This is a genomic window from Sphingobacterium chungjuense (genome assembly GCF_011316935.1).
GTDB lineage: Bacteria > Bacteroidota > Bacteroidia > Sphingobacteriales > Sphingobacteriaceae > Sphingobacterium > Sphingobacterium chungjuense.
This window is the reverse complement of record NZ_WLYS01000008.1, coordinates 1-57,671: the sequence shown is the minus strand read 5'-3', so window position 1 is coordinate 57,671 and position 57,671 is coordinate 1. Positions and strand designations below refer to the sequence as shown.

Below are 57,671 nucleotides of genomic sequence, written 5' to 3'. Positions count from 1 at the left end.
CCACCAATAATGGCCGGAGATGAAAAGTTAGCAGACAAATAAACTTGAATTCCATACGGGCGAAATACATCTGCCAGCACTTTTACCTTTTCCAAGTAAGCGGCCGTAAGTATTTGTGGTGATGCATTAACATTGTTTAAGACAACGGTATTAATCCCTATCGACGCATTCGCCCGGGCATAGTGCTCATAGCGAGGGGATATTTTGCTAGGCAAGTCTTCCCACAGCCAAAGGGAATGACCTGCGTAACCGCGTTCGACGGTGCGATCCAAGTTATCCCAATGATTTAATACCCGAAGATCAAACGTAGGTACTTCAGCAATAGCAATGGGATCAGAGATCTTTTTACCCATCTGTTGCTTTTGGAGTAGATGATATGCCCCATACAACAAACCCACCGGTTGATACGCAATAACATGTAATTTTTCGTGGTTGCCATTAATTTGAAAGCCGTCTTTTAGGTCCCGCTTTTGATTATCCAAGACGAGTTCTACATGCTGTCCCGACCAGTAATCTGCTAATTCTTGCGCAGCCAGCTGAGCAGACACATGATTACTTTGATTCGAAATAGTCCTTCTTGCAGCGACTTCCTTCGAAACACGATCGTAGCGTAGCCAGAGTTGACTGCCATCTTCGGCCTGTAGCGATACTGTCGAAATAAGTGCTATAAGCAGCATCAGCAACTGTATTTTGTAAAAACGCATAGCTATTTTATAAAGAATTAAACTCTTAACTTTTGCGGTGTAACTGTTCTATAGTGCTGCTCTCCAGATTATCTATTTGCTGCCCCTCGATGGTTTTTATACGGCCTTGATCATCGTATTCCAATTCGACCACCTTCATACTTCGCAACCATGTCTTCCCTGCTGAGGGGACACAATCGTGATAGAAAAGCCACCATTTCCCTTGAAACTCAACGATACTATGATGGGTAGTCCACCCCACTACCGGAGTCAGAATAACGCCCTGATAAGTAAAAGGGCCGTACGGATTATCTCCGATGGCATAACATAACAAGTGTGTATCTCCTGTTGAATAAGAAAAGTAGTATTTGCCTTGGTATTTATGCATCCACGAGGCTTCAAAAAACCGACGTTCCGTATCGCCTTGTTTGAGTGGATTTCCCGCTTCGTCTATAATAAGGGCGTCCTGCGGGATTTCTGCGAAAGAAAGCATATCATCAGAAAGACGAACTACTTTCGGCGAAAGGGAATGGTCATGAAATAATGGTAAGTTGACATCGGCATTCAGCTTATTATTTCGATAGTATTGGAGTTGACCGCCCCAAATACCTCCAAAATACATGTAGTATTGTTCGTCAGAATCGCAAAATACACAGGGATCTATGCTATAGCTTCCATCTATAGGTGTATCTAAAGGCGTGAAAGGACCTGAAGGGCGATCACTAACTGCTACGCCGATGCGAAAAATATCGGTCTTATCTTTCATCGAAAAATAGAGGTAGTATTTGCCGTCTTTATGTGCTACGTCTGAATCCCATAATTGTCTGCCAGCCCAAGGGATATCCTCTACACGCAATACTTCTCCATGATGGGTAACCTTTCCGTCTATGCTATCCAAGGAGAAAACATGATAATCTTTCATATCAAAATGATCACCATTGTCATTTTCTGGCTTTCCACTTTCCCAATCGTGCGAGGGATAAATGTATATTTTATCTTCAAAAACATGTGCAGATGGATCTGCCATATAATCTTCGGGAAATAAATATCTAGGTTGTTGTTTCATGCGGTGTTTTATTTTGTGGAATTTGGATTCCGAGTTAAATCGACAATTTGTTGTACAAATGGCTTTGGTTTGAATGCTCTGTCAAACAATAGTGGATAATCTGTTCTCCCAGGAACTGGCCAGCCATTCTTCCAGGAATACTGATCTGCCACGCCCCATAATGTGACTCTGGAGATCTTATCACTGTGCTTAAGATATAGCTCAAAAAAACTGACGTATCGTTCGCCTAACTTATTCATGATGCTATCTGGCAACCCCTCCGCATATGGATTAAGTTCTTTTTTGTAGTCATAGGTTTCAGTGATTTCGGCACCGATGTTTTCACGTGCATGAGGCAATACAGACACATCAAGCTCTGTCACCATGACCTTCGCTCCTGTTGCTGAAAAATCTAAAATCGTTTTCTCTAATTCATCCAATTTCGGGTGGTCAAAGCCTTGATGTTCTTGCATTCCTATGGCATGGATAGGCGCTCCATGTTTTTGTATGTTTTTTACAACTTTCACAATACCGTCTCTTTTGGCCGGAACTGCTGTGGAATAGTCATTGTAATATAGCTCGGCATCTGGATCTGCCTCATGCGCAAATTGGAATGCAAGTGGAATAAAATCCTCTCCAATAATCTGATAGAATTTACTTTTACGGTAAGCTCCATTGTCTAACACCGCTTCATTCACGACATCCCAGCCAGCGATCTTTCCCTTGTACCTAGATACCACCGTTTGAATATGGCTTCGCATTCTTTCTATCAATACCTCACGAGATACATCTTGTCCATTTTCGTCAGAAAAAAACCATCTAGGCGCTTGAGAGTGCCAGATTAGCGTATGCCCGATGAGCTGCATATTATTTTGCTGGCCAAACTCGACGAAGCGATCTGCATCCGTAAAATTGAACTCCCCTTCTCGTGGTTGGAGATACATGCTTTTCATACAATTCTCGGCAACAATAGAATTAAACTGTTGCTTTACCAAAGCAATAGCTTCTTGGTCTCGTTCCCAGATTTGATCTAGATTCAATGCCGTCCCGATGTAAAATCGACCTTGGAATGCCTCTTTCAAAACGACAGGTTCATTGCTAGGTAAAATAGAACTGTTACCCACATACACCAATGCCGTAGCTACCAAGGTTGTCAAAAGGATTGTCTTTACGCGCTTCATTTTTATTTTCATATTTGGTCTTTATAGCGATATTCGATCTCGTAATTTATTTGATCCATAAGTTCGTCGTCGAGGTCATATTTGGAAATAATCCACAGGGCTAAAATCAAGAGCAAAGCAGGAATAACAGCCACTAACCAGAGTATACCTTGCTCCGCAAATGCCGATTGCCGTATGGTATTTTTCTGATCAAACCCAACGAAAGCCAACACCAAACCCGGAACTACACCTCCCAATGCCATCCCTGCTTTGTAGAAAATGCCCGTCAAAGCGTTGACTATTCCAGAAATGCGTTTACCTGTCGTATGTTCACCATAGGAAATCACTTCTGGTACTAATGCCCACATGTATCCGGTGGCTACGATCACGCCGCTAGATTTAATAAACTGAGCCACTAATACCAACCATATCTGTGTTTTGAGCGCAGGGACAATCGAAATCACATAAAGTAGGATCATTCCAAAAATGGCAATGCTCAAAAACAGGTAAAACAGTTGTCTTTTGCCAATGGCGCGTTTGATCGCGGGGACTAATGGCATGAAAATAAAAGCTGGAATCGATCCCAGCGCCATAAAATAAGGTAGCATCTCCGGGGTCTGCACATTGTATATCATGTAGTAAGAGCCAGCGGAATTACCAATGGCCATCATAGCAAAGGCGGTGATGAAAAAATAGGCCAACACCCGTAAAGGTTTATTGCGCCGAAACTCCGTCCAGAGGTCAGAAACCTTGACATTTTCGGTTTCCTTTTCGTCCATCACTACCCGCTCTTTCGTCTGCGTGTAGCAAAAAATCAATAAGAACAAGCCCACAATAGCATAGATCGTCATCGTGATAAACCATGCTTCGCCAGAAACTTGCGAATTGATCTTGCCGTCTGGAGAAAAATATTGCACCACAATAGGTACGCCATAACCAACGGCCAAGCCGCCAAGATTGGCCATAAACATACGCGTGGAAGTAAGTTTGGTGATCTCGTCAGTATCTCTTGTCAACGATGCGTTTAAGGCACCGTAGGGCACATTGATTAAGGTGTACAGCATAGAAAGCCCAACATAGGTGATGTAGGCGTAGGTAAGTGAGCCAGAGAAACCGTTCCAAAAACACAGGATAGCAAATCCAGTAAGCGGAATACCGCTGAACAACAGGTAAGATCGATACTTCCCATTTTTAGGATTGTTCTTATCGACAAACGCGCCAACCATAGGATCCCACAACACATCTACAACCCGAACGATCAGAAACATCACTCCTGCTGTCGCAGCAGAAATACCAAATACATTGGTGTAAAACAGCAGCAGATACATGGAAACTGTCTGATAAATCAAATTTTGAGCCAGATCCCCTGAGCCAAAACCTATCCGCTGGATTTGCGAAAGCTTATAAAATCCTTTTGTTTCCACTCCCTGTTTCAAATCTAAATTCATTGATGTCTTTGCTCTTTTTACGGTTATTTTTTATGTAGTCTATAATTGTTTGCTCTGGGGTGCTCCTAAGTAAGAAGGTAGCAGACCACCGAAGTCAAGCATTATTTTTTGTATCAAGATGCCATGATCTAGCGGACGGATTCTAATGGTATGTTCACCTTGATGCGCGATATGATGTTCAGTAACATTATTAATAATTCTTTCTGCCTGCCATTTGCCTAGCTCACCGCGGTAGTGCCCATTGATGTTTATGATGATCTCATCCTTACCGTCGATGGAGATACCATACCGCAAACCGCGATTGGCGTTGAAGTTCAATGTGGGCGATGTCAAAACCGTTATTTTGGCTTGGCCAATGGATTTTGTATTAATTTTATATTCGAGATACAGATCATCATTGATCGCTGCGGTCACGGGTAAGGTAGTAAGCGCAGAAGCAGTCTTTCCCAAATTGGGGATCTCCGTCCATTTCACGGCGCCAGAGTGATTCGCCTGAAAGAAATTCATGGCTTCGATAGAGACATGACCATCCTGTTCTAAGAAAATTTTGGAATTGCCTGCTGCTGTGCTGTCAATGTAGCTTACAGTAGGCATGATGCTATGGGGTGGATTGTTCCAGCTCCGGTAACCAATGCGCACCTGATCCATCATGTATTGCCACTTTCCATTAGATAGGGTGTTGAAATGTTGGGTGAGCAAGGAATCTCGCAGAAAACTCGCTTTGACTTGATCGGCCCAATAATTGGCTTTTATATCCTGCTTTGCTGCATAAAAATCATTTTTTGCTTTGGCAAAATATAGATCATATAGGTTGGACATCCCCTGAATCGGGAAAAGCACCAACTGGTCAAATGAATCTTTGTATCCGGTGGGCAAAACATGATATAGTCGAAAAGCATCCATGAGCAGATTTTGATAGGCTGCCATGACGGTTTCAAACTCATTGTAATGCTCCAAACTATACGTCTTGTGATTCAACAACTCGGGAGTTACGCGATGATTGTATTTGGTGTAGGTATCTAGCAGCCGTGCCGCCTCCGCAGCATAGGTAGATCCAAACTGCTGCTCGCACCAATCTACTGTATGCTGATACAGGTTGGATGGCTCAAATTGCTTTGGATTCCAAGCCATATCCAAGAAAAATGAAATAGGATATTCCATGGGTTTCAAGTCACCCACATTCACTACCCAAATTCGATCAACGCCGTGCTCATAAGCAATATTCATCTGCTCCCATACACGAGATACTTGACTAACGTTCAACCATTTGGTATTGCGCGGGGCTCCCACATAATCAAAGTGATAATACAAACCATAACCTCCCGCTCTAGGCTGCTGATTAAGCGCTGGTACCTTTCGCACATTGCCCCAGTTATCATCGCAAAACAGCAACGTCACATCATCCGGAACTTGCATCCCAGCGTCATAGTAATCTTGTACCTCTTTATAAAGCGCCCACACTTGCGGTGTTTTTGCGGCTTTACTTTCCGTGACCTCTTCTATGATGTTTCTTTGATCACGGACAATATCTTCTAGCAGACTAATGTTTTGATTATCACTCATCGGCTCATCTCCATCACCGCGCATGGCAATGGTTACGATGGTTTCCCAATCCTTCGTACGCTGCATCCCGCTCTTCCAAAATTCCTGAAGTCCATTTTTATTACTGGCGTAATCCCACGCTCCCCCGTTGCCATAGCGCTTCCACTCGGCTTGCGCTCGTGCCATGGGCTCATGATGAGATGTGCTCATCACAATCCCCATCTCATCAGCCAAAGCCCCATTCTTTGGATCGTCATCATAAAATGCGTTGCCCCACATAGCAGGCCACAAAAAATTGCCCTTCAGCCGTAAGATTAATTCAAAAACGGTTTCGTAAAACTGACTATTATAGCCGCCGAATGTATGATTTGCCCAACGTGTGAGTGCTGGATATTCATCATTCAGAAATATACCACGGTATCGTACGGCGGGTTCACCTTGCGTATATATGCCTGGTTTGACAAATAGTTGTTCTTTTTTTGCGGTAGGCACATCAGCCCAGTAGTACCATGGCGATACGCCAATCTGAGCTGATAATTCATAAATACCATAAATAGTACCTCGCTTATCGCTACCAGCAACAACAAGTGCTGAGTCGACGCCGTCGATCGGATGTGCGATTATTTGGATCAAAAATTTTTCGTTTTTCCCAGACAGGGCAGTATGATCAATCTTACGATCTCGCACCAACTGGTCGATGAGTGGCGAATGACCTAGTGTGCCAATAATGATGCTATATTTTCCAGCTACTTTGGTAGGAGTATGTGACGTTACTCTTTGAAAATCATCGCTCAAGTTGCGAACCGCTCGCTGTACACCAGGCCAATCCTCCTGACTGGCCAAGACAGGAACTGGTTGACCGTCTTGAACAAGTGGCATATACCCGTGCTTCGCTTCATCTACTACAAAACGAATACTTTCTACTTCTTGAGAGAAAGTCGATTTGCTCAAAAAAAGCAAAAGCAGGACAGTACAGTATCTAAGGTACGTCATGTAATATAATAGGTAGGTTTACTTAAAAGTTTATAATATCGTAGCCCATCAACGCATATCGACGAGTATCAGTGATGTAAAATTAGTGGAACTGCTTTTCTGTAGATGATACATTTGTTTTATAAACCAGTAAAAATGTATAAAGAAGGCTTTAAAGAGATGCTATGGAGTCACTTCTATAGACAAAGCCCCCATTCTGCATACAAATCATATGCAGGATGGAGGCTTCTCATTTATGGGGATAAATGATCTATCGGCAAAGAGAGATTTAGATCACTTCAACTTCTAGGCTATTGAGTTGATCATCACTGGAGCTCCCGCCATAAAGAATACGGTATCTGCCTGCTTTGATACGCACGGCGTCCAGCTCATCATCGTAAAATTGGAATGCATCTGATGTTAGATTGATTTCCACTTTTTTCTGTTGTTTCGCTTTAAACGGCACTCTAGTAAATGCGCGTAAGGACTTGATCGGCGCATTTGGGTCATCTAAGCGCTTCACATATACCTGAACGACTTCTTCCCCTTGTTTATCGGACGTATTATTGACCGGGATAGCGAACTGCAATCCTTTTTTACCATCGATCCTATTATTTTTTAGCGCTACATGTCCGTAGCTAAATGTAGCATAACTTAAGCCATGTCCAAAAGCGTAGAGTGGTTGGCTCTTCAAGTAGCGATACGTACGTCCTTGCATATCATAGTTTTCAAAACCTTGTTTGGCAGCATCTCCTGTTTGCGTAAGCCCATTATCCAGCTGCGCCAAAGTTTTGTAAAACGTAACGGGCAACCTACCGGCTGGATTGTAGTCTCCAAACAAAACATCGGCTACTGCGGTTCCAGCCTCTTCACCACCATACCAAGCACACAGTAGTGCATCGTAATTCTTCTCATCTTGCTCCAGGGCGAGCGAACTACCGGTACAAAGCACGAACGTGACTGACTTTCCAGTGTTGCGCAAGGCCGCTAATAGATCTCTTTGCACTTGAGGTAAATCTATAGAAGTACGATCGCCGCCCCGAAAACCTGCATAATCTACAAACATCTCCTCTCCTTCCAGCTTTGGCGAAAGACCTCCCACATAGACAATCGCATCTACATCTTTCAATCGCTCGGTAAGGCCAGAAAACTCAGCCTTTTCCTTTTTAAATACCGACAGGCCAATAATATTAATTTTCCCTTTTTGACGGTGCTCCATCTCGACTGCATATGATTTTCCTTGCTGCACCTGCATCGCATACTCTTCTCCCTGTATAGCGGATGCACCCGTACGCTTAGCGACTTCTTTGCCATCAATCTTTAATACATAACCATCGTACGCATTCGCTTTGAAAACGATCTCTCCTGTATAGGGCGCAACGAATAATCCGCTGATACGTGTCGAGGTGTTTTCCATATTCACATCTTGAGCCAAAGCAGTACCACCGCGGTTACTGTATTCAATGCCCAAATCGTTGGTGACCGTACGTACTGGCTTTCCTTCTAAGCCGTTATTATTAAAAAACTCTACCAGTAATCCCTTTTCTCCACCTTTCGAGGTTTGGAATGATCCATATAGAGAGCTTCTTACCCAAGGATCCACCAAATCGCTACCTTTTTCATAAATTACTTCAGCGTTAGGCAATTTTTTACGAATGCCTTCTAATATCGTCACGGTGGAAGTTGGCGTACCATTATAATTGCCCCATAGCATTAAACTATCCGTAGCGTTGGCGCCTACCACAGCTATCTTTTTAATCTCCTTGCTAAGTGGTAAGGTATGGTTTTCATTTTTAAGCAAAGTCATCGATTGGCGCGCAACATCCAGTGCCTGTTCGCGATGTTTTGCAGAAGCGACGATGCTGTAGGGCAGATCATCCCATGGCCCTGTACCTTTTGGGTCAAATAAACCTAACTCGATCCAACCGCGCAAAACTCTCTTCAAAGACGTATTAATCTGATCTTCGGAAATCAAACCCTTTTCTACCGCTAATAATAGGTTTTCATACGTACTACCACATTCTAGATCTGTGGATGTGATTACCGCATCGGCAGCTGCTGCCTCTGCACTTTCATGGGTTTCGTGATGGCCTTTTTCATAAAAATCATTGATTGCCCAACAGTCCGACACGACCATACCTTCAAAACCCCATTGATTGCGCAAAATATCGGAAAGCAACGTATTACTTCCACAGCAAGGTTCACCTTCGAAGGCATTATAGGCGCACATGACCTCCTGCACATTTCCTTCTTTTACCAAGGCTTCAAATGCAGGTAGATAGGTCTCCCAAAGATCGCGCTTTGATACGGTGGCGTCGTAGGAATGTCGATTCCATTCCGGACCGCTGTGCACGGCGTAATGCTTGGCGCAAGCATGCGTTTTGAAAAAATGCTCATCATCACCCTGAAGTCCTTTTACCGCAGCCAATCCTAATCTAGTGGTCAAGAAAGGATCCTCGCCGTAAGTTTCCTGACCACGCCCCCATCTTGGATCACGAAAAATATTGATGTTTGGAGTCCAAAACGACAACCCATAATATCGACCACGCTCTCCCTCTTCCGAGGATTTGTTGTACTTAGCGCGCGCCTCGTCAGAAATAATCTCAAAGGTTTTTAAATGGTTATTTTCATCCCATGTTGCTGCCATTCCGATGGCTTGCGGAAACACGGTAGCTTTTCCCGAACGGGCTACACCGTGTAATGCTTCATTCCACCAGTCATACGCAGGGATTCCTAAGCGTGGCACTGGCTTAGAAGCATTCATCATCAACCCCACTTTTTCTTCCAGTGTGAGGAGTTGCAATAGATTCTCTACCCGCTCATTGACCGATAAATCTGGATTTTGGAAGGGGTGATCATAATGATCATGAGTAGATTTGCATTGACTAAATAACAATCCTAATAGTCCTAATGCACTTAAAAATATTTTTCTCATAGCTATTGTTTTATATATCGAATGGGCAGCTTTACCTGAAAAATGCGAAACATCTGCCCCTAAAAATCTGAATACATCTGATTTTAATGTTCTGATTGATGGATGTCAAAAAAGTCAAAATCTACGTATCCGCCCGCTTGTTTAGTTGCGTAATTGAACAATCCGAAACGGTACCCCATAAAGTGTGGTAAGGTATAAGTCATTTTCAACGCTGTACCAATCGGCAGCCACGCTTTTCCGTCTACGCTGTAATAGAAGGTCGCCACATCTTCTTTATTGGTGAAATCGCACATGGCCTTTAGATATACTATCTTTTGATTCACTGCTACAGTCGCCACCTCCTCTGGCGTGCCTGTCGTCGCATTGATCATCACCAAATGCTTCTCGTTACCGCTCATACGAACGCCCAATAACCCATAATTTTTCTGTAGCAAAGAAAGACCTGCGAAATCGCCATCTTTCATATGGGAGATATCAATCGCTGTGGATCCTACGCAAGTGGGGCCAATGGTTCGTTGTGTTAAGGTATTTCTGGCTTGTAAGAATGATTGATCTATTCGTCCAGTTTTTAGCCGAAGATATCCTTTTCTTGCGGTGACAGACCAGAGCTCATCTACGGGATTATGATTCCATTGCCAAACCAAAGGCAATGCCGCATCTCCTTCTTTACGGGAGAAATCATCGGAGTTTACAATACCCGGAATCAAACCTTTATTAGCTGGAAGATCCAATTCGGAGGGTACTTTCCCATTGATTCCTAAAACAGGCCAGCCATCTTCCCACTTTACTGGAACTAAGAATGGTATACGGCCTACAGCACCATAATCTTGAAACAGGTAAGCATACCATTCGCCGTTGGGCATATCAATCAATCCGCCTTGTGCCACACCTTGATCCTGCAATACGACGCGACCTTCATAAGGGCCTTCTAATTTATCCGCGCGATGCACAATCACCGTACGCATACCTCCCGGAGGCCACGAGATATTAAATAAATAGTACTTACCATTCACCTTGAATAGCTGTGATCCCTCCGCTGGTAAGCCGCCTTTTGTGCCAGCTGCGGTGCTAGGAAGGGTTGCATTTTCAAGTAAAACGCGTTGCGTTTCTGGCTTTATACCAGAAAAATCTGATTTCAGCTCGACGATATTCAATTTTCCGCCACCCCATATCATATAGATCTTATCTCCTTCAAAAAACAAGGTGTGATCGTGCATCATCGGTTCAAATTCCTGGACTTCCCAAGGTCCATTTTCTATATCTTTAGTGATATGGATGTAGGTTTTACCTGTAGTTTGAGCGAATGTGCTCACATAGAAAGTACCATTGTGATGGCGAAGGCTGCTTGCCCATGTTCCATTGCCATACGCGTTTTTACCATTATCTAAGTTCAGTTCATCCATATCTTGCAAGGTCGTGTGACCATAACCAAACAGTTCCCAATTGACTAAATCCTTTGATTTCATCAAAGGCAAACCGGGATTCATGTGCATCGTGGTACTGCTCATGTAATAAGTGTCGTCAACACGAATCATCGATAAATCAGGCATATCCGAAAAGATAATCGGATTGGTCGCTTTGCTAGTTACCGATCCTTGCCCGAATAACGGACTGATCTGTAAAGAAATAGCCATCGCGATGAAAGCTATTCCTTTTCCTAGTGTATTTCGTTTTTTGATCACCATGCTAGAAGTTATAATCATACGTTAATTCTTTTCGAAAACGATCTGATATGTCTTGACTACACCATTAAAATCGGCCTTAACTACGGCATGTGTTGATGTAGAATTGGCTTGTTCTACGGATAGTTTCACTTTTTTACTATCTGAAGAAGCGGTTACTTTTGGCATTTGCTCGTTAGCAGCCAGTGCTACATTGGCTTGATACAGATCATACCCGACAATACCATTTTCATAAGTAGATCGTACTGGCGTTTGAGGTACCTCAATGGCTTTTCCGTTCACTTGAATGTTTACTTGAGGTACAATTGGTCGATGCAATTTATCTTTTTTAGCGCTGAACCCCAATCCACTCAACTCGAAAAGCACTTTATCACCACTTCCTTCAGCCACTAGGAAAATAGCATGCTTTTTATCGAGATGATCTACAAACTTAGATACGTCAATGGCAAACTGCGCTTCTTGATCGTTGGCATTAGCTGGAACAATCACTTCGCCTAGTTTAGTTCCTTTCCAAGTAGCATTGTCCCAAGGACCGTCTAGCCAGATATTTACTTTGAAACTTTCTTTTGTCTTGGGAATTAGAAATAGGTTAAAAGCCGTTTGATTTCCTTTTTTCGTACCACGGAAAGCCTTTAACCCGAACTTATCTTTATCTAAGCCACCAAAACCAAAATATTTGTAACCGATGATATGTCCATCCTTAACATGGATAGGCATATGATTATCCCAAATATCCCAAGAGTCTTGTTGACTGCCTACATCGGATAGATAGCTAGCATAACCTGCTGAGTAATATTGGTAAGGATCTAATCCGTACATATGAAAACCTTCGGAAGTCACTTCTGCACCTGGGTATTCTTTTCCTTGACTGTCTTTAGCAGTCCATTGTTCATTTTGACCGTATGGATCGAATGCTCGAATGCGTACCGTCCCGCCCTCCGACACGGATTTCTCATCCCAGTCGACATGGATGGGAGCGACAACAGCCTGACGTGCAAACCCAAAGTTGCGAGGTGGTCTGTGGTAAAAAGCATACCATTGATTGTTGATCAATTCTATACTTCCATGGGTATTATGACCGCCATTGGTACCTTGAAGCGCTGTTCCGTTTTCGTTCAATACGGGCCCTCTAGAATCGACCAATACGCCGCCACTTTTCCACGGCCCAAGCGGAGAATCTCCAACGAGGTAACGTAAGGTAGAGTTCGAGCTAGTCATGCCGTATTCCGGCCCAGAATAGCCACTGTATACAGAGACATACTTATTACCAACCTTGCGAATAGAAGACGCTTCAAAGAAATTGAACGCACCTAAGTCTTCGCCTTCTGCAATATGCGGAAAGGAAGTTCCTTCTGGATCGCGGAGCTCGCCATATCTGGCACTTGCTGGTATAAAACGATCAATTATCTTCGTTCCTGGACGTACAGAATACATGGTCTTTTGATCCAATTCAGCGGCTAACGACCGCTGAAAACCCCAGTAGACATAAGCTCTAAATCCAATTTCGTAATCAGGATCGGCAGGATCTGTGATGTAATCAATGTACACCGCCGGATCGAAACCGATCATACTTCCCGGCAAGGTCTTGCGACCGTCTTCTGTTAAATTTATTGGTGTAAATGGCCCGTCGGGGCGATTTCCCTTCGCGACCATCGCTTCTCTATTCGCACCTCTGCTGTGTGGATACAAGTAGTATTCTTTTGTTCCATCTTTTTGTTTTACCTCCACCAGATCGGGTGCATACATCACATCCCACTGTCCATCAATTTCATACGTAAAAATGGGGCCATCATCTCGCCAACTTGTTAGGTCTTCGACTGGCGCAGACCACATCCGAATATCCGGGCCACAATAACTATCCATTCTCAGATCATGCGAACCGATGATGTAAGCACGGTATTTCCCCGGTCTATCCGGATCTTCGAAAACTCTCGGTTCTCCATCTGGAACATGCTCCCATAAGGGAAGGTAGGGATTGCCTGGACTAGTATGTACAAATCGTTGCTGCGGGGATATGCGCTCCTTTATTTGTTGCTGCGCGTTAAGGTTCGTCGTAGAGAACAACATTGCTGCTGCCATCATGTAAAAGAATGACTGCTTTTTCTTGCCGCCTGTTAGTTTTATCATCATCTTCTTTTAGGTTTTTCTATTTGTTTTTTGCCGTGCAGTCTCACTATCAAAAGCTGCTTGGCACTTCTTTATTTACCAATTGTCGGTACGAAAAGGAGAAGCTAACAACCCTCCCTTATTCATCAAATTGGCATCTTCTGGATTATCACTCCATGCGTAGCGTATTGCCACTGGCTCCCGAATATCTTCATGACGAACGATAATCTTATCTCCTTTGATGACGGCTTCTGCCCATACAAACTTCTTATCCTTACCAGCTATCGCAAAATGTCTCAATCGTTGTCCGTCACGCGTATGAAGCCCTTTGCCTATTTCGGTAAATTGAAGAACAATACGATCACCATCCACTCTCATACTTTTGTAGACAGGCCCTGAACTTATCAGTTGCTCTCCATACACGAGTTTTCGCGCAGCTAACAGCAAGCGCTTGGCGATATCTTCTTTATTCAAAGGATGAATATCATTCCACTCACCCGTATCATAAGTCACCGCTAAAGCGGTAAAAGGTAATTCTCTGGATGCTTGTTGCTGCGCTTCGCGAATAGCTGCCCATCCTGACTCAGAAGGTTGCTCCCTCTTTTCCATGAAATTGGGCAACTGCACCAGTAAAAAAGGCAGATCTGGCTTTCCAAGTAGGGCGCGCCAATTCATGACCAGATTCTTCAAATGGGTTTTGTAATATTGAGGTTGTCCAGCGTTACTTTCTCCTTGATACCAAATGGTTCCAGCGAATTGATAATCTCGAATCGGATAGATCATACCATTGAAAAGCCCTGATCCAGCGGATCGTCTGTTGGACAACCGATCTAAATACGGCTTCGCCTTTGTGAGATCCAGGCCTATATGATATTTCCAATTACCAGCTAAATCCACCTGCACGTCATCGCTCTGCACATAGTATTTCTTACCATCAATGAAACCGCCATTGCCATTATTTGCTCGCAATCGAACGGTAATTACATTTCGACCTGCTTGTAACACACCTGCTGGGATATCGTATTTTCTTGGGGGATACATATAAGAAGTCGACCCAATAAATCGGCCATTCACAAAGACAGAATCACTATCGATTAAAGTGCCTAAAAAAACACGTGCATGTCGACCTGCCATCGTCGCAGGCATTTCAAATGTTTTTCGCATATAAACGACGCCACGAACGGAAGCTAATTTGGGCGTTGCCCTCCATAATCCAGGCACCTGCGTTTCGTTCCAGTTTGAATCATCCCAATCTTCTCTCGTCCATTGCAATAAACCTTGATCTTCTGTAAAAATCCGAAGGCTATCTAATGCATTTTGATCGATTTGCAAATGGGGAAATTCTTTCAAGTGCTCCTGACTGATCCAACTTTCGATAGCCGATCCACCAAGACTGGAAACCAACATTCCTACCGGAATGTCCGTGTGCGCATAACACGCTTTTGCATAGAAATAGGCTAAAGCAGTCCAATTCATCACATCAGAGGCCACGCCAGAAAACCATTGCCCACCCGGCGCGATATCATCTTGCAGCTTTTCTATACTATTTTGAGTAGGGACTTTAAAATATCTGATCATATGCTGATTAGATAGTGGAATCTCTGGATAGCGCTCTACCAAACGAGCAATCGGTGTCTCCATATTGGACTGCCCCGAACACAACCATACATCTCCAATTAAGATATCTCGAATGATCCGTTCATTGACCTCCATAATAAAAGGACCACCAGCTTTCTGTGCAGGAATTTTGACCATCCATTTGCCGTCTTTGTCCCCCTCCGTATAGTAATGGTTTCCACCAAAACGTACGGTCACTTTTTCTTCCGGATCAGCCCAGCCCCATATTTTTAGTTCGGTGTCGCGCTGCAGCACCATACGGTCACTAACTAAGGATGGCAACCTAACAGCCGCACTAGCATGGTATGCGGTATACATAACGAACAATATTACTACGATATATTTCTTGCTTATGTGTTGCATATATGTATATAATTGCATGACCAAACCCTTATTTCCCTAGTTTCCAGTAGTTAAAATAAGCAGGGTTTTTACGAGCTTTGCTGTGAAACACGAAATAATCGTCGTGCACTCCCGTCGTTTTGGGAATATTGATGGCAACCATTTCCCATCGCTCTTTAAATACTAGATTTGTAATGGTATCAGTTTCCAGCCGCTTTTCTGTGATCCGATAAGAATGCCGCCAGACCAGCATCTGTTAAAGGATGCTTCAGCAGTGAAGTAATCGCGGATAACGGAGATGTCGTCACATCGGCACCCAGCTTAGCACAATTCAAAATATGCATGGAATGCCTGACAGATGCAGCAAGTATTTGTGTGCTGTAGCCGTAATTGTCAAAAATCAAGCGAATATCCCTAATCAAACTTAACCCATCTGTCGAAATATCATCTAGCCTCCCAATAAAAGGAGATACATAAGTGGCTCCTACTTTTGCTGCTAACAAAGCTTGACCTGTGGAGAACACTAAAGTACAGTTCGTCTTGATCCCTGCTTCAGAGAAATACTTAAGCGCCCTTACGCCATCTTTGACCATTGGAATTTTAACGACAATTTTATCGTTTAGCTTGGCTAATGCCAAACCTTCCTTGATCATGCCATGGTAATCTGTGGCTATTACCTCTGCACTCACATCTCCATCTACAATATCACATATAGCCTTATAGTGCTGAGTAATATTATCCGATCCAGTTATTCCTTCTTTGGCCATAAGTGATGGGTTGGTCGTCACACCATCTAATACGCCTAAATCTTGTGCTTCTTTGATATCTTTCAAATTGGCTGTATCTATGAAAAACTTCATACTTATTATTTTCAAATTGGTTATATCGACAAACAACTTCATGCTTATAATTAGCGTTTACAGGCTAGGGTATAACGACAGCTTTATCATAAAAAAATACCCTATAATTGATACCCTAAAATTACATATTTACCGAAGTGGCCACGGAGATATTTGAAGAAAATAAGGATAATTATGTATAATATGAGCACATAAAAATGCTGTTCGAGACATGATAAATCATACGTAAACGACTCATTGTAAGGAAGACATTCAAAACTTTTTTGATATTTCGACGCAACTCTAATTATCGTCATTTGCAGCAAACCAGAAAGTAATACTAATCCGAAAAAAGTGGCGCACGTGATTTAAGCGTTCCCTTTTTCGATAGAGCTGTTGATAAATGGCTGTACATAGAATCTTTTTCCGATGGCATCATAGAGACCGTTGGCAATGGCGCCGAACATCGGAGGAAATAATGGTTCGCCCATCCCCGTAGGATTTTTTCCATTATCCACAAAATGTACCTCGATTTCTTCACGGCTGCCTCTACCAAATGGTGACCGTAAGCACGCAAACCAAAGCCACCTCCCATTCGTGCCAGTCAGATAGTGATCTTTTCTTTTGACAAACCTATTCGGTTGCTATCGTATTGATAATGAATTCCGGTGCTTGGATTGGATCGTAGATATCGGCTCCATCTTTGGTGACGTTGGCAAAACAGCATACAGGTTCCATCGTATCTTCTATTTTTTCTCTTCCAACATCGAACGTTTCTCTATGGGGTAGATTGAAAAACATCCAAACTCAAATATATTATATAATGAAACTTCAGAATGATATGTTTTACGGAAAAAACTACCATTTTTACAAGTTAGCCCACTGCAGAACATATTTACCTACATTTGTACGATATGCGCGAGAAACTTATTTATCTGGATCATAATGCAACTACTCCGGTCGATCCGCGCGTAGTAGAAGCGATGATACCTTACTTTTCGAACACGTATGCCAACCCAAGCAGTCCTCATTTAGCGGCGCTTGTTGTTCAGGAGGCCGTTGAGCATGCGTGGAACATACTCGCAAAATCACTCGGCTGCCATCAGGACGAGCTCCTTCTTACATCTGGCGCCACCGAATCCATTAATTTGGCGATGAAAGGAATCGTAACAACGGAAAGACAGCAAATTGTGGTACTCGCCACCGAACATGAAGCCGTCTTAAACGTTTGCCTGTATTTGGAAGCACTACAAAAGTATGAGATTACCTATCTACCAGTACAACCAGATGGCCGTTGCGACCTGTTAGCATTGGAAAAAGCGATTTCTACCCAGACGGCATTAGTTTGCGCCATGCTGGTCAATAATGAGACTGGGGTGGTACAAGATATATCCTCTATAGCGGCACTAGCGCATGCACAAGGGGCTTGCTTACTATGCGACGCGACACAGGGGTTTGGAAAAATGCAGACGGAAGTGGATAGATTAGGGGTAGATTTTTTAACAATTTCTGCACATAAATGCTACGGACCGAAGGGTGTTGGCGCATTGTATATCCGGTCTGGGACACCGAGAATCGATCCGCAGATCCATGGTGGAAATCAGCAATCCGGTTTACGCAGTGGCACTTTAAATGTGCCAGGTCTTATCGGATTAGCGAAAGCGGCAGAAATCTGTCTACAGGATATGCAAGCAGATACATATCGTATTACCGAATTGCGAGATCGCTTGGAACACAACCTGTTGCAGATCGAAAAAACCGTGGTGAACGGGAATATCCTTCATCGTCTTTATACGACGACAAGTATTTCATTTGAGGGCGTAAATGCACTGCAACTGATTCGGGCATTGGGTCCGATCGCAGTATCTAATGGATCTGCATGCTCCGCCGCGACCATTGAGCCTTCCCACGTGCTTTTGGAGATGGGACTGTCTCACGAACAGGCACTGAGTACGATCCGTTTTAGTTTAGGCAGGTTCACCACCAAGGAAGAAATTGATACCGCAGTGCAAAAGATTAGCAGCGTGGTGCGCCAGATCAGGATGGCGTAGCCAACAATACTTTATCTGGCGTCATCGGCAAATCACGCAAGCGCTTACCTGTAGCATTATAAATCGCATTTGAAATCGCCGCCGCCGTGCCAATGATGCCCACTTCGCCTAAACCTTTTGCGCCGCTGGGATTAATATTCGGATCCGGCTTGCCAATAAATGCCACCTCCACGATCGGAGCATCCGCATTAACAGGAAAGTGATAGCCAGCTAGGTCATCTGCAATAAGTCCGCCCAATTTATGCTCCACAAATTGCTCTTCCATCAAAGCCATCCCGATACCGCCCACTGCCGCACCCGACATTTGGTTCGCAGCGGCACGTTGGTTAATAACCGTCCCTCCATCTGCCACACAAACCATACGGTCGATCTTGACTTTACCGGTTTTTTGGTGTACACGCACCTGACAAAAGTGAGCCGCAGAGGAACAAAATGCATATTTCTTCCGCTCTTCGCCTGGCTCGGAAGTAGCCTCTACATGAATCTGTCCCAATAGATTATTTGCCCAGAGATCGGTGTATGCTATGCGTACATTCGCTTTGTCGGGCAAGGTGATACTATCCGCGGAGAGCATCACTTCATCCGCTGATACACCATTAAAGCCGGGGTTACTCTTTGCCGCATATTGTGCCAGCTGCAATTTTAGCGCGTTACTCACCGCTACTACGGCTCCACTCACGGAAGACATACCGGTACTACCGCCCTGACTTGGTGCAGGAGGCAAATTGGAGTTCCCTAACTCAATGTGGATCTGATGCTTTGGAATACCAGTGACATCGTGGGCTATATTCAACATACCTGTTCCAGTTCCGGTACCGATATCGGTCATCGCTGTTTGTACGACCATATGGCCGTCGCCAGTCATGCGAATAGCTGCGCTTGCCTTACCTCGGCTAGCATTCCACATACCGACCGCCATGCCATATCCCACATGCCAATCGCCATCTGTCCTACTTCTTGGCTGGCTACTACGCTTCTCCCATCCAATCATCTTCGCACCTTGCGTTACACATTCTTTTAAAAAATGGGTGGACCATGGTAACTTATTGTCGGGGTGATTCACCGAAGCAATATTATCTAAGCGAATCTGCACAGGATCTTTCTGCATCGTGTAACACAACTCGTCAATAGCGCTCTCTACTGCAAAATCACCTGTACAATCGCCAGGTCCGCGCATCCAGGTAGGCGTATTCATGTGGAGTGGTACGGTGGCTGATTCTGCCTTCAGATTTGGAAAATCATATATTAGCCGTGTAACACGCGTAATACCTTCATTAAAGTTTTCATAGGTTGAGGTGCCGTTCATCGCTTGATGGTGTATGCCCAATAAACGACCCTGTTCATCAGCACCTATACGTATCCTTTGCCAGGAAGCTGGACGGTAGCCTGTAGACACAAACATTTGTGGACGCGTAAGTACGATTTTGACCGGTCGATTCACCTGTTTGGCAGCCATAGTAGCAGCCAATACGTGTGGCCATACGCGTAAACCCGAGCCGAAGCCGCCACCCACGTATTCGCTGACGACATGAATCTGCTCTTTTGGTATCTGGTACAAACCCGCTAATACCTGCTGTACATTGTTTACTCCTTGGTTTTTATCGTGCAATTCCAAATGTCCTTCTGCCGTCCATGCTGCGATGGTAGCATGCATCTCCATCGGATGATGTACTTCTGCCTTGATGGAATAGGATTGCTCCACCACGTGTTTCGCCTGCTTCCAGGCTTCAAGAGTACCGCGCTCTTTTCCGCTCTCCTGTAATGCAATTTCCTGTCTTTTTTTATCAAAGTCTATATCAAACTCCGCTTCTTCGTACTCTGCCTTCACCAATGCTGCCGCGTACAAGGCTTCTTCCAACGTTTCGGCAATTACTAATGCGATTGGCTGTCCTTTGAAATGTATTTTGTCGGTGTGAAATATAGGTAACCCAAAACCGGACTCCTTGATCTTTTCAGCGCTGGAAAATCCCGGAATAAGGGGTCTGTTTTGATGCGATAGGCAATCGATAACACCCGTCACTTGACGAGCCTGCTCGGTATCAATAGCTATAATCCTTCCAGAAGGAATGGTGCTACCAACCAACACGCCATGACAGAGATTATCGACGGTATACTCCGCGGCGTACTTACCCTTTCCCGTCACTTTAGCCCGTGCTTCTACCCTACCTTCGGTATCTTGCTGTTTAAGATAATATGATTCCGACATACTCATGATACTACGTTGTTGAAAATGAAAAATCTTTTACGCCTGAAGCGCTTCCTGAAGTGCCGTTTCTATGGCACCTTTCAGCATATCCACTTTAAAAGCGTTGTGAGCCAATGGCCGAACGTCTTGCACCGCTAATGCGGCTGCTTCTGCAAATACCGTCGCATTTGTCTCCTTGCCAGCCAGAAATTGTTCGGCTGCCAACCAACGCCAAGGCTTGTGCGCTACACCTCCCGAAGCTAACCTTGCGGCTACAATACGGTTGCCATCTAGCTGCAATGCAGCCGCTACAGAAACCAATGCAAAAGCATAAGAGTCGCGATCGCGAATTTTTACGTAAGCACTGTGCTTATGAAATGCATTTTTGGGGATATAAACCTCCCTGATCAATGCGCCCTCAGGCAGTGTATTGTCCTGTTGTGGTGCAGATTCAGGTAGACGATGAAAATCCTTGAAAAGAATAGATCTCTTTTTTCCCTGAGCATCTTGCACCACAACCGTGGCGTCCAGTGCGGCCAGTGCAACACATAAATCAGAGGGATGTACGGCCACACAATCCGCACTATAACCAATAACGGCCGACATACGATTTTCACCGTTATAAGCGCCACATCCGCTACCCGGCGCCCGTTTGTTGCACGGTAAAGACGTATCATAGAAATAGGGACATCGTGTGCGCTGAAGCAGATTTCCGCCGATGGATGCCATATTACGAATTTGAGGTGATGCTCCTGCCAATATAGCTTTAGAAACCAGCGGAAATTGTTCTAGGATGGTTGGGTTAATAGCAGCTGTCGTATTACGCACCATCGCACCCATTTCGATACCGCTTCGTTTTAAGGTAATTTTGTCGGATAGTGCTTGCGTCACATCCAATACCTGATGTGGCACAGCGATATTCTTTTTCAGCAAATCGACCAAATTGGTTCCTCCGGCTATATAAGCACCTGTTGGTGTTTTTGCGCGGAGTGCTTCTTTGCTGTCTTTAGGTTTTACGTACTCAAATGGTCTCATGCTGTGCTACTTTTTGAATTGATTCGACAATACCGTTGTAGGCTCCACAACGGCACAAATTACCACTCATATACGCTTTGATTTCTTCGACTGATCCTGTATGCCCCTCTTTGACACAGGCTACAGCCGACATGATCTGCCCTGGCGTGCAATACCCACATTGAAAACCATCGCATGCGATAAATGCCTCCTGCATGGGATGAAGATCATCTCCCTCCGATAGTCCCTCGATGGTGGTGACCTCTTTACCGACAGTCATAGCCGACAGCGTAAGACAACTGAGCGTACGTTCGCCATCCACATGAACGGTACAGGCACCGCACTGCCCGTGATCGCATCCCTTTTTCGTGCCCGTAAGCTGTAGATTTTCTCGCAGTAAATCTAACAAGGTCGATCTCGTATCCGCTTGCATCGTGTATGGCTTTTTGTTCACTGAAACGGTTAGATTTATATGCTCTTTTACCGGCACAATCAATGCTTTTATATCTCGGTAAAATGAGGAAACATACTTTGGAACAAGCGCCAAAGCGCCCAAAGCAGCAGATGCTTTAATAAAAAAGCGCCTGGAGTAGGAATTCTTCTTCTCCATAATTACATTCTTCTATTATCTCTTCTAGTTAAGCACAATGCTGGCTATTCTATCGCTAATACCACACCTTGCACCGTTATTTTCTCTTCTTCTGACAACAAATATATCACCTGTTCGCCTGATTTGTTAACCAATTTCACGAATCATGGACAACATCATGCAGCTTGTACATGTTAAAACAAGTGCGTACCGATTATTGTTTTTAGCATGAATATTGGGAAATAAAACGCGGAGTTAATGTCCTCCTGCATCCTTTACATGGAAAACATGCCATAGGTGAGGAAACAATACCTGCATAAATTCACGCACAGCATTCGGTGAACCCGGAAACGTCATCACCAACATATCGTTTGCAAAGCCCGCTATGACGCGCGATAGCATGGCGGTTTTGATCATTTGTTGCCCATACTGTCTCGCCGTCTCCGCAATCCCCGGGATTTCTTTGGTAATGAATGGAAGGACTGCCTCCGGCGTCACATCCCGATTCGATAAGCCTGTGCCCCCTATAAAAATCAACAAGCGCACACCTGCCGCCTGAGCTTCTCTTAAAGTAGACTGTATGGCATCGATATCGTCAGTTACGACACTGTAACCAATCTCGGATAATCCCTGCTCTTCCAATAACCTGAGCAATAGACGCCCCGAAGTATCTTGCTTATCGCCGCGCGATACCGAATCGCTACATACGACCACGGCGCTCTTGATCTCCTCTGGCGAAACTACTGTGGGGTTGCCACTCTTTCCACCCGTTTTGCTGCACAGCTTGATCGTGCCGATCTCCACTTTTTTATCAATAGGTTTCAGCATATCATAAATGACCAACGCGGCTACAGAGGCGCCGTGCATAGCCTCCACTTCCACCCCCGTTTTGTAAATGGTGTGTACTTCAACGGTGATTTCAATAGCCAGTCCATCCGTGTTATAGCTCACTGCAGCATACTCTACCGGCAAGGGGTGACAATCCGGAATGATGTCACTGGTTTTCTTAATGGCTAGTAGCGTAGCCGCACGCGCAAATTCGAACACGTTGCCTTTGGGTACCGTGCCATCTAATACGGCTTGCACCGTTTCAAGGCTAGATGTTTCTACTCTGGCCATGGCAATGGCTTTACGCAGGCTAAATGTTTTGTATGTTATGTCGACCATATATTCGGCTTATCTGCAACTTTTTGAAATTCCTTGCTATTTGAATGCGTTTGTTTTCCATTGACTGCTGTTGTCTTCAAAAATTTCCTCTCCCCAAATAGGAAGTTCCTTTTTGATCAGCTCAACGACATCTCTACAGGCTTGCTGCGCCTCGTTTCTATGTCGGGAGGATGCGAAGACAAATAAGCACAACTGCCCTGCGCGCACGGTTCCTAAGCTATGATATACATGCATGCACGCTAAACTGTAGGTGCTCAAAATCCGTTCTCGAATCTCCTCCATTTGTGTTAATGCCATGCTTTCATAGCTGGTATATTGAATAGCGGCGACTTTGCGTCCGTCAATCTCATCGGCACGCACTTGGCCGAGAAAGATTTCATGGGCACCGATGTTTTGCTCGGTTGCATGCTTCTCTAAGCTTTCGGCTACAAGAGCGGGCGATATAGCTCCCTGTACAAAAATATTTTTTGGTTTACTCGTCATTTTTTTCTGATTGATAGGCCAATATTCCTCCTTGGAGATGGCTTATTGATTGTCTGTTGCCTAAATAGTTCTTCAACGACTCGGCAGCACGCGCACTTCTCACGCCGCTTTGGCAAATCAGCACCAGGTGTGAAGCGTTCAATTCGTGCACATTTGCCATCAGCAATTCTAAGGGGATCGCTCGATGGGGCAATGACAAACGTGGCAACTCATCCAGAGCACGTACATCAATCAAGAGCGAATCGGATCGATGAGCAATCGCATCCAGTTCGGTTGATGAGATAAGTCCTACATCTTCGTTTACTGATCCGCAATAATGCCCATAGTTTGCGGCCTCGAAGGCAATTCTAGATTCGGGCGCATCCGGATGATGCTGTGGTTGTAGGCGTATCGTGACCGATTGATAGTCCAATAATCCAATGGTATATAATTTATTAATCAGTGGCTCTCCTATTCCAGCCAACAGTTTGATCACTTCATTCGCTTGTAAAAGACCGATTACGCCAGGCAAAACGCCCAAAACGCCGGTTGTGGCACAGTCCGGCGCTTCTTCGGACGACGGGGGAACTGGAAAAAGATCTCGGTATTGACACCGTATACCTTGTGAATCGGACACATTGAACACCGCCACCTGCCCTTCGTAGGTATATATAGCGCCATATACCAATGGCTTATGCAATAGCGCGCAAACGTCGCAAAGTACATACCGCGTTTCGAAATTATCGGTGCAATCCACTATAATATCATACGAGGATATTAAATCCCAAGCATTCTGATTGTTGAGGTGAAATGCATATTCTACTACAGTAATCGTATCGTTTTGCGCGCGTAGTATGGCTGCGGCCACTTCCGCTTTTAGACGGCCGACGTCTGTAGTACGATACAAGGGTTGGCGGTGCAGATTGCTCAATCCTACCTTATCAGCATCAACGATACCGATATCGCCTACTCCAGCTGCGCACAGGTACTGCAGTACCGGGCAACCCAGACCACCTGCTCCGACGATTAGCACGCGCGCCTCTGCTAATTTCGTTTGCCCTTGCTTTCCGAAATCTTGGAGTGTATACTGCCGTGCGTACCGCGATTTGTTGCTCTGTTCCATATTAACCGCCAGAATAGGGAGGTAATAAAGCCACTACGTCACTTTCCTGCAATAGGGTATTTTCGGTTTTCATCTGTTCGTTGATCGCCAAAACATATTTTCGACCAGCTAACGCCGGATAGGTTTGCTCCAAATGGCTTACTACCTGATCCGTATCGATAGCCTCGATCATATTCTCTTTCCCTATGATTTCAACCAATCCCCCAAAAGATAAAACCCGTATTTTCATCATCCCTCTATTTCTTTAATTGTTTATAACAACCTAACTTAAGCACTAGTAAACAGCAACTTATATGCCGCCACCAGCAATACAGTAGCCAAAACATATTTTAGTATGTCCTGATTGAATCGCTTGGACCCAAAATAAGCTCCTAGCAACCCACCTGTAAAAGCGACGACAATATACATCGCCATGTGGTTAGTAACGGTAATGCCTTGCGTCATCATACCACCCAATCCTGCCAACGAATTGACAAAGATAAATGCCGCACTGATCGCTGCCGTCTGCTTTTGATTGGTCCACTGCAATAAGATCAATACGGGCGACAGGATAATGCCGCCTCCAATTCCGATCATACCTGAAAGCAGTCCAACTACCGCGCCAATAGCAATAGAGATGGTTAGTACAGGAGCTTTCAAGTTTTCATCTGCCGTATTTTTGAAAAAGAAAAAACGTATTATTGGCAAAATGAGCAGCAAACCCAAGATCTTTTTATAATACACATCGTCCATAGTAAGCATACCGCCTAGGAATGCGAAAGGAATAGAGGCTAACGCGATGGGCAAGAATATGGGCATCTTAAAATGCTTTCCCCTATAATATTGAATATAGGACGTCATAGCTACAAAAAGGTTCAATATTAACGCGGTAGGTTTCATCTCTTGTGGAGCGACTCCGTATAAGGCCATCAGTGCCAGATAGCCGCTGGCTCCGCCATGCCCTACTGCCGAATATAAAAAGGCAACAACAAACAGTAATCCGTAAAATAATGCTATATCCATGTATGATCTGGCAGTAAAATTAATTGTACTTCAGCACCTTTAGCATGCCCTTCTGAGTCTTCCGGCAAAACCATCAAGGCATTAGAACGCGCATAAGATTGCATACGATACGATTCTTGCGCATGCAGTGCCTCTACTCTACCATCGGCATAATAGGCCTTTATAAAGTGGGTCAAACCCGCCGGCTTTTGGTAATCATTGGCCGCAACTGCTTTTGTTTCTCTGAGCGAAGATTTGCGCTGCATCATGCGATCTATCGCCGGCAGCACGTATCTGTAAAAACAAGTTAACGCCGAAGAAGGATTGCCTGGTAAACCAAACACTAATGTGCTTCCTGAATACCCGAAAAAGATAGGTTTACCGGGCTTTTGTCTTATTTTATGAAATACCGGAGAAACACCTGAGGCCAAACAGGATTGCACCACGAAATCATAATCACCCACACTAACTCCCCCAACGAGTATGAGTACATCTGCCTCAGGCAACGCATCTGCTATGGCGCTGCGCAGCGCAACTGGATCATCTTTTACCTTTTTTGCATCGACATTGCTCACTCCAGCGGCTCGCAAAGCCGCCATTAATTGTATGGAATTTGACTCATAGACTTCCCCGAATGCCAGTGGCTTTCCTAGTGACTGTAACTCATCGCCCGTCATCATCAAAGCGACCCGCGGAGCGGAATAAACATTTACCTGCTCGTGGCCAATGCCTGCCAGATAACCTATCGCCGCAGCAGAAAGAAAGGTACCCGCAGCAACCGCAAGCTCCCCCTTTTTCACTTCTGAACCTGCGGCACGTATATTGGCACCCTTGGTCAGGCTTTCATCTACAATTCGAATTTCTCCCCCAGATTTTTCTACCCGTTCTTGCATGACGACCGTATCTGCACCCGACGGAACAGGCGCACCTGTAAAAACACGTATGACCTCCTGAGCTCCCAAATACTGCATGGTGCTACTTCCCGCACGCATCTCTCCTACTAAACGTAATGGTAGACTCCGATCTGAAAATGCGATGGCATAGCCGTCCATGGATGACTGCACAAAATTGGGAATATCCTCCGTGGCATACACATCTTCGGCCAAAATCAGTCCGTGAGATGACTTCAGCGGCACTCGAACCACAGGAAGTGAATTCACCTGCTTCAAAATAAGTTCAGAAGCCTCCGTAACAGATACCATATACTCCATCAATTGCGCGGTATCGTATGGGGTATCTATATCGATATTCCCTTGCAAAAAGGGTATCGTCGTTACATCATCTTGATGTTGTTGCAATAGTACTTTGGCGCCTTTTTCTTCTCCGAGTTGCATCAATTCGTCCGCATATTTTCGGCTAAATAAGGTAGGTACGCCTATCTGTGATGGGTCGTCCCCGTAGCGACAAGTCACTATTCCTTTTCCCGACTCTTCGAACGTTTGGCAAAGTTGCCTAAATACGGCAGTAGTTAGGAAGGGTTGGTCGCAAACCGAAATAATTACCGCTGATAAGTTTGCATTCATCTCCAATACGTGCTGTACGCCAACGCGGAGAGATGAACCCATACCGGAGGACCAGTCTGGATTTACACAGGTTGCCACCTCAGAATCCTGTAACTCTTGAGTGACCGCGTCCTGCTCAGCCCCAAGCACGACGACAACTTGAGCAGCATCCAATTGCAGTGCCTCTTCTGTGATATGACGGATCAAGCTTTTACCTTTATGCCTCAACAGCTGCTTGCCATATCCCAAACGGGATGAACTCCCGGCAGCCAGGATTACGACACCTATGTTATCCATTGCCTTCTTATTATCCACCGATACGAATCATGCTTCTGTTTGAAAGCTTTTCTGCCTCCAATTCATTAAAATCTTGCGTCATCTGCCCTCCTAGTTTAGCCTTCTTCTTATAAATATGTGCTTTGATTAACGGAATGGGATCTTCTCCCGAACGTAGTGGTGTGAGCAGATCGACTTCACTATCTGAAAACAGGCAATTTTTCAATTTCCCGTCTGCCGTTAACCGGATTCGGTTACAACCGCTACAGAACGGTTCGCTCATAGAACTGATGACCGCAATATTCCCTTGATAGCCAGGTATTTTATACCGCTTTGCGGTATCGTGCGGACTGCCGGGCATGAGGTGTAATTCTGGATCAATACCCAAGGAGTCCAGAATCTCTGCATGCGTTAGCACTTGATTGCTCGTCCACTTATTTCCGGAAAACGGCATAAACTCAATAAACCTTACTTCGATTGGCTGATCTTTGGTTAAGGCCATAAAATCAACTAACTCGTCATCATTCAATCCCTTCATGACCACCACATTGATTTTACAAGGAATACCTTCATGCAACAAAAGATCGATATTGTTATACACACGATCAAACAAATCGCGGCGTGTAATCTGTAAAAATTTGTCGCGCTGCAGGGTGTCCAGACTCACGTTCATACTGCTGAAATTACAGGCTCGTATTTCGGGCAACAAGTCGTCTATCCGTATTCCATTGGTCGTACAAGCCAATTCAACCGGCAGTTGCGCCAGCCCGGCCATGATGAGATCCGCATCTTTACGTACAAATGGTTCGCCACCAGTAAGACGGATCTTATTGACTCCTAAATCGACAAATCGACGAGCAAGAAAATCAATCTCCGCAGGCTGCATGAGCTGTGCTCGCGGTGCAAAACTATAATCCTCTTCGGGCATGCAGTAGAAGCACCGCAAATTGCAGTTATCTGTAAGCGATATACGAAGGTAAGTATGTTGGCGTCCGAATTGATCTACTAGCATAAATGACCAGTTAAAACAGGTGTATTACCATGCATCTTTGTCGTACGCTCGCGGAGCGATCTGCCATCACGATTACTCATAACTGCCTTTATTTCTGAAAGGATCGAAAGTGCAATTTCTTCTGATGTTTCTGAGCCAATATCCAGGCCTATTGGCCCGAATAGACGTGTCATATCGCTCAAATCTGGCCGATTACCATGTTCGTTGAGTTCAGTTATCAAGCGATCGAATCGTTTTTTAGGACCTAACAATCCAATGTACGGACTATCCGATTGTATTAATTGACGTAATACATCCCGATCATAATTATAGTTATGTGTCATTAACACAGCTACAGAATACGAATCAATGGAAAGTTGAGCAATTGCCTCAGAAGCCGGAGCGATCAAAACACGCTTTGCTTTTGGAAACCGACGAGCGGTAGCATGTGTCGCGCGCCCATCAATGACCGTAACCGGCCAGTTCAATATCGTAGCGAGTTCCACTAGCGGCTGAGCATCATTCCCAGCACCAAAGATGAACAATGCAATGGTCGGCGCAATGTGTTCAAGCAAGATATCTTGAGAAACACCCTGTTCAATAATCGCAGTTTGATGCGAACGCTTGTTCTCCAGCACCTGATTTATATCCTGCTGCAAATTGTAGGATATAGATGAAGCGACTGATGCAAAGCTTTTCTGCGTGCCCGAATCCTCCTTCACGAGTAAAAAGGTACCTCGCTGTCTGTCACGCTGTTCCAATGCATATTGCACCGCGATTACTGCATGCGATCGATACTGAATTAACTCCCGTAATAAAGCGATCGGATTATAATCCTGCTCGGCATCAATATACTCAAACAGAATGTGCACGATACCATTGCAGCCTAATTGTACGCCAAAAGCGGCATCACTGTCTTTTGTCGTATCGTAGGTTATGAGCTTATTTTCCTTTTGGTAAGCAGCCAGAAGCGCGCGATTTAAGGCATCACCTTCCAGGCAGCCACCACTGATGGCACCTGTAATCTGTCCGTCATCGGTAACCAACATCCTGGCTCCAGGGCGCCGATAAGAAGACCCCTCTACGCGCACGACTGTAGCCAGTACGGCCTGCTTGGCTTGTCTTCTTGCCTTATCATAAGCTTCGACTATATCGTGTATCTCTTTCATCCTTCAAAAATTTTTAGGGATCCTATGCCAAGTGATTTACTGTGGTTCTACAAAAATCATGCAATCTCTTCTTTTATCTCCAATAGGATTGGAGATTATGCTTTCGCAGAAAACCTATAGGAGCTTACCGAGCAGACGCCGTCGGGTCTTCCATTGTATACTGCTTACGGAACGCTACCGGTGTTTGTCCGACTATTTTTAAAGAATCGGCAGAAATGTTGTGGATAATTGAATCCCAACAGGTAAGAGATTTCGCTTACTGTATACGTGGAGCAAACTACTTTATGAATCGCTCGGGCAATAATCCAGTTTTGAATATGCGTCTTAGCAGGTAATCCCGTCTCCAATTTAATCAAATCTCCGAAATAATTTGCCGATAAATCCAGTTGATCGGCACAATAATTAACTGTGGGCACACCGAGTTCTAGCTGCTCGCCACGCTCGTAATACGCATCCAATAGTGCCTCTAATTGGAGCAGTAGATTTTTTCGAGCAATAGTAGACGACGCAAAGGATGTAAGCCAATTCATAATTCAAACTTACAAATAATTGCTCCAAACATCTAAAAATAGATACTAAAGCGAAATAATTACCACTCAAGACGAATAAAAATCCGCTACATACATCGAATCAGCCACTCTTTGAAATCGGCTGCCCGATTTTTACTCACAAAAATGATTTCCGGAACGGCAATATTCAAGTTAACCTGCAGGCGACTATCGGCGCCCACTACGACGTCTACCACACTTTCTCGCGTGATGATGAATTGCTTATTGGCGCGATAGAATAGCTTTGGATTTAATGAGGAAGTAATCTGTTCCAATGTCTTCGCGTAGCGCAACATTCTTTCGACTTTTAATAATTCAATTTCTTTCTCCTTACCCCTTTGCAGTGTATACAATAAATAAATATGTCCTATCAATGCACTGAGGATGGCGACGATAAAAAACCGAAACAACACCAGGCTTCCAAAGTGTCGTATACGACGATATAGAGAATAGCAAATAATTCCGTACAAGATATAGGCTATTACGACAACCATTGCGCTATGCAAAAGGCGTTTCAAAAAACTGGTGGTAGACCATTTTTCGAGATTCACCTTGATTAACTGATACACTAATAACGTAAAATAGACGTATCGCAATACTGAAAACAAAATATGGAATGGTCGACGATCGGCGGGCATATCCCGCATCTCATAGGGCGTCCAAACAATATCCGGAAAAATTAGAAATAGCGCCACCAGCGAACTGAGTAGAAGAATTTGATAGGTTGTGTAATAACACTGTACCATAATACTTAAAATAGCTATAAAGCTATCACTTTACAAAAGCAAAATGGCAATGCTACGCGTTAACACGAAAATATATTGATAATCACGAATAAAACTACCTACATCATTAGTCTGGCGGAATGTTTACGCCAAGGGTTTAACACGAAGTGCGCTATGTTGCAATGCTTTGATAACGGGAAGCTGTCGCACGCGGATTCCTGTAGCTTGGTAGACTGCGTTTACCAAGGCTGCTGTAGCGGGACCTTGCGCTGCCTCCCCTGCACCAAGTGGCACCTCATGGGGATGGTCAATCACGTCAATATGTATAGCAGGAGCTTCTTGAAAACGTAAAATCGGGTAAGAATCCCAATTTAAATTAGTGACCTGCGTATCATCAAAATTGACTTCTTCCATAAGACCCCAGCTGATGGACTGTACCATTCCTCCTTCAATCTGATTTTTCAGTCCATCTGGATTGATCACCTCCCCGGCATCTACTGCAGCCCATAGTTTTATTACTTCCACCTTATTTGTTTGCTGATCTACCCGCACGTGTGCTGCAACAGCACAATAGGCTGCCTGGTTTTTGTAGCGAGCAAATCCAATACCGATGCCTTGCTGGTTCTGCTTCTTAATGCTCTTAATTTGCTTTGCCAGTTGTTTTAGACAGGCAATAGCCCTTTCATCGTTCAAATGACGAATCCTGAAATCAATTGGATCTATGCTCACTTTATCCGCCAGCTCATCCATAAACGATTCGATGGCAAACACATTTGCATAGGCGCCTAAGCCTCGTAAAGAGGATCTTCGTAGTGGACCTCGAAAAATATGAGATTGTAAATGCAGTTGCGGTATGCTGTAATACGGCTCCGAATTACGTATCGCTCCACCTCTAAATCCGGACTTAGCCTTTCCATGCCCTTTTTCGATATACCAAGCAGGCATCAAATTGTCTGCATCTCCACCCGGCCTCACCCCGTGATCGTCCGACCATAAATCGTACTTCCAGCCTGTGATACGGCCTTGGCTATCCAACCCAGCCTCTACCTCTAACACCATCGCAGTACCGTAAGGCTCCCAAGCATTTTCCTCTTCGCGCATCCATTGCAAACGCACATGCCTACCCGGAAACTCCATCGCTAGTAATGCGGCTTCGGCAGCCACATCATCTGCACCATTGTGACCATAGCAACCCGAACCGGGAACGCCTTTAACATGTATATGTTCTTCCGCCAATCCAACGAGATCAGCAAGCGCTCCCCGTAATGGATAGACGCCTTGGCTATGTGTCCATACCCATAGCCTTCCGTCCGCATAACGTGCAATTCCGCAAGAAGGGCCGTTAGCGGCATGCATAATATACGGCTTGAAATAAGCAGCTCGGTGTCTCACCGGGGAGTTGGCTATGGTGTGATCAGACCAAGCCTCGCTTTTTTTATCCATTTTGCTATCCGCAGGTAGCGATCTAATATACTGCATAAGCGACCTATTTGCCGGTAGTGCTTTTTGATAATCCCAGGCGAGAAAATACGATACTGCTTTAGCGAGCTTGATCGCCTGATATTCATCTTCTGCAATCACGGCCACCAGACTACCAACCCGTATAAACTTAGCTAAGCCAGGAAGCTTTGAAATGGCCTGCGTATCTACGGAAGTTAATTTGGCCGCCTGAGCAGGAGGGCGAACGATGCGCGCATGCACCATCGCCGGGAAACGAAGGTCATGTATAAAATGTGATTTGCCGGTGACCATAGAGTTGATATCCATACGCGCGACAGACTGGCCAACAATCTTTCGTTCAGCATTAGCGTATAAAGGTGCATCCGAAGAAATCTTAGTTTCGAAATATTTTCCATTTAACAAGGTGTAAATGGTCGTGGATTTCCCTTGTCCACCAATCTGTCCATCTTCAATGGTTAAAGCTATTTTTGGTATTGATAGTTCCTGAGATGCCATTTCAAGCAAGTATTCGCGAGCAGATGCAGCCGCCCTGCGAACCGACATCGCGCTGGTCTCAATAGATCTGCTTCCTGCGGTATATCCTTCGTCTGGCGTATAACCTGTTTCTGCCAAATGAACATCAATAAGCGACATATTCATATGCAATTCCTCAGCAGCAACTTGGGCAATCGCGGTCGTTATTCCTTGCCCCAACTCCATTTTCCCGGTCATAATGGTTACACGACCATCCTCTCGAATGACTAACCAGGAATCAATTTCTTCCATATCCAGTTCCCTTGTCCGTATTTTTGGCGCAGATGGATCTGCTTGCTCTTTCTTGAACCTAGAACATCCTGTACCCGACATGGAAAAGCCAAGGGCCAATACGCCTAAAGATTGAATAAATGCGCGTCTACTTTGTTGATTTTTCCCCATAGTTTCTAGCGATCTGAAAGCTTTTTAACGGCACGAATGGCTCTGGCATGTATACCGCAACGACAGATATTCCGTTGAAGTTCAGCTCTAATTTCTGTTTCGGAGGGATCTGATTTGCGACGTAGTAAAGCTACAGATGCCATGATTAGCCCATTGGTACAATAGCCACATTGCGCTGCCTGCTCCTCAAAAAAAGATTGTTGTACGGGATGAAGTTTCCCGCCTTCCTGGCTCAAACCTTCAAGTGTAGTGACTTCAGATTGCCCCACATTTTGGAGCGGATACGTACAGGATGGTACAGCAACCCCATCAATAAGCATCATACATGCTCCACATTGTGCCAATCCGCAACCAAATTTCGGGCCGTTGAGGGTGAGATTGTTTCGTAAGATGTACAACATCGGTGTTTCTGGATCTGCTTTTATGCGACGGGAAACTCCATTAACACGAATTTTGAATTCTACTTCCATCGTATTGAAATTGGTTAGATAATTATAAAACGATTTCCAGTCCATATTGTTGCATTAACATTAGCCAAAAAAACTATAGCACAATACGGGAAGATAGTTACCGAGCAAACTCTACATATCGCTCCTTTAAAAGACGTTATAGAAAAAAAAGCTATATGGCCTTGCGAGAAGTGTAAACTGGTAGGTTACGCTCAGGCAGTCTTTGAAGTGAGCCTTCGCCAAGCCTGTATTTTATAAAAAAAGTAGATCTGTTTACTATTATCGCGCCAATCATAGCAACTCCCACGGAGTTCCTATTGAAATATGGAAAACTTTCCGACAGGATAACAATAGCGAGTCTGATTGGAATTCTTTAGTTTTAGGTGTTGCTAGCTGAGGGAAGATTACACGCGCTCGGAAACTTATTAAATTAGGTATAGTTGGTTATTCTTGATATTAATGGGTTATAAAATACCCATATTTGAAGCATTAATTCAACCATTTCACTTGACAATTTATAATTATTAAAGCCTTTGCTATCGAATCGAAAATTGAAACATGCATAAAGTGATATGCATACACCTTTAAAATCTTGCATTCATTTAAATCATTATTGAAGTTAAATAATGTAGGCTGCATTAATTATTCAGTATTTCATCTTCTTTAACATTCATAATAGCTTTATTGATTTCCTCCATAAATTCGTCTATATTCGATGGCGATGATTGCACATCTTCGATAAGAATATGCCCGTCAGACGTAGCTAGCATATACCTTGGAATGGCAGTAATATTATATAGGTTACGCAATTCCTTTCCAAGTTCTTTGGATAATAGTACATGACTGCCTTCCAGATTAAATTTTTTGGCTGTCTGCTCCCAATTTTCTCTCTCTTTTAAAGCATCTATAGATACGTAAAGAGGATATATTCCTTGCTCCTTCAACCGGGTAGTGATTGTTTTATTGTGCACAAACTGGTTAAGACAAGGTTCACACCAAGTGGCCCAGAAGTCTATCAGATAAATTTGCCCCCTTTTACTGTTGCTTGCTAGCAGAGATCTGAAAGAGGGAAAGTTTGCAACGTATCCTGCTGTTGGCCGACCACTTTCAAGATAAAATCGATAACTCGACAAACTATCAGGATATGTTTCAAATCCATCAGTGTACCGAATAGCTTTGGATCTCGAGAATTCGCGCAGACTATCTAATGTGTAATACAAAACGTCCTTACCATATTCTTTTTCGTAGATATCGGTCGCTTCATCAGGATTAAAGCTGTCAAATCCATAGGTGAATTGAGCTATAATTGATTTCGCTACTTTCCATCTACCCAAGGGTTCAGGTAACATAGAATAATAAGCAAGCCAAGTGTTAAATGGGATAAAATGGCTGGAATCTAAACCTGAGCCGGATGATTCTCGATCTATAGTGTAAGCAATAGACGATAAATAGTAATAAGTGTCAGTGTTCGTAGATATATATTCAATAGGCCCATGTATGCTATTAAACCAATCCTTTATTTCTTTGTAAATTTCAAGTTCTGAATGACTCAAGTCGCTAATTAATTCTTTATTCCTACTAAAAGATGATATGGCAAGCGCAAGTGCACCATTTGATAAAGCTGTGTAACCTGTATCGTATTGTTCTTTGCTAAGTTTCCCTTCTTCGAACAAGCGCACCCAAGGTTGTATAAATCCCAGATGATAGTTTTTACATTGAGCGAGAAAGCTAGACTGTTCTTTTGGAGTCTTATCAAAGAGGTTATACGCATAATTTGCCAGTTTAACGTGTGGACGATCCTCCAATTTATTTATGTAACGAGAATCTAGAATCTTATTCATTAGATTATTACCACTTCCGAATTGACCTAAATCACTTATCACAATTCCGCTACCACTTTGCTGGATAGACAAGTCCACTATGCTATTAGGCTCTACGTACATCTGCACGTAAGCATTACCTACTTTGATTGGAATTATGCTAGGGACTGAAACGTCTATTAGTAATTTGAAAGACTTCGATTCATCATTCACGAGTAAGGGAGTCCAAAGGTCATCATTATAATAAATTCCCCCAATCGGGATTCCAATACTCACATTCGAAATATTTCGATTAAAACTACCTTTAATAGTCGTAGCTGTAAGTGAGTTATTAACTGTAAAAACGATAATGATCCACAAAAATATTCTGACATAAGTAGATTGCGACTTCATAACGAATAGATTCTAAATTGAGTAGACTTAGATAAGGTACGCGCATATAGCACGTACCCATTTATGTGTTAATAGGCTTCGGCCTCACACTTATCACCTCCACCATTGGCGGCGTTACAGTCATCTCTTGCTCCTTCTGGCGTGCTTGCCACACTATCAACTATAAAATTAGCGGCAGTCGCTGGTGTTCCAGCGCAAATGCAATGATAATACGTTCCGCCCATTACATTTATCATTTCGTTTCTTGACAACACCTCTAAGCCAATGGGATAATTGTTACTGATTTGGATTTTGTTCATTTAATTTTAGTTATAATTTGGTGCACTCCTTTCTATTCCTGCACTGCGATGAGGAGGTCTTTTCCAGGGAACCTTCTGGCTTGAGGATTTGTTGCAACGATCACCTACAAGCATTTCCGAAAATATCTTAATAAAATAGTATGAAAATAAATTCCACCTTTTAATATATTTAATTTGTTATCATTTTGTGCGCTACAATCTAGTTTACCATAATAGGCTAGATTAATCCTAATAGAACCACATATAAATACCTGCCTTTAAGAATAAATCTTAAAACTAATTAAAACAAGTAAGATAATCCAAAATTATCTTACTTGTTTGAAAATAAAAGTCGCCACAAGTTGCATAAGTTCAATTTGCTCTAAATTTTAGAATAAAATATGATCGTGTACAGTAGCCTTACCTGTTTCTGAAGCCTCATCGTTTTTCAAACAAAAGAGAAATATTAAATTTAGTGTGTTAAACATTATGAAAAAGAGCAGAACTTTAAAAAATCAATGTTCTCATTTTGATTCAGCAGATAATCTCTCAATGCTTCAGCCGTAAAGAATTCTAAGCGATCATCCAATTCACTAATCAATTTTCGATAGTCTCTTAATTGAGTTTCGACTTTATCGGCAACAAAGGGGTCTTTGATTTTGAACTCACTCGTCAATTGCTTTTTAACTAGAAAGTGCGAGGTGTCTAAATACTTTCTTAACCCTTTGTGTCGGATGCAGATTTTAACATAGCACGTTCCATCTGCTTTTCTGTGGTGATCAAAAACCTTGGCGCTAACTGTTGAAATAACTTTTCAATGGACACGCAAAAGGACTGTAACACATTTGTACCACCTTTACGTGAAGTTCAACAAAAAACTATGTAAATCACACCAATTGGAGCACTTCAATTAGCGCAGGCTACAAGCTCCTAAAGTACCCTGAAAAAGAAACCGTGTAATTCGCAGAGAAACTACTTTTAGATTCGCGCCTCGACTTGAACCTCTAACCAGGGACCAAAAGATTATGAGGCTTTTAGTGAGCATTTTCGTTATTGAGTAAAATATTCGTTTCTGACTTACAGAAGCAATTTATTATTAATTTTTGAATTTTGAAAATATGGGGCTGTAACCTATTTGTAACACAATTTTACAATCCTAATATTTTAAGAGTAGGTCGAATAAAAATTTTCCAACCAAAACTTTCGTCTTTGGCGCTTCCGAAGAAAAATATGAAGACACAATTGATATGAATATTGAAGTACGCTATCATTAAAAAATTTCTTTAAGAAGACTTATTAATAGGAAAAAATTGATAGGATCTTATGCATGACAAGGATTACCCTATTAACTCGATACCTATTCTTGCAATACAGCTGCTTGGTGACTCGCTTTCCGCATTCATAAATAGGCTATTAAGAAAATAGCAAAATGATCTATCTTATAGAAATAACTACCAATTATAGAGATACTACTATGCTACTAAACAATTATATAAATTTGTGTCGTCCGGAAAAGTCTTTACAGTTGAGGATTGTTAATACTATGTATTCTTTACAATTGCTATTTCGTCCGGGTTAGGGTTTACATCGATTTTTTACTTTATACTTTTCCGGCTTTACACCATTGTACCAGTAATCCTTATCAGGCTTTACTGAACTGACTTTGAATATCCAAAGTAGGTAATTTATTTTTCTCATCATACATGATTTTATTATGGTTTTCTCTCCAATAGTTTTTCCATTTTCTGGACAAGTTTCCTTCAGAGATATGTGCTACTTCCGGCGTCATCATATTGATACTCAAATGCGGTCTTTTCGTATTATAGGCCTAAATGATCCCTGATATTTTTAATGCAGTATTATAGTTGTTAGTAATTGCAGATCTGTTCAACCATTCAGTTTACAGGACACCATTAACCCTCTCTGCTATAGCTTTTTACAAAGGATCACTATTATCAGTCATACTGACTTGGATACTAAAAGATCTTAGTTTCGAAATGTATTTATCACAGCAATATTGAATGCCACGATCTGAATGATGAATAAGATCAGCCGCTTTATCAGTGGATAATTGAGAAAGAGCCATTTCGAAAGCAGATACAGCACTATCTGCTTCGAGCTTATTAGATATGTTCCATCCAATAATCTTTCTGGAGTAGGCATCAGTGATCAGGGAAAGGTATAAATGTCCCTCGCTAGTTGAAACATACGTGATATCACTACCCATACTTGATGTGCGCGTATTAACTGAACACCTCTGATCAGGTTAGGATACTTACGATACCAATGCCTAGAATTGGTGGTTATGATTTTGATTTTATAGTGCCGAATCAATAAATGGTTCTCCCTTAAAAAATCAAAAAAGCATCCCTACCCATGGTTATGTTTTCTCTTTTCATTTCTGCGCCGATTAAACTAAGCACCTTACGACCACCGATACTAGGCAAGTTAGTTCGCTCAATTTTAATAATTTAAAGCACTATATGAGATTGCACCCGACATTTTTACTCGTATTTCTGTAACTGATAATAAGCCTGTCTAGTAAAGCCAAACAATCCGCAGAGCTTATAAATGCTTAGCTCTGGACGTTGTTCTTTTATTTCTTTGTCTGTTTGGCTCCAGACTTTTTTCTGATAGAGATTTTTAAATCACGTTCTGCAATTTCTATCATCTTGTTTGTAGCTAGGTTCATCAAGCGTTCACGTTCCAGAGCTTCTTCCAGTTCTTTAATACGTTTTGCCATGTCCTCGTAGGTATCAGGCATTTCCGTTTTGGGCTTTTCTGGAGATTTGTTCATAACAGCTGTTCTAAATTCACCTCCAAATTTACGAAGCCATTGCGCAACTGAAGCAAGAACAGCTAACTTAAATTTATCAGCAGTTTTTTGCATGCTATCATCAGAACTTAGATAATGTTGAACAACCTCGCGCTTGAAATCGTCCGAATAATGCTTTACAATTTTCATCTTTTATTGGGTTCAAATTGCTCAAAATTGTAAACCTAATTCCGGACAAGACAATTTGCGGTCATGATTGAGGTATTTATCTATTTTGATTATAATGCGACTACATCAGAAGATTCGCACGTAATAAAAGCGATGCAACAATACCACCCGGCTGAGTTTGTTAATGTCAGCAGCGTTCATCTTCCCAGATTGACCGTATAAAGCACGACGTGAAACAGGCTTGGGAAGTCGTAGGTGTGAAAGTAGGCTGCGGAGCGATGAATTAATATTGATTTCTGGTGCGACTCAATCAATACACCTTATCCTACAGGTTTGGGCACAAGGCAATTGGAAGAAGAACGTGGTACTGACTTCGGAGCATGAAGCTGTACTATCAGTCTGCTACTATTGGCAACAAATAGCAGAGTACAACATACAATACGTATTGAGTCAGTCGATGTTTCGTGCGACTTGAGTATACTCCAACAATCATGTACTAACGAAAGTTTTTGATATGCGCCTTGCAGGTCAATAATGAAACTAGTATAGCATATAATATTTGAAAAATCGCTGATCTCGAACATACTCACCGTGCTCAATTACTCCGTGGTTCGAACAAGGCCTAATGAAAAATGGCTTTTCACGCGAGCGCACTGGGAGTAGATTTGCTGGCATTTTCTCATCATATATGCTAAGATAAAAAACTGTTAGCGCTCATTGTAATCGCCCCAAACTTGCGGAGGTTATTACTCACATTCATAGTGGCAATCAACAACATGCCGTGTGAAGAGGAATCTATAGTTTCCGTGGTTAATAGTTCTCGCGGAGGATATGCAAATTACACAGAAACAGATCGTAGAAGACACAAGCTGAATAGGTTCTTTACGAGATAGATTGAAGGAAAGTTTGCTAAGCTTTTAAGGAATAACGCTTCAATGGTGACCGCACTCTTCGGCATTATACAATAAGCAACATTTTATTTGAAGATGTAAATGCCATTCAATTAATGCGTACATTGGGCCACACGACCTTGTGAAATAGTTCTGCTTGCTCGGCAGCTGCTACGAAGCCATCGCATTTTTTTACCACTTTGGGTCTTTCGAAAGATAAGCACACCGTACTATATGTGTTAACAAAGGGCGCTATACCACCAGACAAGAAATTCAAGACAATATTAATGCCTTAATTCTAGCCGTTATGAGGATAAGATATTATTTAATTCGCTAAAAAACTTGAGATGACTGAACGGTATGGGTTAAGTGCTCGCCGTGAGAAATATGTTCAATATAAATTTGAAATTTGACCCTAATATATTGATCAATAGATAGATATAAATTAGCTTTTGCAAGCTCTTACTTGCTTCCTTAGTCAGCAAATAGGTTGTGAAGAAAGAGATTGTGATGCTTGCGTCTGTGATTATTCTTGCATTTGAATAATGTTGATACTTATATGTCCTATTCCGTGAGGTAACATTCACGGCCTTACCAAAGTCATATCATTGGCAAAGATTGGTAATCTACCATTCTGGAATTTTGTTCTCCCCCTTTGTTTTCATAAATAAAACTCAAAACTTTAACTAAAAAAAATGACATAAAATAAAATTACGAAAAAATCGTAGAAATTTTTAATTTTCCGATGCACTGTAAATTATTATACATATATTAGTTTCTCTGTAGGCCAAAAAAATACGAAGACCATCCTTCACTCCAGAAACTAATCCATATGTATGAAAACTAAATGTCCGAATACAATACTTTTGCCAGCATATTTACCTTTTAAATAAATGACAATAAATGATTTATATAATTCAATCAGATTGCGTTCGGGTAGTATTTTCTTTACAAAGATTACACTACTGTTCTTGATTGTCTTCTTTTCGATCGACATAGCTCATTCGCAAGTCTTGATCTCTGGAAAATTATTTGATTTAGAGAGAAATCCCATTCCCAATGTTTCAGTCAACTACAAGAAGGTGGGATCAACAGCTTTAATCGGATTCACCCGATCAGCTACTGATGGTACTTTTCAACTAGAAAGCAAGATCACGGACGCTGATAGTATTCATTTGGAGTTCAACCACCTCAGTTATGCTAGATACTCAGTAATAGTGGCCAACAAAACGGGGCAGTACACCTATACACTTTCACTACAAGCCAAAGAAATTCAAGAAGTCAAAGCTGCCAAACTACCGATATTTAAACGAAAAGATACCATTAATTACAATGTAGATGCATTCTCTTCTTCGCAAGATAGGGTGATTGCCGATATTATCCGCAAACTCCCCGGTGTAGAGATGGAGGGCGATAAAATTCTGTATCAAGGTAAGCCTATTCAAAAATACATGGTGAATAATCTGGATCTGATGGAAGGTAGGTATGCCATGATTAATAAAAATTTGCCCGCCGAAGCAGTGAGAAATGTACAGATTGTGGAAAACGATCAACCCATCAAATTACTGGATTCTGTGATGTTTTCCGATCAAGCTTCGCTCAATCTAGAATTGAAGCGATTTACATCTACTGGTTCTGGAAAGATCGGTATTGGGGCTAGCCCAGGGCTCTGGGATTTGAATGTGACGCCGATGACCTTCGGGCAAAATTTTCAAATGCTCAACTCCTTTCAATCCAACAATGTGGGCGTAGATGTGGCGAAGGATCTGCGCGCATTTTACACAGGTGAGACAGGAGTCTACTTCACCAACAAAGATGTCAATATTTCGGATGGGCCAAGTTACATTCGTTTACGCGATGTGCCTAGTCCAGGTTTTGAAGAGCGCAAATGGCTGGATAATAAGATCTTTTTATTTAGCACCAATGTGCTACATAAGTTACGCAATGAACTCGAAGTGAAAGGTAATATCTCGTACTATGATGATACCAGAAGAAGAAGCGGCTTCACTGCAACGCACGTTTTTACTGCGGACGAAACCATTCTGAATAACGAAGCGGTAGACAACCGTTATCGGATCAATAATTTGGATCTTGGTGCGACCATCGAAAAAAATGAAAAGAATATTTTCTTCCGTAATGTTTTAAAATATCATAAACGTTGGAATAGTGATCTGGGTATGGTTTTACTCAATGAGGAAACGCCGATACGGCAACAAGGCAGATTTACGGACGAAGTTTTCAAAAATTCGCTTGTGCTAGGGCGTTTTATCGGGAAGCAGTTGTTTAATATCAATTCCAGTTTAGAATGGCGCACCACCCCCCAAAGCTTGCAGGTGATGCCTGGGCAATTTGAAGATTTGTTGAACGATGGCAACCCTTATGATCGGGTGCAGCAATTGGCACAATTTGAGGCTATGGATTGGAAAAACAACATGAGTTTTACGCGGAAATGGAAAAAGTGGCGCGTTTCGCCTATCCTCTCTCTGGACTACAATCGCAATCATTTGCAGACTGATATCGAGTTGGACGAAAACGGTGAAAATCGATTGTTGGGACATGATTTTTTCAATGATATGCGCAATTCGCAAATTAGATTGGGGGTAGATTTGGGATTTGGCTTTGAGACCGCACGTTGGAAGTTGAATTTAGCGACGCCCTACAGCGCCTATTATTTCCATGTCGACCAACAAGGTGTACGAACGCTTGACAACGCGCTGCGCAATACCTTCAATCCACGGGCTTCGGCCACATATATTGCCAATGCCAACCATCAGTTTAGTGCGAGTGCCGCTGGTGGTAATCAATTTGGTGGATTGAATAATTTCTACAACGGATTTATCATAGGCGAATATCGCAATATCCAACGTTATGATGCGCGCCTGCTAGGCACAAAAAAAGTGAGTACTAGCGTAGGATACAATTATAAGAATACATTAAAGGCCAATTTTGCTCATGTACAATACGGATTTGATGCTGCGGTACGCGATTATATATACGAAACGCAAGTAGATTCGCTGGGGCGATTACGCACAAGTATCGCAAACCGTGAAAGTCAAAATCAACAACATCGCTTATCAGGCGGATTATCGCATTTTTTTGCCTCGGCCAAAACGGTTGTAAAAATCAATGGACGAACTAATTGGTCTAGTTCAGACTATTTCCTGAACAATGTGATGGCGAGGCAAAAAACGTTTCATTACGCTGCTGATCTGGAGATCATGAATAACGCTTCTTCTTTGATTGCTGGCGAATACAAAACTTCTATTGGCCAGACGGTTAATACATTTGCCGCAGGCAGAAGCAACACTATTTTCTATAATAATCATTATCTCACGGTTCTGATATACCCAACGGAATTGCAGACTATCATCTTAAGCAATTCTTACTATCATAATAATATTAGCGGCCAACCAGATCAATATTTTATCGATGCAACTTACCGAGTTACGATGGGTAAACGCAAGATTGATGTGGAACTGATCGCGCAAAACTTGCTCAATAACAACGAGTATGTGCAACAGATCATAACAGATTACCAATTAATTCAGTCTCGTTTTGAACTCAGACCGCGACAATTTATTGTATCTACCAAATTTAGATTTTAAAAACTAACGCACTATATATCCAATTAAATAAATCTAAAATTAGTTTTCTGGTCTTTCTGGTCTAATGTTAGAAATAGTATCATCATTTCATCGTACCGCTATGAATTGGTGACACTAAAACAAGTTTAGAAACAGTTTTTTTTCAATTAATTAGACATCCAAAAAATGCTCGCCACTAGAAAATATTTTGCTTTAGGATAATAGATTACATAACAAGCGAATTGCTATTATCAAGACGAAAGGCCGTACACCTGAAGATGAAAAAGTAGCAAAGTAGCCCCGAGATATGGAAAAAACTGGGCTAAGCTTACGTGACTTATTGCTGCATACGTTTATAAAAATTCTTTGAAACGCAACCCCAAAATGATCAGGAAATAAATCTAAATCAACGTTTTATTAGATTGCATTGTTGCATTTAATTTAGTAGCTAGGTTATTAAAGGTAATAAGATCGCGAGTAATTGGTGGTATGATAACCTTCCCCTACTTGTCAATTTTTGAGAAAAATCATGTATTTTAAAAATAAAAAACTCCCCATAGCACATGGAATTTATGGTGAACATAATTTTTTAATCTCCAAAAAATCATTCATATTGCCATTAACTTTTACCTACAAAACGAATCATTTACATAAAAATGAGTGGGCTTATAATCCTGCGCATGACCATAACTTGATTTGACTAAAACTATATTATACGTTTTCTCAAACGAGCTATTATTTTTTCCAATAAAGAAGAGCTTCTTCGCTGGATCTTTACACGAATAGGTTCGTGCTTATGATCATCATTCAATACATAATCATTAGGGTAGGGTAAGTTTGAGTGAATCCGGATGCTATTAGTGTGGTCATCATGAGCAAGAATATCCGTAACATGAACAGGAAATCTATTTTTTTCGGCATCTGGTCTATCTAAAAGTAATATGGTTAACTTTTCGCCTACGACAAAAGATTCTTTTCCGTTATCCGGCCATAAAACCCAACGGTCTTCCGTGTTTTTGCTTGTTGCTATTCTGAACAGTAGATCATATTTTCCTACCACCTTATTTGCTTCAATATTTTTATTAACTATTAACATACCATCAGACGGAGCGAAAATCAAGTATTGTTCCCTCCACTCCTGCAGCTTAGCAATGAACGAATTTAACTCGTAAATGAAATCGCTACAGTCATGAGATATCACGGACTCTGTCTGGCTTTCGTGGCTAGCATTTATTCTTTGCTTTAATTTGGTATGCGTGCTATCAATTGTACTTGAATAAAAAGAATTAGTTAAGTAACTATCGATCTTAGATAACTTATCTTGTGAACGACGATACGATCTCAATAAATTAACATAGTCGATATTGAGCTCGCCCAGATTCAGTCTTATGGTAAGTAAGTTGTTAAAAATGCGATGCAAGCCATGGTTATCATGCACACCTTCTAATGATTCTAATAAAACGATAATATGGTCAAAGTTGGCTTGGGTTTTGATCGTTGCTAACAATTGATTTTTGACAACATGTGAGCTATCATTAACCAGAAGACTGTCAATATAACCTTCAACCTGAGAAAAAACTGGTTTTGCCGAGTGAATCCCTACTATTTCCATTCTTCCAGTAGAGTATTCAGGATATTTAAAAAACAGTAGTATGCTTATTACTATCACCAAATTAATATAAATAATGTAACTGCATCTCCGCGACATCCAGCTGGGGAGATTTGGTATATAGTCTTCCGAAAGGGGCGTGCGAATTGCCGGACGTTTTTTATTGAGCTCATTATTCATGTTCCTAACTCTAACTGATTTTTAACTAGATTATAATATTTACCTCGCAGTCCAGTTAATTCATGATGAGTTCCGGATTCTACAACTTCACCCTTATCTAAAACGATTATATTATCTGCGTTTCTTACCGTGCTTAAGCGATGGGCGACAATAACGACCGTTCTATTTCTAAAAAATTTATCTAGCTTATCTATAATCTCACTTTCATTATTAGCATCCAGCGAGTTCGTCGCTTCATCTAGGAAAATATATGCCGGCTGTTTATAAATTGCTCTAGCTATCATCAACCGCTGCTTTTGACCTTGGCTTATTTCTTTTCCATTAACACCTATTTTAGTGAACACTCCAAATAATTGAGCCTGCACAAACTCTTGCAAATTGGATATTGCCAGCGCATGATCTAATCTGCTTTTATCGGGGAAATCTTCATCACTTAATGTAATGTTCTGCTCTATCGTATCTGCGAATACATGACTATCCTGTAGGACATAACCACAGTCATTCCGCCACACTTTATGAGTAATGTGTTGGAGATTAGTATCCCCAATGTAAATCCCTCCACTGTCTGGATTATAATGCCTAAGCAATAGTTTTAAGAGGGTGGTTTTTCCACTCCCACTTGCCCCTACAATAGCCGTGGTCTTTCCAGCTTGAAAAGTAATATTCAAATTTTTGAAAATTGGACGATTACCAGCACCATGATAGGTAAACGTTAGATCTTCGATTCTGATTGTTTTGTCCTCAGGTAAAGTATCTATCCTTTGGACTTCCCGATTTTCTTCTTCATCAGCAACAAATATGTCGCTAAGTCTCTCCATACTTATTTTTGCATCTTGATAAGATTGTATAAATTTGATTAGCAGTTCGACGGGGTTTGATACCATTCCAACGATGTACTGCACAGCGATCATTCCTCCCAGTGTTAGACTTCCGTCTATAACAGACTTAGCCGCTATATAAGTGATCAGAATATTTTTAACTTGATTGATCGCCAGAGAACCAATAGATTGATATTGACTAATTTTTAAGGTGTCCACTTTCAATTTGAATAGTTTAGCTTGTAGTTTCTCCCAGTGCCACCGCTTTTTTATCTCTGCATTGTTTAGCTTAATATCGCGTATACTCTGAATTATTTCAACCATGTAAGTCTGGTTATCTGCGGCAACCTTGAACCTCCTCTCATCCAATTGCCTTCTAAATTTCAAAAAAAACACAATCCAAATCGTATAAATGACAGTAGCGATGGAAAAAATTAAAAATATGGTTCGATTATACTGTAACAATATAAACCCGAAAATAAATGCATTGAACATAGAAAAAACAGTGCTAGTTGCGGTTTCTGTCAGGAAACTCTCTAGTCTGTTCTGATCTCCGATTCTTTGCATTATGTCACCATGAGTTTTGAGATCGAAGAAATTTATCGGGAGTTTCATAATCTTCATGAGTAGATCGCTCACGATAGAGATGTTAACCCTTGAATTTATATGTAACGTTATCCAAGACTGCATGAACGACATAGCAATACCTCCTGCAAACAGCATTAACTGCGCTAATAGAATAAGGTTAATAAACGATATGTCTGAGTTCTGTATTCCTACATCAACAATAGACTGTGTTAAAAAAGGGGTAATTAAAGAAAACACACTTCCTAGCAGTATGCCGAAAAATAGCTTTACGATTAAGTTTTGATAATTTCGAAAATAAGATATGATAGTCCCCCAGTTAAATGCTAATTTTTCATCATTATATTCTGCACTAAAGAAATTGGATGTAGGCTCAGTTAATAGCACCGTACCGACATTTTTGGTACGTGAAGGCAACCACTTTGACTCAAATTCGGCTTTAGTATATTTGCTTATGGATGATGCCGGGTCAGAGATATGGTAAAAGTTTGAGGTTATCTTGTAAAGAACAACAAAATGGTTTTGATTGAAATGGACGATGCATGGCAATTGTATTTCACTCAGTTGTAAAATGCTTAATCTAAGACCTCTTGTCTTCAAACCCAAAGCTTCAGCGCCTTCAGATAACCCAAGCAAATTGACTCCCTTTTTATTTGTTTGACATACGGAACGGGCAATCCGAACCGATATCCTTTTGCCATAAAATTTAGCTATTATGCGTAAACAGGTTGCACCACAATCCATTTGATCCATTTGCTTGTAGTGTGGAAATGTAGATATCATTCGTTTATATCAAGATTATAGTAGCGTGCAGCTCGCAACATATAGTTCAAACTGTATTACATTAGATTTTGTGTCTTCATAGTATAGCATCGGCCTGATGTAGTCTAAATTATGCAGGATCTCGGCGTGGTGGATTGCTCTACCACATATGTTCAAATAGAATTGGAGTCATTCTATGGAACAAACCGTAGCACAAATCAATCCTTGCTTTTAATTCGTATTTTCACGAAACTTTTCTGATGACGGAGAACCACATGAAATTTATCCAAATACTGGTATTGAATATGTTAAGTGTATCGTCATTATGGCAATATTTCAATTTTATTGCTATTTGCTTGTAGAAACTTACTGTAATTTCTAGCCATATTTTTACGCGACTCTGCGTCGTTTATTTTGATCCGGCCTTTGCTCTCGTTTATAAGTAGTCGATTTTTGGACAAGCTTTCCTTTTGCTGTATAAAATCATTCTTTTCCATCATCGTCAGCTTCTTTGCCGGATATTTATTAACGTTTACAGTGACAGCTAAATTGGGATCAATTTCGACTAGATCAAAATTCCAAGATTTTTCGGAATCATATAACTTAACAATCAGACCAGGTAAATTGCCAAATTTGTACGGGCCGTCTTGAATAGGAATTTCATTACAGAACCAAGCGTTCCAAACTCTACCGCCATAGTTTACTGTTGCTAATTGACAGGTTAAATCATTAATTATCAATGTCGTATCCACAAGCTGCCAATCCATATTATCGTACTCTTTATAGTAAACTAAATCTGGACTAAAATCCCGATCAAATTCATAATATGTAATGTTTCTATTTTCTTTCAAAATAGTATACTTGAATTTGGTAGAATACTTTGAAGCACTTGCCATATCCCCTAAAGTATTCCCTTTGGAATAATCACTTTGAAGTATAGAATCGAGGTAAAATTTGTTACTAGATTGGAATAGTGATAAAGATTCATTAGCTAACAGCATAAAGTATTCTTCCCTAAATATGCTCCGGTCTGAACTGTCGGGATTGTAGTTAAGCTTGTATAAAAATCTTGTGTCAAAAGTGTACGTATCTTGAGCCTTTATAAAGGATAACTGTAATAGTAGTAAAAAAAATAATCCAATCTTTGTCATATAGAACATTGTCTTTAATATGGTCGCAGAAATTTTCTGCGACCACGCTTAAAATTTAGTTTGCCCAGCAAGAGCCACCGGCACTTCCGCAGTAATAGTCGATATTGTCTACTAGCTCACCAACTGTTTCTGATTCATCATCTTGCCATGTTCCACTGCCGTCGTTACAAGAGCATGTCATATCGACTTTACCCCCAGTAATCATTCTCATGTCATCATCGCTCAACATTTCTTGGTGACTAAACGAATTAAGATTCATTGTTTTCATAATAATAATTTTTAATAGTTAATTTTACCCTTTTTCCCGGGTAAATAAAGGACGCCAACTGTATCGACTTAGCCAGCTTCCGACCTGTTTGCAACCAAATCGGCATTTTCTAGAAAAAAGTTTCTATATCTAAAACAGTATAGGTTTTAGGAATTTTCTTGTTATTGAAAAATAACGTGGGTGTTTCTGTTACCTGATGAACTTTGCACCACTGCCACATATTAAACATCTTCTCATCAACCAAAGCGCTTAGACTAACAAGAGGATTCTCATTTACGATTAACTCCATATCAAACATAGATTCCCCAAACCATTTCTCGAGCGTAATTTTAAATTCGTCTTCCCCTTTCTGTTCGTAAATTGCTAGGAGATTTGCCACAGGGAGATATCGTCGATCTGATTTACGCGTAGTGGCGTTGAATAGTATTCTGACTTTTAGATTGCTATTATTTTTCAATAATGTGGTTAATTCACGATGGACTTGCGCGCATGGTGTACAGTACGGATTACAAACCTTAATGATTTCGTTTTTTGCCTCCTTGTTGCCCAACACTATTCCTAGATTTTCCGGTACAGCCTCGATACTTTTTTCCTTCGATTGTAAATAATCAAAGTAGGTTTTATCCTTGCGAAGTCTCTTCAAAGTAGTTTCAGTACTTTGTTGTGCTACCAGTATTTGCGATAAATCTGCAAACCGCTTCACTACTCCAATCAATAATGTATAAACTAGCACTATACTGACGAACCCGAACAGATGAAGATCAAAAACTGCTATATCTAGCACACGCAATACATATAACGATACCAAAAAATTAGCCAACAAACTAAGCTGAAACAGTAGACATAACTTACACCAACTCCTTATTAAAAAACCTTGCACATAAAGGGAAATTAAGACTATCGCGAAGCTAAATATTGATAGCCAGAAGCTCAGAACCGTGAAATCTGGACTGAAAAAGGCGAGAAATTGAATTATTAGCCAAACAATAGAATAGCTCAAACCGTATACAGTCCAACTTATACCAAACAGCTTTGAATATTTGGATTCTAAAACGGAATCGCAACCACCGCCGTTCTGGGTATCTCCTGAGCATAATGCAAGAGTAAAAGATTCATTGCTTGATGAAGAAGTTTTATAGAATAGTAACAAAGCCACCAACAGCCCCATGCTTCCAAATACTATCCATAAAACTTTATATAGGAAAAATTGACCACTATAGAGGAAAAAAGTATTTATGCTAATTAATAGCAAAAACACTAAGGTGACGATTATGGGAAAGAAAAAAGATAGGCCTACTGCAAATTCTTTTTTTCGATTCACCTTAAAATTGTGCTCGTGCTGTTTGCCGCTCCCGTCAAACACTAGTGCAACGCCTTTGTTAAGCTTTTTAAAAATTTCTACAGACAGCTTTACCGGCTGCTTATTGTTTCCATACATTATATACACATACCCATCCACAACTTCAAGAACCTCCACGTATTTAAAGGTTGAATCTATTTCGTCTTTTAAGAGGCAGACACAAGGATAACTAATTCTATAATCGTCTATCATTGGCGTTTGCAATGCAATAGATTTTATGTTGTACTTTAATAGTACATCTCTAAAAACCAATAAAGACGGGAAATCGACATGCTCATCTATTAAATTGGTTAAATAAGTTAAACTAAATTTTACGCCAAAATGCTTTAAAATTCTCGATATTGACTCTTTAAGACCGTAATCATTCCGAATAACTAGAAAATTATTTGAATATATCATAAATTGTTAATAGTATCTTTTAAGCATTTTTAGCCTGAAAAAAGCTCATTGGTGGTTATAGCGACAAGTCAATATTTGTTTGTATATCAAACTTTTCACAATGAAGGTAATATTATAATTGCACAATGCCAAAATTTATTTAAAAAAAAAACAATACGAGCGGAGCCATAGCTTTGATGCAACTAAATACAAGTATCGCAAGGGATTCAAAACCTAAATGACTATACCTTTAACCTTATGCAATTGTTAGTAGCTAATTCAGAAAATTACTAAAATAGAAGATCGATGCTGTGAATATATACTACGTTTTAAATTACGTTAAACCTTATATTGAGAATGAGACGCTAGTAATATTGGAAGTGCAGGATATTTCAATAATCAGTCTGAATAATAAGAGTTCGACGATTGTTAATCAGAGGTTTTACCTAAACATGAATTATCACAAGATCTTTAATCTTTTAATCAATATCGATACAGATCAAAAAGACTTATTTTATGTATTAGAAAACAAACCATTAAGATATTGCCAATGACCTTCAATCACTCCTATCGTAATCTATTTGTAATCAATTCCCCATTATTTCAAATTTCATTTTATTAGATGATTATATGTGTTAGCATTATGAGGCTTATCAGTAATCCATTTTAATATGACTTAAGATTTTCTTTCTGACTTACAAAGGGATTTATTTATATTTTTAAGTTCTGAAATATGAAAATGGAACTTTTTTGGAATACAACTTTATATTTTGAGAATAAGATTGTATTAAACCGCAATTCGCCAGTGCGTGCAATGGGCGAAGCGAGCAGGCGAAGAGTTGCAAGCTGTACTTGAAATGCCAGAAAAGCATAATGCTTCATTTGAGCGTAAGGAAAAATGAACTTTGCTACAGATAATGTACAGGTATAATAGGCCCGTCTTTTATGTCTCTCCTGAAATCACAGGGACATCTAGCGGAAAATTTGTATAAGCGCTTGTTCACAATAATAGAAATTCCATAAAAGCTAACTGTGGATGTCAAATCAGCCAGAAGTACTTCTAGTATTATCAGAGCGCTTAATGATAAATCATTTCTCATCTGGTGAAGTAGGGTAATTCGAAGTTATGAGAAATTAATATTATCCTACCATCGTAAACTGAATTTACAGCAAAATTTTGAAATGCAATCGATCGCGTGAAAAACATTATTCTGCCATTTTAAAGAAATGGCGAACTACATTTGTAGTAGATTTTCATGTGTTCATGTAGATCTTATCAGCTCTTAGCCCCTCGTTATAGGTTTAAACCCGAGAGGGGCTTTATTATAATTCATCTTAAATGTTAGCCAGATCGGTATCAGTAACTCGGATCTGGCTTATCTCGCCGGTAAGGTTTTTGGCTACTAAATAGAAAAGCCCCTTAAAACAAGGGGCTTATGCTGCTAATATTACGAATCTTCCAAACCACCACCTGGCCCTCCACCAAATTGTTTTGTGAACGTGTAAGTCTGACCGCACGCAGTCGTAACTACAGCTGTAACAGTAATTATCTTATTTAAAGACGGATCCCAATTCGTTACATTTAGTACGGCATACTGCTTTTCTTTTGTAGTAAAAGTCGAAGATGTATTTGAATTTGATACCGTCCAGTTAACAGATTGTATAGCTGATAACGGGGCTCCAACTTGCCCTTGTGCAACTAGTGAAAACGTGAAGCTTCCTGTGCCATTAACATTTCCCCAATCTACACCTGAAATTTGTGAACCAATTAAGATATTCTTATAAGCACTAGTATTTGCAAAGTCGGTATTTTGCGCATGTAAAATTAATGTTCCTGATTGTGAGCCAACTCGTTGGACTCTATAAGTGGTTTCACTTAATTTGGTAATGGTTGCGATCTCAGGTGTACCACTTATTGTAACGCTGTTAGCATTCGCAACTTCAAACGTAGCATTATCACATATTACTTCTGGCCCGATGATTGTCGCCTGAGGAGCTTGATATTCTACATTCCAACCTCCTGCAGAATGATTAGTCGACCATTTGGCGCCATCAAGTCCATAGTAGCGATATCGTAAAAAAAGCCGTCCTTCTTTATTGTTTGGCTGAAGCCGTATTGTATATGCTTTTGGCGTACTCAATTGTGATGAAAATTCGTTTGCAGCAATTCGGATAGAATCACTTACCAAAACCTCAGCACCATTTGGTCTTCTCAAAACAAATATTGCTTGAACCATAGGACTGACAGTTAAACCTACATCCTTGCCAAAAGTAACCATGCCTGTTATTTGTGTGATATTAGACTGGTCTGTAAAACGTATTTGCCCCCCAAATAAGTAACCGGCTGATATAATATCACCTCGAGTTGTAACTTGACCATTTTGACCTTGAACTTTTAGCATTGATAAAAGTAAGATCGTTATTGCAAAGATTATCTTTCTCATTTTTGCTCGAAATGTAAAAGTGTAGGTAAAATATCTTCCAAAGACCAACGGTTATCATATCCCTCAATGTAAAATGCTTTCAATTCCTTATCATACCCAATTTCAGATATATCACGTTGAAACCAACTTACAGCTAGATTTTTTAGATGGCTAATCTTATACGATTTACCATCTATGGTAATTTCATTATGATCACCTTGATCGCTAAGGGATTCCTTTTGACACGATGCAAAGCCTAGCCCTGACATCAATGCGATAAATAATAATTTTTTCAATTGGTAGTTATCAGTTAATATGTTCTCAATATAGGGAAATATACTTCCTGAAGGGTCGACGCTTCGTAACAATTAGGTTACTGTGATATTTTCAGTACATCATGGGTTAGCTAGCTATCAGTTATTCGTTAATCGGAGGTATGCTCGCAATATTCAGTTGGAGAAATTACGAAATGAGAAAGCCCCTCGCTAGTAGGGGCTATTTTTTTTACTGATTTCGTAATCTTATATATGTTTGGACACTTGCCTGTCCACACGAATTTGTTCTATAAGCAGTTACCATAAGGTTAACATTAGTTTGTCCTGGAGGGAAAGTAAATCCTGTTTAAGAATTCTAAGCGATCATCTAATTCACTAATCAATTTTCGATAGTCTCTTAATTGAATTTCGACTTTATCTGCAACGAAGGGGTCTTTGATTTTAAATTCACTCGTCAGTTGTTTTTTAACTAGAAAGTGCGAAGTGTCTAAATACTTTCTAACTATTTCGTGTTGTACACAGATTTTAACATCAAAAGTTCCATCTGCTTTTTTGTGGTGACCGAACACCTTGGTGCTAACTGCTGCCATAATTTTAAAATTGTCAAGCAAACTCTGTAACAAATTTGCAACAAATTTACGTGAATCTCAACAAAAAACTATGTAAATCACACTAATCGGGGGACTCCAATTAGCGCAGGGTACAAGCTACTAAAGTATCCTGAGAAACAATAAGAAGCCGTTTTCCATGCCGAAAAAAGGCTTTTAGATTTGTTCGCCCACATGTGTTCGAACCAGAGACCAAAAGATTTTAAGTCTTATGGTTGCTTCTATTCATAGGACCAAAAATCTTCACCCTTAACTTACAAAGGTAATTTATCTGTTAATTTTAAATTTATAGAATTCCGCCTTGTAACCTATTTGTAACATATTTTGTGATTTTTTTGAATGAGGCTAGACTTATAGAACTTTCCAAGGTAAGGTAGGCTACTGTAAGTACGTCATATAAGGATCTTGAAAAGCTCTTCAAATATCTTACTACTATATTAGGCGATGAGCGGTAATATATTCGCAATCTCTGAAAGTATAATGTACAATACCTTCCCCCGTAGCTTATTTTTTGTGTAACTTGAACATACACAAATACTATACTATAACTATAAAATGCATTAAATCGCGCGCCAATGTATCTACAGCGCAAGATAAACGGATTTTTTCCGATTATCTTGTTATTTTATTACATTTACATATGGAAATCATTAGGCTCATAGGTAACCATGCTGATATGCCTTTACCACATCAACTATTGATATCGTGGCTAAAAGGTTACAAGCGCCCTAACGACAAAATATCAGAATTAATAGCACAGGGATTTTTGGAATCTATAAAAAAAGGATTGTATATCGCTGGACCTGCGGCGACAGAAAAAAAACCTGATACGCTGCTATTAGCTAACCATCTACTGGGACCAAGTTACATCTCACTGGAAACTGCGCTTTCTTTTCATGGAATGATACCAGAGCGAGTTTATGAGATATCCTCCATGACAACAAAAGCACCTCGTACTTTCAAAACAGTAATGGGGTTATTTACATATACTTCACTGCCTCTACCTTATTATTCTTTCGGATTAAATATGCTACAATTATCGTCAAAACATAATGCCATTGTGGCATCACCAGAAAAGGCACTATGTGACAAGATTATCAGTACATCTGGACTGACTTTGCGAAGTATGCGTACTGCCCTAGAATACCTTGTTGATGATATGCGAATGGAGGAATCGACATTAAAAGATTTGGATACGCAAATGATACGTGAATGGCTCTACATTGCGCCAAAAAAAGACAGCTTATTGATGGTCACAAAAATGATTGAACAATTATGATAAAGGAGTGGATAGACAAGTATGAACCTAAAAATGAACAAGAAGCGAAAGATGCATTGAGGGAAATTATGCAAGAGATTGCCCTCGCGGCTTTGTACCGCTCAGGTTTCTTTGAAAAAGCAGCATTTTATGGTGGAACTGCTTTACGGATATTTTATGGATTAGATAGATTTTCGGAAGACTTAGATTTTTCCCTACTGAACAGTCAGCCAGAATTTGATTTAGGGAAATACCAGAATGCGATTGTAAGCGAATTTGATTCATTAGGCATGAAAGTATCTATCAGGGAAAAGAAAAAAGTTGTCAAAACCAATATAGATTCCGCATTCTTAAAGTCTGAAACCCTTTGGAAAGAATTGGTGTTGGAAGGCATCATTCCTCAGCAAGGTATAAACCAGATCGCAAATATCAAGATAAAAATCGAAGTAGATACAGAACCCCCTTTAGGTTTTGAAACTGAAGAAAAGCTACTACTACGGCCATTTTCATTCTATGTTAAATGTTTTACGCTACCAGATTTATTTGCTGGTAAAATGCACGCACTTCTTTTCCGTAAGTGGGGGATGAATGTAAAAGGAAGAGATTGGTATGACATGGAGTGGTATATAAAAAAAGGTATTGAATTAAATCTTAAACATTTCTCTTTTAGAGCCAAAGACAGCGGTGATTGGGATGGTGATGTAATTAGTGAAAACGAGTTCAGAAAGCTACTAAGGAAGAAGATAGATACCGTAAACATGAAGTATGTTAGAAATGATATTAAACGCTTTATTAGGGATTATGAGCGTTTGGACATTTGGAGTCCGAAATATTTCCATGATATTTCTGAGCATTTGAAGTTCAACACTAATGAATAGGTGAGCTGCTATCAAGAAAATGTTGACAATTTAATGTCAGAGCTGCAAAAATATTCAAATTTGCAAATTACTATTATGAATTGGTCTACTGGTCTTATTCTAATCTCTAAAATATAGAAAAGAAGATAAGTAGTAACTTACAAAATATAAAAGTGTCCACTGCGTTTTTACTAGTTCACCGTAAGCTTCGTTTTGTGAGACAGATTAGTAGTTAGTCGATCTTCTTCAATGAAGCATTGATCAACAATGTCGAACTAGCTGTGTCTTTGGTATTCGCAGGTTTGACGATAGTAGTTGTTATAGATAATGTGTCATTTTGGATCGTATACATTCCGCTTGGTGTTAGTGACGCATCCACTAGTAGCTCCTGAGAAAGTAAGCTAAATTTAATATTAACATCGTCATAGCTAAATTTGAAATGGTTGAATGGAACATTATCTTTCGAGTTATAGCCTTCGCCACTCGCTTTTAGTGTCACATATTGACTAAAAGGTTTTTCTGTAAAGTCAACAACAAGATATGTAGGTGTTATTGTATCTTTTGTATTTGAATCTATTACAGTCATTTGTTGGGTCAAATGTTGCCAACGCCCGAAAAGTTCGTGGTTTTCCCTTATTATTTCCGCTTTCTTCGAACAACTTCCAAAAAGTATTAATACAGTAATAATGCAGATTGACTGTCTCATGGTTAGTTTAGTTAGTATGCTAATATACAAATAATTAGGCCATAACACTATCTTTCTAATTATATGCGTATAATATAGTAAATCGCGTAAATAGTTCTCGGCTTCCTTCCATACTCGCAGGTCTTACGCTTTCATTATTTATTCGACGCTTTATCAATGAGTAGTTTTGAGAATGGGAAGTATTCTTTAAATATTACAGGTTTAAGTTCTCACCAATCAAGTTCAAAACTGGTATGGCTGCAATGCATTTTATATATTCTACAAATTATTTGTTCGTTTTGTGAGACAAGTTATAGCACTCTTCTCTATTTAATTAATCTATCACCCATGCTCGAATTAATGGCTTGTTGCTTATATCATTATTTGATTACAGAATCAAAGGAAATCCTATATTAATGTTAAACGTAGATGTGGCTAATGTAAGTGTCCCAAAAAAACAGACAGCTTAAAACTGAACTACAATGTTTAAATTTAAGTTGAAAATGAAGAAGACACGTTTTACAGAAACCCAGATTGTCCGTGCCCTTAAAGAGGGTGAAGAAGGA

The 57,671-nt window shown here is 41.1% G+C and carries 45 protein-coding genes (1 of these 45 running past the window's edge); 4 read left to right on the top strand and 41 right to left on the bottom strand.

Annotated elements, in window-relative coordinates; translation table 11 throughout:
* From GKO22_RS15505 to GKO22_RS16595, 12 genes are all read right to left on the bottom strand, one after another.
* Positions 1-704 carry the 5' portion of an alpha-glucuronidase gene (locus GKO22_RS15505; RefSeq protein WP_206367925.1) on the bottom strand. It extends 1,348 nt beyond the left edge of the window, so 704 of the gene's 2,052 nt are visible here — the first part of the coding sequence; the start codon lies at positions 702-704; its stop codon lies off the left edge, out of view.
* 25 nt (positions 705-729) lie between these two features.
* The gene (locus GKO22_RS15500; RefSeq protein ID WP_166336630.1) at positions 730-1,749 is read right to left on the bottom strand and encodes a glycoside hydrolase family 43 protein; all 1,020 of its coding nucleotides are present in this window, start codon (positions 1,747-1,749) and stop codon (positions 730-732) included.
* Between the two features lie 8 nt (positions 1,750-1,757).
* Positions 1,758-2,921: an endo-1,4-beta-xylanase gene (locus GKO22_RS15495; RefSeq protein WP_240920337.1), complete on the bottom strand. Its 1,164-nt coding sequence runs from the start codon at positions 2,919-2,921 to the stop codon at positions 1,758-1,760.
* Positions 2,918-4,336 (bottom strand): MFS transporter, encoded by a 1,419-nt coding sequence (locus GKO22_RS15490; RefSeq protein ID WP_166336628.1) that lies wholly within the window; start codon positions 4,334-4,336, stop codon positions 2,918-2,920. The genes GKO22_RS15495 and GKO22_RS15490 overlap by 4 nt, the downstream gene beginning before the upstream one ends.
* A gap of 39 nt (positions 4,337-4,375) precedes the next feature.
* Positions 4,376-6,871: a glycosyl hydrolase 115 family protein gene (locus tag GKO22_RS15485; RefSeq protein ID WP_166336626.1), complete on the bottom strand. Its 2,496-nt coding sequence runs from the start codon at positions 6,869-6,871 to the stop codon at positions 4,376-4,378.
* 268 nt (positions 6,872-7,139) lie between these two features.
* Positions 7,140-9,785 carry a glycoside hydrolase family 3 C-terminal domain-containing protein gene (locus GKO22_RS15480; RefSeq protein ID WP_206367924.1) on the bottom strand — a complete coding sequence of 882 codons (2,646 nt, stop codon included), beginning with the start codon at positions 9,783-9,785 and terminating at the stop codon, positions 7,140-7,142.
* Positions 9,786-9,868: 83 nt separating this feature from the next.
* Entirely contained in the window at positions 9,869-11,488 is a 1,620-nt protein-coding gene (locus tag GKO22_RS15475; RefSeq protein ID WP_240920336.1) for a glycoside hydrolase family 43 protein, read from the bottom strand.
* Between the two features lie 3 nt (positions 11,489-11,491).
* Positions 11,492-13,597, bottom strand: a complete 2,106-nt coding sequence (locus GKO22_RS15470; protein WP_206367923.1) for a glycoside hydrolase family protein — start codon at positions 13,595-13,597, stop codon at positions 11,492-11,494.
* Between the two features lie 72 nt (positions 13,598-13,669).
* Positions 13,670-15,508 carry a sialate O-acetylesterase gene (locus GKO22_RS15465; RefSeq protein ID WP_206367922.1) on the bottom strand — a complete coding sequence of 613 codons (1,839 nt, stop codon included), beginning with the start codon at positions 15,506-15,508 and terminating at the stop codon, positions 13,670-13,672.
* Between the two features lie 224 nt (positions 15,509-15,732).
* Positions 15,733-16,392 (bottom strand): fructose-6-phosphate aldolase, encoded by a 660-nt coding sequence (gene fsa / locus GKO22_RS15460; protein ID WP_166336622.1) that lies wholly within the window; start codon positions 16,390-16,392, stop codon positions 15,733-15,735.
* Between the two features lie 347 nt (positions 16,393-16,739).
* Positions 16,740-16,889 (bottom strand): hypothetical protein, encoded by a 150-nt coding sequence (locus GKO22_RS15455; protein ID WP_166336558.1) that lies wholly within the window; start codon positions 16,887-16,889, stop codon positions 16,740-16,742.
* Positions 16,890-17,004: 115 nt separating this feature from the next.
* Positions 17,005-17,172: a hypothetical protein gene (locus GKO22_RS16595; protein WP_206367921.1), complete on the bottom strand. Its 168-nt coding sequence runs from the start codon at positions 17,170-17,172 to the stop codon at positions 17,005-17,007.
* 113 nt (positions 17,173-17,285) lie between these two features.
* Here GKO22_RS16595 and GKO22_RS15445 point away from each other — a divergent pair, with 113 nt between their 5' ends.
* Positions 17,286-18,422, top strand: a complete 1,137-nt coding sequence (locus GKO22_RS15445) for a cysteine desulfurase family protein (RefSeq protein WP_166336620.1) — start codon at positions 17,286-17,288, stop codon at positions 18,420-18,422.
* On the opposite strand, the gene GKO22_RS15440 is transcribed toward GKO22_RS15445, so the two are convergent.
* The 20 genes from GKO22_RS15440 to GKO22_RS15345 form a co-directional block, all read right to left on the bottom strand.
* The gene (locus GKO22_RS15440; protein WP_240920335.1) at positions 18,409-20,634 is read right to left on the bottom strand and encodes a xanthine dehydrogenase family protein molybdopterin-binding subunit; all 2,226 of its coding nucleotides are present in this window, start codon (positions 20,632-20,634) and stop codon (positions 18,409-18,411) included. The two genes, GKO22_RS15445 and GKO22_RS15440, sit on opposite strands and share 14 nt — an antisense overlap.
* Positions 20,635-20,664: 30 nt before the next feature.
* Positions 20,665-21,642 (bottom strand): FAD binding domain-containing protein, encoded by a 978-nt coding sequence (locus GKO22_RS15435; RefSeq protein WP_166336618.1) that lies wholly within the window; start codon positions 21,640-21,642, stop codon positions 20,665-20,667.
* Positions 21,629-22,231 (bottom strand): (2Fe-2S)-binding protein, encoded by a 603-nt coding sequence (locus GKO22_RS15430; protein ID WP_166336616.1) that lies wholly within the window; start codon positions 22,229-22,231, stop codon positions 21,629-21,631. Before GKO22_RS15430 ends, GKO22_RS15435 begins: the two co-directional genes overlap by 14 nt.
* 234 nt (positions 22,232-22,465) lie before the next feature.
* Positions 22,466-23,377: a bifunctional molybdenum cofactor biosynthesis protein MoaC/MoaB gene (gene moaCB / locus GKO22_RS15425; RefSeq protein WP_166336614.1), complete on the bottom strand. Its 912-nt coding sequence runs from the start codon at positions 23,375-23,377 to the stop codon at positions 22,466-22,468.
* A 36-nt stretch (positions 23,378-23,413) separates the two neighbouring features.
* On the bottom strand, positions 23,414-23,860 hold the full coding sequence (locus GKO22_RS15420) for a molybdenum cofactor biosynthesis protein MoaE (RefSeq protein ID WP_166336612.1): 447 nt from the start codon (positions 23,858-23,860) through the stop codon (positions 23,414-23,416).
* On the bottom strand, positions 23,850-24,962 hold the full coding sequence (locus GKO22_RS15415; protein ID WP_166336610.1) for a HesA/MoeB/ThiF family protein: 1,113 nt from the start codon (positions 24,960-24,962) through the stop codon (positions 23,850-23,852). Before GKO22_RS15415 ends, GKO22_RS15420 begins: the two co-directional genes overlap by 11 nt.
* 1 nt (position 24,963) lies before the next feature.
* Positions 24,964-25,194, bottom strand: coding sequence for a MoaD/ThiS family protein (locus GKO22_RS15410; protein WP_166336608.1), 231 nt, complete (start codon positions 25,192-25,194; stop codon positions 24,964-24,966).
* A 35-nt stretch (positions 25,195-25,229) separates the two neighbouring features.
* Positions 25,230-25,964, bottom strand: a complete 735-nt coding sequence (locus tag GKO22_RS15405) for a sulfite exporter TauE/SafE family protein (protein WP_166336606.1) — start codon at positions 25,962-25,964, stop codon at positions 25,230-25,232.
* On the bottom strand, positions 25,955-27,742 hold the full coding sequence (locus GKO22_RS15400; protein ID WP_166336604.1) for an NTP transferase domain-containing protein: 1,788 nt from the start codon (positions 27,740-27,742) through the stop codon (positions 25,955-25,957). The genes GKO22_RS15405 and GKO22_RS15400 overlap by 10 nt, the downstream gene beginning before the upstream one ends.
* Positions 27,743-27,752: 10 nt before the next feature.
* Positions 27,753-28,733 (bottom strand): GTP 3',8-cyclase MoaA, encoded by a 981-nt coding sequence (gene moaA, locus GKO22_RS15395; RefSeq protein WP_166336602.1) that lies wholly within the window; start codon positions 28,731-28,733, stop codon positions 27,753-27,755.
* Positions 28,727-29,881 (bottom strand): XdhC family protein, encoded by a 1,155-nt coding sequence (locus GKO22_RS15390; RefSeq protein ID WP_166336600.1) that lies wholly within the window; start codon positions 29,879-29,881, stop codon positions 28,727-28,729. The genes moaA and GKO22_RS15390 overlap by 7 nt, the downstream gene beginning before the upstream one ends.
* A 164-nt stretch (positions 29,882-30,045) precedes the next feature.
* Positions 30,046-30,411 carry a helix-turn-helix domain-containing protein gene (locus GKO22_RS15385; RefSeq protein ID WP_166336598.1) on the bottom strand — a complete coding sequence of 122 codons (366 nt, stop codon included), beginning with the start codon at positions 30,409-30,411 and terminating at the stop codon, positions 30,046-30,048.
* A gap of 86 nt (positions 30,412-30,497) precedes the next feature.
* Positions 30,498-31,175, bottom strand: coding sequence for a LytTR family transcriptional regulator DNA-binding domain-containing protein (locus GKO22_RS15380; protein ID WP_166336596.1), 678 nt, complete (start codon positions 31,173-31,175; stop codon positions 30,498-30,500).
* 123 nt (positions 31,176-31,298) lie between these two features.
* Positions 31,299-33,530 (bottom strand): xanthine dehydrogenase family protein molybdopterin-binding subunit, encoded by a 2,232-nt coding sequence (locus GKO22_RS15375; protein ID WP_166336594.1) that lies wholly within the window; start codon positions 33,528-33,530, stop codon positions 31,299-31,301.
* Between the two features lie 5 nt (positions 33,531-33,535).
* Positions 33,536-34,045: a (2Fe-2S)-binding protein gene (locus tag GKO22_RS15370; RefSeq protein WP_240920334.1), complete on the bottom strand. Its 510-nt coding sequence runs from the start codon at positions 34,043-34,045 to the stop codon at positions 33,536-33,538.
* A 572-nt stretch (positions 34,046-34,617) separates the two neighbouring features.
* Complete coding sequence (locus tag GKO22_RS15365; RefSeq protein WP_166336592.1) at positions 34,618-36,192, bottom strand: TlpA family protein disulfide reductase; 1,575 nt, start codon at positions 36,190-36,192, stop codon at positions 34,618-34,620.
* A gap of 68 nt (positions 36,193-36,260) precedes the next feature.
* Positions 36,261-36,491 (bottom strand): hypothetical protein, encoded by a 231-nt coding sequence (locus tag GKO22_RS15360; protein ID WP_166336590.1) that lies wholly within the window; start codon positions 36,489-36,491, stop codon positions 36,261-36,263.
* 1,621 nt (positions 36,492-38,112) lie between these two features.
* Positions 38,113-38,274, bottom strand: a complete 162-nt coding sequence (locus GKO22_RS15355; RefSeq protein WP_166336588.1) for a hypothetical protein — start codon at positions 38,272-38,274, stop codon at positions 38,113-38,115.
* A gap of 132 nt (positions 38,275-38,406) precedes the next feature.
* Positions 38,407-38,697, bottom strand: a complete 291-nt coding sequence (locus tag GKO22_RS16920; protein WP_166336586.1) for a DDE-type integrase/transposase/recombinase — start codon at positions 38,695-38,697, stop codon at positions 38,407-38,409.
* Positions 38,698-39,066: 369 nt separating this feature from the next.
* Complete coding sequence (locus GKO22_RS15345; protein WP_166336584.1) at positions 39,067-39,435, bottom strand: transposase; 369 nt, start codon at positions 39,433-39,435, stop codon at positions 39,067-39,069.
* A 1,840-nt stretch (positions 39,436-41,275) separates the two neighbouring features.
* Here GKO22_RS15345 and GKO22_RS15340 point away from each other — a divergent pair.
* A complete protein-coding gene (locus GKO22_RS15340) occupies positions 41,276-43,909 on the top strand; it encodes a TonB-dependent receptor (RefSeq protein ID WP_166336582.1) in 2,634 nt (877 codons plus the stop codon).
* Positions 43,910-44,594: 685 nt separating this feature from the next.
* Here GKO22_RS15340 and GKO22_RS15335 read toward each other — a convergent pair.
* The 8 genes from GKO22_RS15335 to GKO22_RS15300 all read right to left on the bottom strand — a co-directional run bounded on the left by GKO22_RS15335 (position 44,595) and on the right by GKO22_RS15300 (position 54,287).
* A complete protein-coding gene (locus tag GKO22_RS15335) occupies positions 44,595-45,677 on the bottom strand; it encodes an HlyD family secretion protein (RefSeq protein WP_166336580.1) in 1,083 nt (360 codons plus the stop codon).
* Positions 45,674-47,863 (bottom strand): peptidase domain-containing ABC transporter, encoded by a 2,190-nt coding sequence (locus tag GKO22_RS15330; protein ID WP_166336578.1) that lies wholly within the window; start codon positions 47,861-47,863, stop codon positions 45,674-45,676. Before GKO22_RS15330 ends, GKO22_RS15335 begins: the two co-directional genes overlap by 4 nt.
* Before the next feature lie 302 nt (positions 47,864-48,165).
* A complete protein-coding gene (locus GKO22_RS15325) occupies positions 48,166-48,993 on the bottom strand; it encodes a GLPGLI family protein (protein ID WP_166336576.1) in 828 nt (275 codons plus the stop codon).
* 55 nt (positions 48,994-49,048) lie between these two features.
* Positions 49,049-49,261, bottom strand: a complete 213-nt coding sequence (locus GKO22_RS15320; protein ID WP_166336574.1) for a hypothetical protein — start codon at positions 49,259-49,261, stop codon at positions 49,049-49,051.
* Positions 49,262-49,370: 109 nt separating this feature from the next.
* The gene (locus tag GKO22_RS15315; protein WP_166336572.1) at positions 49,371-51,020 is read right to left on the bottom strand and encodes a vitamin K epoxide reductase family protein; all 1,650 of its coding nucleotides are present in this window, start codon (positions 51,018-51,020) and stop codon (positions 49,371-49,373) included.
* Between the two features lie 1,427 nt (positions 51,021-52,447).
* Positions 52,448-53,443: a hypothetical protein gene (locus tag GKO22_RS15310; protein WP_166336570.1), complete on the bottom strand. Its 996-nt coding sequence runs from the start codon at positions 53,441-53,443 to the stop codon at positions 52,448-52,450.
* Positions 53,440-53,718 (bottom strand): hypothetical protein, encoded by a 279-nt coding sequence (locus tag GKO22_RS15305; protein ID WP_166336568.1) that lies wholly within the window; start codon positions 53,716-53,718, stop codon positions 53,440-53,442. The genes GKO22_RS15310 and GKO22_RS15305 overlap by 4 nt, the downstream gene beginning before the upstream one ends.
* Before the next feature lie 293 nt (positions 53,719-54,011).
* Positions 54,012-54,287, bottom strand: a complete 276-nt coding sequence (locus GKO22_RS15300; protein ID WP_206367920.1) for a hypothetical protein — start codon at positions 54,285-54,287, stop codon at positions 54,012-54,014.
* A 658-nt stretch (positions 54,288-54,945) separates the two neighbouring features.
* On the opposite strand from GKO22_RS15300, the gene GKO22_RS15295 reads away from it, so the two are divergent.
* Together GKO22_RS15295 and GKO22_RS15290 are read left to right on the top strand one after the other, a co-directional pair.
* Positions 54,946-55,584, top strand: a complete 639-nt coding sequence (locus GKO22_RS15295) for a type IV toxin-antitoxin system AbiEi family antitoxin domain-containing protein (RefSeq protein WP_166336566.1) — start codon at positions 54,946-54,948, stop codon at positions 55,582-55,584.
* Positions 55,581-56,441: a nucleotidyl transferase AbiEii/AbiGii toxin family protein gene (locus tag GKO22_RS15290; RefSeq protein WP_166336564.1), complete on the top strand. Its 861-nt coding sequence runs from the start codon at positions 55,581-55,583 to the stop codon at positions 56,439-56,441. Before GKO22_RS15295 ends, GKO22_RS15290 begins: the two co-directional genes overlap by 4 nt.
* 211 nt (positions 56,442-56,652) lie before the next feature.
* Here GKO22_RS15290 and GKO22_RS15285 read toward each other — a convergent pair whose 3' ends face one another.
* Positions 56,653-57,126 carry a hypothetical protein gene (locus tag GKO22_RS15285; protein WP_166336562.1) on the bottom strand — a complete coding sequence of 158 codons (474 nt, stop codon included), beginning with the start codon at positions 57,124-57,126 and terminating at the stop codon, positions 56,653-56,655.
* Positions 57,127-57,671: the final 545 nt, after the last annotated feature.

Excerpts from the sequence above, each read along its gene's own strand:
- moaA (WP_166336602.1), bottom strand. The coding sequence starts at position 28,733 with ATGCTAGTAGATCAATTCGGACGCCAACATACTTACCTTCGTATATCG.
- GKO22_RS15345 (WP_166336584.1), bottom strand. The coding sequence starts at position 39,435 with ATGAAAATTGTAAAGCATTATTCGGACGATTTCAAGCGCGAGGTTGTT.
- GKO22_RS15375 (WP_166336594.1), bottom strand. The coding sequence starts at position 33,530 with ATGGGGAAAAATCAACAAAGTAGACGCGCATTTATTCAATCTTTAGGC.
- GKO22_RS15285 (WP_166336562.1), bottom strand. The coding sequence starts at position 57,126 with ATGAGACAGTCAATCTGCATTATTACTGTATTAATACTTTTTGGAAGT.
- GKO22_RS15470 (WP_206367923.1), bottom strand. The coding sequence starts at position 13,597 with ATGATGATAAAACTAACAGGCGGCAAGAAAAAGCAGTCATTCTTTTAC.
- GKO22_RS15465 (WP_206367922.1), bottom strand. The coding sequence starts at position 15,508 with ATGTATACCGCATACCATGCTAGTGCGGCTGTTAGGTTGCCATCCTTA.
- GKO22_RS15370 (WP_240920334.1), bottom strand. The coding sequence starts at position 34,045 with ATGGACTGGAAATCGTTTTATAATTATCTAACCAATTTCAATACGATG.
- GKO22_RS15445 (WP_166336620.1), top strand. The coding sequence starts at position 17,286 with ATGCGCGAGAAACTTATTTATCTGGATCATAATGCAACTACTCCGGTC.
- GKO22_RS15440 (WP_240920335.1), bottom strand. The coding sequence starts at position 20,634 with ATGAGTATGTCGGAATCATATTATCTTAAACAGCAAGATACCGAAGGT.
- GKO22_RS15290 (WP_166336564.1), top strand. The coding sequence starts at position 55,581 with ATGATAAAGGAGTGGATAGACAAGTATGAACCTAAAAATGAACAAGAA.
- GKO22_RS15390 (WP_166336600.1), bottom strand. The coding sequence starts at position 29,881 with ATGAAAGAGATACACGATATAGTCGAAGCTTATGATAAGGCAAGAAGA.
- GKO22_RS15490 (WP_166336628.1), bottom strand. The coding sequence starts at position 4,336 with ATGAATTTAGATTTGAAACAGGGAGTGGAAACAAAAGGATTTTATAAG.
- GKO22_RS15435 (WP_166336618.1), bottom strand. The coding sequence starts at position 21,642 with ATGAGACCATTTGAGTACGTAAAACCTAAAGACAGCAAAGAAGCACTC.
- GKO22_RS15365 (WP_166336592.1), bottom strand. The coding sequence starts at position 36,192 with ATGAAGTCGCAATCTACTTATGTCAGAATATTTTTGTGGATCATTATC.
- GKO22_RS15475 (WP_240920336.1), bottom strand. The coding sequence starts at position 11,488 with ATGATTATAACTTCTAGCATGGTGATCAAAAAACGAAATACACTAGGA.
- GKO22_RS15500 (WP_166336630.1), bottom strand. The coding sequence starts at position 1,749 with ATGAAACAACAACCTAGATATTTATTTCCCGAAGATTATATGGCAGAT.
- GKO22_RS15300 (WP_206367920.1), bottom strand. The coding sequence starts at position 54,287 with ATGGCAGCAGTTAGCACCAAGGTGTTCGGTCACCACAAAAAAGCAGAT.
- GKO22_RS15295 (WP_166336566.1), top strand. The coding sequence starts at position 54,946 with ATGGAAATCATTAGGCTCATAGGTAACCATGCTGATATGCCTTTACCA.
- GKO22_RS15410 (WP_166336608.1), bottom strand. The coding sequence starts at position 25,194 with ATGATGAAAATACGGGTTTTATCTTTTGGGGGATTGGTTGAAATCATA.
- GKO22_RS15380 (WP_166336596.1), bottom strand. The coding sequence starts at position 31,175 with ATGGTACAGTGTTATTACACAACCTATCAAATTCTTCTACTCAGTTCG.
- GKO22_RS15330 (WP_166336578.1), bottom strand. The coding sequence starts at position 47,863 with ATGATATCTACATTTCCACACTACAAGCAAATGGATCAAATGGATTGT.
- GKO22_RS15320 (WP_166336574.1), bottom strand. The coding sequence starts at position 49,261 with ATGAAAACAATGAATCTTAATTCGTTTAGTCACCAAGAAATGTTGAGC.
- GKO22_RS15310 (WP_166336570.1), bottom strand. The coding sequence starts at position 53,443 with ATGAGAAAGATAATCTTTGCAATAACGATCTTACTTTTATCAATGCTA.
- GKO22_RS16920 (WP_166336586.1), bottom strand. The coding sequence starts at position 38,697 with ATGGGTAGTGATATCACGTATGTTTCAACTAGCGAGGGACATTTATAC.
- GKO22_RS15315 (WP_166336572.1), bottom strand. The coding sequence starts at position 51,020 with ATGATATATTCAAATAATTTTCTAGTTATTCGGAATGATTACGGTCTT.
- GKO22_RS15420 (WP_166336612.1), bottom strand. The coding sequence starts at position 23,860 with ATGACGAGTAAACCAAAAAATATTTTTGTACAGGGAGCTATATCGCCC.
- GKO22_RS15360 (WP_166336590.1), bottom strand. The coding sequence starts at position 36,491 with ATGAACAAAATCCAAATCAGTAACAATTATCCCATTGGCTTAGAGGTG.
- GKO22_RS15400 (WP_166336604.1), bottom strand. The coding sequence starts at position 27,742 with ATGGATAACATAGGTGTCGTAATCCTGGCTGCCGGGAGTTCATCCCGT.
- GKO22_RS15495 (WP_240920337.1), bottom strand. The coding sequence starts at position 2,921 with ATGAAAATAAAAATGAAGCGCGTAAAGACAATCCTTTTGACAACCTTG.
- fsa (WP_166336622.1), bottom strand. The coding sequence starts at position 16,392 with ATGAAGTTTTTCATAGATACAGCCAATTTGAAAGATATCAAAGAAGCA.
- GKO22_RS15430 (WP_166336616.1), bottom strand. The coding sequence starts at position 22,231 with ATGGAGAAGAAGAATTCCTACTCCAGGCGCTTTTTTATTAAAGCATCT.
- GKO22_RS15485 (WP_166336626.1), bottom strand. The coding sequence starts at position 6,871 with ATGACGTACCTTAGATACTGTACTGTCCTGCTTTTGCTTTTTTTGAGC.
- GKO22_RS15385 (WP_166336598.1), bottom strand. The coding sequence starts at position 30,411 with ATGAATTGGCTTACATCCTTTGCGTCGTCTACTATTGCTCGAAAAAAT.
- GKO22_RS16595 (WP_206367921.1), bottom strand. The coding sequence starts at position 17,172 with ATGTTTTTCAATCTACCCCATAGAGAAACGTTCGATGTTGGAAGAGAA.
- GKO22_RS15480 (WP_206367924.1), bottom strand. The coding sequence starts at position 9,785 with ATGAGAAAAATATTTTTAAGTGCATTAGGACTATTAGGATTGTTATTT.
- GKO22_RS15415 (WP_166336610.1), bottom strand. The coding sequence starts at position 24,962 with ATGGAACAGAGCAACAAATCGCGGTACGCACGGCAGTATACACTCCAA.
- moaCB (WP_166336614.1), bottom strand. The coding sequence starts at position 23,377 with ATGGTCGACATAACATACAAAACATTTAGCCTGCGTAAAGCCATTGCC.
- GKO22_RS15405 (WP_166336606.1), bottom strand. The coding sequence starts at position 25,964 with ATGGATATAGCATTATTTTACGGATTACTGTTTGTTGTTGCCTTTTTA.
- GKO22_RS15325 (WP_166336576.1), bottom strand. The coding sequence starts at position 48,993 with ATGACAAAGATTGGATTATTTTTTTTACTACTATTACAGTTATCCTTT.
- GKO22_RS15335 (WP_166336580.1), bottom strand. The coding sequence starts at position 45,677 with ATGAATAATGAGCTCAATAAAAAACGTCCGGCAATTCGCACGCCCCTT.